The sequence below is a fragment of the Acinetobacter sp. 24-47-62 genome (genome assembly GCF_056779765.1).
In genome coordinates this window covers 115,343-169,387 of sequence record NZ_JBWYIN010000006.1, presented here as the reverse complement: position 1 = coordinate 169,387, position 54,045 = coordinate 115,343, and the positions used below count along the sequence as shown (strand labels likewise).

Genomic DNA, 54,045 nt, shown 5'->3' with positions numbered 1-54,045 from the left:
GATGGTAGCGGATGTTGCGTCGGTTGAGGGCTTGGTATTGGCTGTTGTCGTCAATCAGGCGGAGCTTTTGTGCTTCGATCGGGCTGTTGTTGCTCGGTACAATCGGTTGGGCTTCATCAATGAGCCAGTTAATGCCTTCACTGCGTAGTAAGCGAGTCAGAAAGTCGTAGTCGCTTTCGTTGCTTTGCATGATGAAGGGGCGGATGTCGTATTGTTGTTGCAATCCACTGTGGTCTAGGCTGAGGCTAGAGGCAAAAAGTGGGCTTTTGTTTTGCCATTCTTCAAAGAGGATTTCGACCACTTCGACCACGGATTTGTTCATAAATACGCGGCTGTTGCGGCGTTTGTGCCAAAGTGAAGTTGCATCGTTAAGCGTAAGTTTGTAGAGGGTCAGTGCTCCATCGCTTTGTCCTTGTGAGGCTTCGGTGATGATGCCGGTGGTTCTAAACAGGGTGCCTTGATCAGTGACTTGATCGACGGCGACTTGTGTGCCGATGAATTGTTTGAGTGGAATTAAGGCATTGGTCGAGAGACAGATGAGTTCTGCTTGCACGCCTTCGTTAAGGGCATGGCTGCCATCGATGCGTTGTAGGAAGACTTGGCTATTCAGTTGTGAATGACTGAATTGGATGTGGAGGGCTCTGTTTTGGGCGGTTAGACCGAGCTGTTCAATCGCACGCTGAATATTATTGATGAAATTCTTCATGTCAAAATGAGTTAATCATTATTATTTAGATATTCTTAACCCAAATTGTACACGAAAAAATCAATTTTAAACGATATGAATTGTTTCAATCGTTAATTCACGACGGGCTAACCTTTTTTCACCAAATAATGAAACTCTTTGTTCCCATTTTCATCTAAACGTTCTTCTTGCAACAGCAATTCATGACCAAGATGCATACAGAATTTAGGAATATCCCAAGAAGTTGAATTATCTGTTGCAAATACTTCCACCACATCACCAGACTTAGATTTACGAATGGCTTGATGTAACATCATCACCGGTTCTGGACAACGTAAACCACGAGTATTCAACTGGATTTGAGGTTGAACTTGAGAATCAGACATTCAATATCACCCTAAAAAGATTGGGCGATTATTTTATCATAATTCAATCTTTTCACTCCCAAATTCAGAAAAAGACTCCAAATACAGTGGTCTATGATCAAATAGATCATTAGGAATCAAAATTTTACCAATAGACAAGCGTATTTTCTTCGGTATGATTAAAACTTATTTTTTCAATTGAAGAGTCTTTAGGAAAGATCATGCAAGAGGAATCAGGTACATCGTGGGGTATGCGTGGCTTACGCAAATGGTTAGGCACAGCCCCAGAAACCCGAGATGAACTGTTAAAAATTGTACAAGATTCACGTCGACTACTCGAACCAGATACAGTAGCGATGCTCGAAGGAATCTTTGACCTTCCAGCGACTAAAATTCGTGAAGTCATGACGCCACGAACTTCAATGGTTAGCTTACAAGAAGATGATGAGTTATTGGATATTCTTGATGTTCTCATCGAGTCAGCACACTCACGTTTCCCTGTATTTTCAACAGATCAACCTGATAACGTCATTGGTATCCTTTTGGCAAAGGACCTCTTACCTTTCTTAAAAGATCGTGATTCGAAAGTAAATGTACATTCGCTGATGCGGCAACCGATCTTTGTGCCTGAAAGCGCGCGTTCTGATCAAGTGCTCCGAATGCTAAAAAACACTCAAACACATATTGCGATTGTGATTGATGAGTACGGTTCTACTTCGGGTTTAGTGACACTTGAGGATATTCTTGAAGAAATTGTGGGTGAAATTGAAGATGAACATGACAATGTCGATGAAGAAGCCAATTTCATTGTTCCAGATCAAACCAGCAACAGTAGTAACACGTGGTTAGTTCAAGCACTTACACCAATTGAACATTTTAACAATGTTTTAAATGCTGAATTTTCCGATGATGAAGTGGAAACTGTGGGTGGACTATTACTGCAAGAAATTGGTTTAGTAAGCGATCTTCAAGGCCAAGTGATTGAATTGGGAGATTGGGAATTTACCATTGTGGAAGCAGATGTCCGTACTATTCATCTGATTCGAGCTGTGCGTAAATGAGAGCCTATTTTCAAAAATTATTGAGTCCTTCAGAAAAACAAAAATCATTACCTTTCATTTACCCACTCCTTATCGCTTTGACAGCAGGTGCGACTTTTAGTCTCGCACTTGCACCTTTTTATTGGTGGTGGCTGGCAATATTATCGCCAGCATTGCTATATGCCACACTCAGTAAGCGAAATACTAAACAAGCATTCCTCATCGGTTGGGCTTACGGTTTTGGTTTATGGTTTGTTGGTGCATTCTGGTTATACACCTCTATCCATGTGTATGGTGATACATCTGCGTTTTTAAGTGTCATCATGATTGCGATTATGGCCTTGGTGATGGGGCTATTTACTGCAATACAAACTTGGATATATCGTCGATTCTTTCCAGAAACACCACTTACTTTTGCCCCTTTATGGGTATTCTTTGAATGGGCAAAAACTTGGGTATTTACTGGTTTCCCTTGGTTATTTGCAGGTTATGCTTTTACCGAGCGCTTCTTAGATAGCTATGCACCTTTATTTGGTGTATTTGCCGTTTCTTTCGTGGTCATTCTCATTGCATCTGCACTTGTTGAAATCCTACGAAAACGCTACTTTTGGGCTATTCCAGTTTCAATTGTATTGCTAGGTGCATGGGGTGCATCCCATTTAACTTTTGTTGAAGAAAAAAAATCAGCACCGCTGAGCGTTTCTTTAATCCAAGGTAATATTCCTCAAGATTTAAAGTGGTTAACTGAGTATCAAGTAAAGACACTTGAAATCTATGCACAATTAACACGATCAGAATGGGGACGTGACTTGGTGGTTTGGCCTGAATCATCTATCCCAATGTTTCAATCAGATATTGAACCATTTTTAGATGCAATGGATCAGCAAGCCAAAAGTACCAACACAGCTTGGGTAACAGGCATTCCTTATTGGGATTTAAATGAATCTAAGACATTGGGTTATCCGCGTTATTACAACTCCATGATGGCATCTGGTGATGAAGCTACAGGCTTATATAAAAAACAGCGTCTCGTTCCTTTTGGTGAATATATTCCGCTGTCTGGCCTGTTAAGTTGGGTGTTACCTGCGCTTCAAAATGATCCTTCAATGAGCGGTTTTTCACGTGGTCCGCAGGATCAAGCTCCATTTTCAATTCACAACCACAAATTAGCTGCTGCGATTTGTTATGAGGTTGCCTATCCGAACCTAACCCGACGCAATGCTCTAAATAGTGATTTCCTCGTCACCGTTTCAAATGATGCGTGGTTTACGGGTACGGCTGGTCCTTGGCAGCATTTACAAATGGTACAAATGCGAGCAAAAGAAAATGGACGCTGGTTTATTCGTGCAACCAATACAGGTGTGACTGCTTTTATCAACCACAAAGGGGAAATCGTCAGCCAAGCCCCAATTGATCAAAAAGCGGTTCTTCGTGGTGATCTACCTGCAATGGAAGGGCAAACTTGGTATACGAGATTCAGTGATTGGCCAATATTGGGATTGTCATTGATTTTATTGGTGATGGGTTGGTTCTTTAGACCACGTGTTGTCGATGTCCGTTTTAAATCTCGTCGATAACACTTGGTTCAAATCAAATATACGTTCTATATCAAAAAAACCGAGCAAATATGCTCGGTTTTTTTAAATTTGTGTTGTGAGGTAAGACAGCATTGCCATCAAACTTAACATGGGAATAGATCGATAAATTTTAATGAGCAGCGCTTCAAATGTTGAAGAAACATCAGACAGCATCAAAACAGATGCCTTAAGTGCACTATAAAAACTTAAAATCGTAATCGCACTAAATACACTAATCGCCATAAATCCGATCATGATTTGACTGCTTGCGTCTGCATTTGACCAAAGATTAATAAATAGATGACTGATAGGCAATAAGGTCAAAATAAGCAGTGCAGACTTGAGCACAGTCCAATGAAATAAATTGATTTCATCTGACAATATTAATGCTTTCATCATTCCCCCTTATTATCAAGCTAAGCTGTTAGCTCCATTATGCAGGGAATAATTAAAATAAAAAGCCTAATTTTCTTCATATTTTCTGTTTCTTGTAACCATTAAATATGGGAATAATTCTTATTATAAATCTCAAAAACCCTTTATTTTTAAACATTATAATTATCAATTATTTGGGTTAATATTTCTAAATAATAAAGATTATCACTTCACTCAATATTTATTAATTCGATTAAGTGAAGTGATTAATACCATGAATGGTTTTTAATAATGATTTTCATTTATGGTGTGTAAAAGATATCAGCATCATTTCCTTCACCACCCTGCTTTCCATCTGCGCCGAATGAATAAAGATCATATGCACGACCTTCCGAACCAGGAATCACATATTGTAAATCATTATCCCAACTATCTTTGGGATAACCACCCTTCACATAGCCACCAGGTAACCAATTTTTTGCTGAAGCTGGTTGATTGACCAAAGCATCCAAGCCACCATCTTGCATCGATGGATATTGGTTATTGTCTAATTTATATTGATCTAATGCACCTGCAACACCTTTCAGTGTAATGATTGTGGTATCAACCTTCGCTTTCTCACCACGACCCATGACATTAGGCACAATCAGTGCTGCAAGCACACCTAAAATCACAATCACTACCATCACTTCGATCAGGGTAAAACCAGATTGTTTTCGCATTTTCATCTTGTTTCGCATGTTTTCACTCGCTATTTCATTCATTATTAGAATTTATTGAATCTGTTTAAATCATATTGTTCATGTTGACGATTGGCAACATGACAGCAATCACGATCACCAATACAATCGCAGCCATTAACACCAACATTAGTGGTTCCAACAACGCCAATAATGTTGAGATCAATGTAGTAACCTCTCGATCTTGCATCGTCGAAGCTCTTTCTAACATTCGATCCAACTCACCCGAGGCTTCACCACTTTTGATCATTTGCACCATCATCGGTGGAAAATAACCACAGCGCTCAAGTTGCGTAGCCAGATTTCCACCCTCTGTGACTTTTTCAGCCGCGACATTGACTGCATCTCGAATAACCCAATTGCTACTTACTGCTGCACCAATTTTTAACGCGTCGACCAAAGGAACACCAGATTGCGTTAAGATAGATAAGGTACTTGAAAAGCGGGCGGCATTAATACCTCGTGATAGTTTTCCAAATAATGGCAACTTCAACGTGAGACGATCAAAAGCATAATGCCCTGCGGCAGTCCTTAAAAAACGCACCAATAGAAAGAATCCCAACGCCGATGCAACCAATACAAATGGCCAAGCTTGACGTATAAAATCACTGGCTTTCATTAAAGCAACCGTAATCCAAGGTAGCGCATCTTTACTTTGGTCAAAAGTTTTAACGATATCTGGTACTACATAGGTCATGAGTCCCATCACGATACCGAAAGACATCAACATCAAAATAATAGGATAAATCATTGCACCTTGAATCTTCTTTTGCATCGCAAAGCGATTTTCAGTGTAATCAGCCAATTGATCGAGAATAAGATCTAAGTGTCCTGATCGTTCACCAGCAGCAATCGTTGCAATATAAAGTTCAGGGAATCTGCCGGATTGTTGCATCCCTTGAGCCAAGGAATGACCTTCTAAAACCTTTGATCTTACAGATAACATCAAATTTTGCACGTGAGCTTTTTCGCTTTGTTTGGCAACTGCTCTTAATGCTTCCTCAAGTGGGATCCCCGCTGCAACTAATACGGATAATTGGCGAGTCATCAAAGCTAAGTCATAAGCTGTAAATTTTTTTTGAAAAAAACCACCAGTTCGATGCTTGTCTTTTTGTTCTACAGCATCAACTTGTACTGGAATCCATTGTTTATCCCGAAGCTGTTGTCGAATCTGTCGGGCTGAATCACCTTCTAGCACACCCTTTTGCTGCTTTCCTGAAGCATCGATGGCAGTATATTGATATGCGGGCATGATAATGCTCTAATTTTCCTAATTATGATGTCTTAAGAGTTGCCTTAGACCGTTCTCTTCATTCATATTGATCACTTGCAACAACTTGAACACTCTATCACAAGCATTGGTTATCCACGATAAGTTTTCACCATATTGATTGACGACTATATATGACAAATATTTCAGAATTAAGCCAAATTGTTTATCGAGTGCGCATCGCGGTGCCAGTTTATCTATATGATTGTTTTGATTATGAAGTTTCTGCAGAACAATACCAAACTATACACATAGGTTGCCGTGTTCTTGTTTCGTTTGGTCGTCAAAACTTAGTCGGGATCGTACTTGAAAAGATCGCACCGGAAACGCCATTAGATCCGAAAATCAAACTGAAACCTATCACTGAAATCTTGGATCTGCAACCCATACTCAATCCTACGATCATTCAGCTCGCGCAGTGGTCTGCCCAATATTATCAATTCCCCATCGGAGAAGTCATGCATACCACTTTGCCTACATTTTTAAGGCAAGGTAAACCCTATAATTTATTAGCTCACTCTTGGAAAGTTTTAAATTTAGACGCTGAAAAGAAAGTGGCTCGATCTTTAAAACAACAAGAGGCTTATAAAATATTAAAGCTACACCCTCAAGGGACTGCCGAGACGATACTGAATTTGAGTGGTGTGGAAACAGCAACATTAAAAGCGCTTGAAAAGAAAGAAATCGTCGAGTGTGAATTGATTCAACAGGACTTTAGTCCTGAACCTGTACAGCTGGCTCAAATGCCATTGACTGCAAATGATGATCAAAAAAAAGCAATTCAATCCATTTTAAAAGCACAAAATCGCTATCAAGCATTTTTACTCGATGGTTTAACTGGAAGCGGAAAAACTGAAGTTTATTTGCAAGTTATGCAAGAGGTTTTACAAAAAGGTCAGCAAGTATTGGTACTGGTACCAGAAATTGGCTTAACCCCTCAAACTATCAGTCGGTTTCAATCTCGCTTTCACTGCAATATTGTCTTGTTGCATTCCGGACTGAATGACACAAAGCGCCTCCAAGCTTGGCAATATGCTCAAACAGGGAAGGCCTCCATTATTCTTGGTACACGCTCTGCGATTTACACCCCCATGCCAAATTTAGGGCTCATTATCTTAGATGAGGAGCATGACCTGTCATTCAAACAACAAGAAGGTTTTCGCTACCATGCACGTGATGTTGCTCTCTATCGCGCTTATTTAGAGCAATGCCCCATTGTCCTTGGCTCAGCAACACCAAGTATTGACTCATATCATTTGGTGGAGCAAAAAAAATTAACGATTCTGAAACTCGATGAACGTGCCGCAGGTGCAAGCTTACCTAAAATTCATTTAATTGATCTAAAGATTGCTCAAAAACAGCATGGTATAAGCGAACAACTCATTAAAGAAATTCAAAAAAGACTCAATCAAGAAGAACAGGTACTGATCTTTTTAAACAGACGTGGTTATGCACCTGTCCTGATCTGCGAAAGCTGTGGATGGCAAGCCAATTGTCCCCATTGTGATGCACATTTTACGCTTCATAAAAAACCATATGAGCACCTGCATTGCCATCACTGTGGGACAATTAATCGACTGCCTGATCAATGTCCCTCTTGTCAGCAACACACCTTGAAGCCTATTGGAATGGGCACGGCAAAAGTTGAAGAGAATTTACAACTTTTATTTCCAGACTTTCCTGTGGTCAGAGTAGATCGTGATTCCACGAGCCGTGTCGGGAGTTGGCAAAAAATTTACGAGCAAATTCATCAAAGTAAACCGATGATTTTACTTGGTACGCAAATGTTAGCCAAAGGTCATCACTTTCCGTATGTAACCTTAGTTGCAATCTTAGATATTGATAGTGGTTTACTCAGTGTTGATTTCAGAGCAACGGAACGAACAGCCCAATTGATTGTTCAAGTTGCAGGTCGTGCAGGACGAGGTGAAAAAAAAGGTGAGGTTTATCTACAAACTTTACGACCTGATCACCCTCTACTCAACACGCTCATTAATAAAGACTATCGTGCTTTTGCTCGTGAAACACTTCATGATCGTCAAGCTGCTTTACTCCCTCCAATGCGCTATGCAGCATTAATACGTTGTGAATCGCGTAGTCAGGAAGAAAATCTCAATTTTTTAACCAATATGACACAATCGCTCCAACAACATACTGGTGAGCTGATTGAGATTTGGGGTCCAATTCCTGCGCCAATGGAGCGAAAGGCTGGGCGTTATCAGGCACATGTGGTTTTATTGTCATCAGATCGTGCAAAAATGCATTTCTATATACGAGAATGGTGGCCATTCGTGCTTCAACAAAAACCTTCAACGATGAAGCTCAGTATTGATATAGATCCTCAAGAGCTAAGCTAATCATGAGAGTTAAATTATCAAAGTCGAAGACCTGAATTAAATTTACACAGCTAAAGCAGACACGATTACAATTTCATCAGTCCAACATTCCACTTTAGGGAAGGCCAATGCCATTGTTGTTACAAATCACAATTTTTCTAGCTGCCGCATTAATTTTTGTTCCGCTCGGAAAAAAAATTGGTATTACGACAGTCTTAGGTTATTTGTTTACAGGAATATTACTTGGTCCAAGTGCATTGAATGTGACCAATGATGCCGAAACATTAATGAAATTAGCTGAGTACGGCGTGATTTTTTTGATGTTCTTAATCGGCCTAGAATTACGCCCTCAGCGCTTGTGGAATATGCGTCACTCTATATTTGTGATTGGAAGTGCTCAAGTCTTGATCACAGGTATAATTCTTGTCGCAACCATTTGGCTGTTCTTCCAACAGCATCTTGCCGCTAGTGTCGTAATTGGTCTTGCCCTTGCTTTATCATCTACAGCATTTGTCATGCAATTACTTGCAGAAAAGCAGCAGCTGAATACCGCGCATGGTCAGCAATCTTTCTCTATTTTACTGTTTCAAGATATTGCCGCTATTCCTTTACTCGCCCTGATTCCCCTACTCGCGGGAAATCAGTCTACACATCATGGTATTGCTTATTTTGCCGCTGTTGTTGCAACGTTTACTGGCTTATTTTTATTTAGTCGCTATGTGATGCGACCATTTTTTAGATTCATTGTACAGAGTGGTGCCACTGAACTCATTACGGCTGCTGGACTCTTCATTGTTTTGGCTGTCGTTCTGTTTATGGATATGCTCGGATTAAGCACCACGCTCGGTGCTTTTCTGACAGGTGTATTACTCGCGGATTCTGAGTTTCGCCATGAACTGGAATCGAGCATTCAACCCTTCAAAGGGTTATTACTCGGTTTATTCTTTATGAGCGTAGGCATGATGACACCGATTGATCTCCTCGTAGATCAGCCGCTATTCATTTTTGGTGGGGCATTCGTGCTGATCATCATAAAAATATTAAGCATGGTTGCAATCGCGCGATATTTTAAATTTCAATGCAAAACCAGTGTATTGATTGCCATTTGTCTTGCTCAAGGAGGAGAATTTGCTTATGTGATCTTAGCTGTTGCGAATACCGAAGGTTTAATTACTCAAGCAGTGTTATCCCCTACGATTCTGATCATTGCAATTTCGATGGCACTCACCCCTGTCATTTTCTGGCTTGCACAACGATGGCTCATTCCATATCTTGATCGAAAGACTGATAGCGCTGAAGATGTCCCATTACCAGACACTCATTCAACATTAATCATTGCAGGTTTTGGACGCGTCGGACAAATAGTGGCGCGCGTTGCTTATCTCAATCATGTCAGCTTTACAGCCATTGATAATAATTTAGAAAAAATTGATTTTGTGAGAAAGTACGGTGGTAAAATTTATTATGGAGACGCCTCCTCCCCTGATTTATTGAGATCTGCAGGCATCGAGCATGCTAAGGCATTTGTACTTGCTGTAGACGATGTGGAAATGTCGATGAATATTGCTCGCCATTTACGTTTGAATTATCCAACGCTCAAACTCATCGTCCGTGCCCGTGATCGACATCATATGCATTTACTTAAAGACTTAGGCATTGAGCATATTTGGCGTGAAACTTTTCTATCTTCACTCGGTATGGCATTTCGCACCTTAACCGCGTTAGGTTTAAGTCAAGAACATGCTCAACATAGTATTGAAATATTTAGAGACTATGATGAGCGTCTATTAGCTGAGCAACAACGCATCTATACGGATGATCAAAAAGTCTTTGAAAGCTATCGAAATTTCTTAGCGGAACTCGAACAAATTTTTGAAAATGATGCGCAACAACATCAACCACTTTCAGAAAGTTTAGATGAAACCATTGATTCTGAAGTAAGTTCTATAGAACGACGCGCTAAGCACTCGCAAAACCAAATTAATGTTTGTCGAGATGAAGAATTTTAACTTGTGATTTACAATATCGTCACCATCTAGACAGGGATTTGGAGAATTTTATGTCTGATTTACGTCAACGTTTTTTTATTGATAACAGCCCTGTTCGTGGTGAAGTCGTACATCTTGAAGATGCGCTTAAAACAATTTTAGCGCAACGCGCCTATGCACCTGCGATTCAAATTTTATTGGGCGAAATGCTCAGTGCGACTGCATTGTTGGCCAGCACACTTAAAATTAAGGGACGTATTAGCCTCCAAATTCAAGCTTCTGGCACCTTAAAATGGGCTATGGCTGAATGTAATCACCTCGGTGAAGTACGCGGATTAGCTGAATATGAAGCAGATCCACGTTTTGAAGAAGCATCAGACAGCAGCATCGTTCTGAAAACTTTGGTCAGTCCAGTTTTATTTATTAATATTGAACCTGAATTTGGCGAACGCTATCAGGGTATCGTGCCTTTAGATCAGCCGAATTTAGCTAAATGCCTCATGCAGTATTATGATTTATCTGCCCAAATCCCAACCAAGATCGTTTTAGCTAGTACTGCTCAACGCGCTGGTGGTCTTTTAATTCAATTGTTACCGCGTAACAATGATGAAGAGCAGCAAAAGGTTGATGAAGATATCTGGCCTCGTCTAACCATGCTCACTGAAACTTTAAAAACAGATGAACTTACTGAGCTGGATGCGCAAGAAATTTTGTATCGCTTATATAATGAAGAAGAAGTCAGACTACCTGAAGCTGAACAACTTCAATTTGGCTGTACATGTTCTAAAGAGCGTTGCTCTACAGCATTAATTCAGGTGGGTGCAGAATCTGTGCGTGAAATTTTAGAACAACAGAACCCTATTACCATGGACTGTCAATTCTGTAACACTCAATACAGATTTACTGCTGAAGAAGCACTCGGTCTATTCGGCGAGCACCTCAGTTAATCCTAAACAGTTCTCTTCGAAAATCAGCAAGTTTTACTTGCTGATTTTTTTTGGTTGTAAGAAATTGAAACAATTATTCACCATCTGAACATATTGTAGTCTTCGAAAGTCTGCTCATAATGATTAAAAGTTAATCAACGGTTATTTTTGCTTAATGGCAAATAATTATTATGAGGAACTCGGACTAGATCGCGATGCGAGTCCTGAGGAAATAAAAAAATCATATCGAAAACTGGCTCGGAAATACCATCCCGATATCAGTCAAGCACCTGATGCCGAAAAAAAAATGCAGGCGATTAATACTGCGTATGACACATTAAGTGATCCTTTAAAAAAACAAGAGTACGATCAACAACTCGATCAGTTGAATAGTCAGTCTCCTTTCTCGGATAGTGAAAACCATACAAATCATGAATTTTCTGGCTTTGAAGATTTGTTTGGGCGTTTTGGAACAGGTTTTGGTGGAGGTTATGCACAGCGCTCACACCAATATAAATCCCAGCCAATTCGTGGTGAAGATCAACATGCCAGTATAGAAGTGCCCTTACAAGTCGCTTTTGAAGGTGTCACTCAATCCATCCAATTGCGTATACCCACTTTTAATGCATATGGACAACCTGAAGTTCAGCGAAAAACCCTTGAAATTAGAATCCCGAAAGGGATGAAAAACGGTCAACAAATTCGACTCAAAGGTCAAGGACAAGCTGGTTTATCGGGGGGTGAAAATGGAGATCTTTATATACAGATCCATTATCAAACCACTGACAGCATATATGTCGATCAGGCAGACATTTACTATCACATTAACATTAGTCCTTGGGAAGCTGCTTTAGGCCAAGACATCGAGCTAAAAACCCCCTCTGGAAAGATTAAAGTCAGCATTCCTCAACATACAATTTATGGCAAACAACTCCGTATTAAAGAAAAAGGGATTCCCTCTTCCCCCCCGGGACACCTTTATCTAATCCTGAATATTGTTTATCCAAGAGCAGAATCCCCGCAGCAAAAACAGGCATATGAGCAATTTGCTCAAGCATTTACACATTTCAACCCTCGTGATGAAGGAGGTGAATCATGACAACGATTCAGTACCGAGAAGTGTACAAAAATGGATATTTAGAGGCTGAAATCATTGATGACCAATGTATTTTTGATTTAAAGCATTTTGCCCAAGCATGCGGACAAAGTCCTGAATGGGTTTTGCAATTACTTGAATATGAGATTCTACCTGCTCGTTCTGAGCAAAAAATCCATCAATTTTTTGGTGAAGAACTTACTCGAGCACGGAGAGCTTATCGCTTGCAACGGGATTTTGAAGCAAGTCTCCCTGCCGTCGCCATGATGATGGATCTGATAGATGAAGTACAACAATTGCGCAAGCAAGTGAAATACTTCAAATAAAGCAAGCCCACATAAATGCATGTACTGTTACATGCATTTATTTTTTATTGATTAGAATGAAAGGATTAAACCATCAATGAAAGTTAAAGAATGCAATAAAAAGCTGAAAAACCTTTTCCCTGAGTTCCGTGAACTTATTCAGCCTTTAAGAGAAGAAAACCCTCACTTCGCTAAAATTTTCGAGGAACATGAAACGTTAGATCATGAAATTACGCATTTGGAACTAAATCCAGTTAATGTAATTAATGATGATATTGAGTTTCTAAAGCGAAAAAAACTTAAATTAAAAGATGAAATGTATCGTTTGCTCAAACAAGCGCAGACGAACCTTACCCAGTAATTTCAATTTAATATTATAAAATAACGGTGAATCTGGCACTTATCATTCTGACTTAAAGCATAAGTGCCTTATATGACGTTGACTATTTTAATCGAGTCCAACGTCCCATTTCTCGGAGCGTACCTTTCAATGTTTTTTGAATCGGTTCATACTCCAAAAATGCAAACAAACCGAGTTGTTGCTGCTGGTTTTGTTGAGCCAACAATTCCATCACACTTTTTTCACCGCGCCCGACCATTTGTCTACGATAAAAATACCAAATTAACAAAAGTGTTGTCACACACATGGCTGTGAGCATATACCAAAAGCCATGCGGTGAGTTTAATCCTGGAATAAATTCAAAATTCATTCCGTAAATACCTGTAAGAAGAGTCAGTGGTGCAAATACAGCGGTGATAATTGCTAAAATTCTCATATTTTCATTAGTTTGATTGGCCACTGCTGAAAAGTGCAAATCGATGGCGGCTTGTACTGCATGGTTTAACCGAACACTGTGCTTTTGTATTCTTTCAATATGGCTAATTAAATCATCCATTCGGACGAGCATTAAATTTTGCTTCTCTGCCTTACGTTTAGCTTTAATATGATGATAATTTTCGACAATTTCATCTCTTAATTCTTGTAGGCATTCAACCTGTTCTTCACACAAATTTTCAACTTGTTGAAAAGCGGTGATCTCTTGCAGCAGTTGATTCCATCGATTAAATTTTTGATTTCCTTGTAATAGTTCTTTTTGCCAAAATTCCACACGTTTGGTTAGTGGTACACGTAAACCTAAATAGCCATCCACCATCATATTCAGTAATCTAAGCGCAATATCTACAGGGCTCTGTGCTAATTTTCGTGGAATATTCTGTTGCTCTATAGGTCGTGTTTGAATCGCCTGTACTCTTTCAAGATATGTTTCAAATACACGATTACCTCGTTCATGCACTGTGATTAAAACATTTGATGTCATGACAAAACTTACCGGCGTTGTAACAATGTCCGCAGTTTGTTGCTCAGCTGAATGACCATTCTGAATTTGTATGTGGTCATCTGGGGTGATTAATTTTTTAAAGATCAACAAATCATAATCATCTAATGCATCAAATACGCAAGGATGCTCAAGGTTTTGAATATCTTTAAGATGAAATTCGTTCAACAGAATTCCAGTGTTCTCAAAAATATATCGTTGCCACGTCTCTGTATTTTGAATCAATTCGTGGCGTTCAAAACTCAACCATATAAATTCTGCATCAACATCAGTCGATAATGCTTCACTCAGATAAATATACCCGTCATCTTGATGATAATAATAATTAAACTTTTGCATTTTAGTTTTTTTTAAATGAGAACATTTTGATCATGCCATAAAAAAAGCCTTGTGTAGCACTCGTTTAAACGAAGCACCACACAAGGCTTAGAATTAGCTTAAATGATTAAGCTTGTTCAATGTCTTTCATTGTAAGTTTGATACGACCACGGTTATCAACATCCGCAACTTGTACCTTAACTTCTTGACCTTCAGTAAGAACGTCTGTCACATTCGCAATACGCTCGTTCGAGATTTGTGAAATGTGAAGCAAGCCATCAGTACCAGGAAGGATATTGACGAACGCACCGAATTCAACGATACGAATGACTTTACCTGTGTAAATTGTACCTGGTTCAATTTCTGCTGTAAGCGCTTGGATTTTCGCTACTGCAGCCATTGCCGCTGCTTTAGTTTCACCAAATACACGTACTGTACCGTTATCTTCGATATCGATCGCTGCTTTGGTTTCTTCAGTGATTTGACGAATAGTTGCGCCGCCTTTACCAATCACGTCACGGATCTTATCAGGATTGATGCTGATCACTTGGAATGTTGGTGCGTGCATTGAGATTTCAGGACGAGCACGTGAAATCACTTGATTCATCTCATTCAAGATATGCATACGACCTGCATACGCTTGATTCAATGCAACTTCCATGATCTCTTCAGTAATACCTTCGATCTTGATGTCCATTTGAAGTGCAGTAATACCGTTTGCAGAACCTGCTACTTTAAAGTCCATGTCGCCAAGGTGATCTTCGTCGCCTAGAATGTCTGAAAGAACTGCGAAACGTTCACCTTCTTTCACTAGACCCATTGCAATACCTGCAACTGGCGCTTTAAGTGGAACACCTGCATCCATAAGTGATAAAGAAGCACCACACACAGACGCCATTGAAGACGAACCATTCGATTCAGTGATGTCAGATACGATACGAATCACGTACGGGAAGCGATCAGCTGGTGGAAGAACTGCTTGAACACCACGGCGTGCCAAACGACCATGACCAATTTCACGACGTTTAGGACCAGATTCACGACCAGTTTCACCTACAGAGTATGCAGGGAAGTTGTAGTGAAGCATGAAGTTATCAGTTTTTGTACCCGCTAAGGTATCTACCATCAACGCATCACGTGTATTACCTAAAGTCGTCGTTACTAACGCTTGAGTTTCACCACGTGTGAACAATGCAGAACCGTGCGCACGATCTAACACACCAACTTGTACGTCGATTGCACGAACAGTTTTAGTATCACGACCATCAATACGTGGTTTACCAGACAAGATATTGTCACGAACTGTACGATATTTAAGGTCTTCAAATAATTCGTTAACTTCGTCAGCAATACCTGTTTCATCATTTTCAGGAACGAATTGCGCAATTGCTTCAGCATGAAGTGCATCAAGTGCTGCATAACGGTCTTGCTTAACCGCAATCGTGTATGCTTCAGAGATTTTCGCTTCAAATGCTTCTTTTAATTTTGCTTGAAGTTCTTCATTTTTAGTTGGTGCAGTCCAAGTAGACTCTGTTGCACCCGCTGCTGCTGCGAATTCTTTGATTGCTTGAATTGCAATTTGCATTTCATCGTGACCAAAAAGAACTGCACCCAACATTTGGTCTTCAGAGAGTTCTTTAGCTTCTGATTCAACCATAAGTACAGCAGCTTCAGTACCTGCAACAACAAGATCAAGATCAGATTGAGCAAGTTGTTCATGACTTGGGTTAAGAACGTATTCACCGTTAATTAAACCAACGCGTGCAGCACCAATTGGACCACGGAATGGTGTACCTGCAATTGCGAGTGCAGCAGAGGTACCTAACATTGCAGCAATATCAGCTTCCATAGTTTTGTCAGATGATACAACTGTTGCAGTCACTTGGATTTCGTTGTAATAACCTTCTGGGAACAACGGACGAATTGGGCGGTCGATCAAACGTGAAATTAAAGTTTCAGCTTCAGATGCACGGCCTTCACGCTTACCATAACCACCTGGGATACGACCTGCAGCATATTGTTTTTCTTGGTAGTTAACAGTCAGTGGGAAAAAGTCTTGACCTGCTTTCGCAGTTGGTTGAGCAACAACAGCAACCAATACAGTCACACCACCCATGGTAATCACAACAGTATTTGCTTGACGCGCCACACGGCCTGTTTCAAGCACAACTTGGTGCTGACCGAATTGGAATTCTTTACGAATAATATTAAACATCGACATGTTCTATTTTTTCCTGATTTTATTCTAGTGGAGACCCCTAAGGTTTGGCATTCACAACACAGGTTTTAAATGACAAAGCTTAGAAGCCGACCTCACTAGAAACACTATTTTTAAACACAAAGAAGGAGCGAAACTATTCGCCCCTTCCCCATGATCTAGTCGAAACTAGATCGCCTTTAGTTTTCAGCAATACAGCATTCAACATGCAATAATCCGAAAATAAAGTTTAAATCGAATTAACGACGTAAACCTAAAGCAGCAATCAAATCGCTGTAACGAGTAGCATCTTTACCTTTAAGGTAGTCAAGAAGCTTACGACGTTGGTTAACCATACGGATAAGACCGCGACGGCTATGGTGGTCGTGTTTGTGCTCTTTGAAGTGACCTTGTAAGTCATTGATTTGAGCAGATAAAAGAGCTACTTGAACTTCTGGTGAACCAGTGTCGTTTTCAGCGCGAGCAAATTTAGCAATGATCTCTGCGCGATCTGCGTTTGTTAAAGCCATTCGATTTCTCCGAGATGCTTATTTAAAAGTATTTGATACAAATCAACGACGCTCTTCAAAGCGGAATTGACTGCCGTGCATCACTACAGCAGCGTGCTATTTTAAAGGAACCCCCCTCAAAAAGCAAAATTATCCGCTCAATAACTTCTGGCAGAAACAATCATCAATTCATGTCGTTAAAGATACTGACTTTTGTTTTTGGGCAGGGCAAACTTGCCTGTTATAAAAACAATGAAACATGGAATGAACGTGAAATTACTCTCTACAAATACGTGCATAGCACCAAAAGACTTAACTACGATCACTCGTCATAAAGACGAAGTTGCGCCAGAACTTGGGGGAATGACGCAACAGCAAATTGATAAAATTTGGCACAGTGTTGAAGCACTTTATCGTACTGGCAATCATCCAATGATCAGTATGTGTTTACGTCGCAAGGGTCAGATATTAATTAATCGCAGTATTGGTTACACAGAACTTGGTCCAAACTATCAAACAGACCCTTCTAAAGTTGCGACACCAGAAACACCGGTCTGTATGTTTTCTGCCTCTAAAATCGTTAATGCAATGTTAGTGCATTTGTTAGATCAACAAGGGAAAATTAACTTACTTGATCCAGTGAGTCGCTATATTCCAGAGTTTGGCGTTAACGGTAAACGACGCGCCACCATATTTCATTTGTTATCACACCGTGGCGGTATTCCTAAAATTGAAACTGAGGTCACTCCAGAGCTTTTATTTGATCGTCAAGGGATCCTAGAGCATCTTTATGCAGCAAAACCGATTGCACCCGTAGGCTCGCAACTCTCTTATCATGCTGTAACTGCTGGATATATTTTAGGAGAATTGGTTGAACGTGTAACAGGACAAGATATTCGTGATTACTTGCACGAACATATTGAAAAACCAATGAATTTACCTTTCTTCAACTATGGTTTAAAACCAGAACTACGTCATTTAGTTGCAAAAAATTATCCAACTGGGATTCACCCTGTTTTGGGGACTGACCTATATCTCAATCGTGTATTAGGCGGAGGACTGCAACTGGCAGTGGATGTCACCAATGATCCCCGTTTTATGGATACCGTCTGTCCTGCAGGAAATATTTATACCAGTGCTGAACAAGCCAATCGTTTTTTTGAAATGTTACTTAATGGTGGTCGTTATCAAGATCAGCAAATTATCAATTCAGAAACGGTCTTCAGAGCAACACTCCCTACATCCAATACAACAATAGACCGTAACCTTTTAGCACCTATGCGTTATGCACTTGGTCCGATGTTAGGCAGTAATCCAATCGGTGTATTTGGCCCAAATACTGGACAAGCTTTTGGTCATCTAGGTTTCTCGAATATTTTATGTTGGGCAGACCCTCAACGGGATATCAGTGTATCGTTCTTAAATACAGGGAAATCTGTATTAGGCACACATTTAGCCGCTTTAGCAAAAGTGCTATATCAAATATCCAACCAATGCCCAAGTATTCCTAAGGAAAAAAGACGCGCTTTATTTGGAACTGATCAATCTGAAACTGAACGTGTTTAATATCAATGTAAAAAAGGCATCATTTAGATGCCTTTTTTTAAAGTTTTCATCTATTAGCTATTAATTAACCACTGCAGATTGTCACAAATAAGAAAGTACGACAGTTACGTTGTGGTGCTGGAGTTGGTGTTGGCGTAGGAGTTGGCGTCACTACAGGTGGCTCAACAACAGGGGGTTGTGGTGCTGGAGTAGATGGAGCACCATTTAACGCAGCAATTAAATTCAAACGAGGTGTTCGAATTGAGTTACGGTGATCCGTAACCAAAGTTCCCGTAGACGTCATACGTGCAACAATTTGATCCAGCGATTCATTCGGGAAAGCATTATTCGCACGTAACACAGCAACAGCACCTGCAATGTGAGGTGCAGCCATTGAAGTACCATCCATTGTATATCCGCCAGCGGTAATACGTGAACCAGGCGCCAATAAAGTTAAATTACGACTAGAGTTACTGAAACACGTTACTTTGTCGCTATAAGTTGCAATGTCAGAGCAATTGCTAAATGCAATCGAACCTACGTTAGCATCATAAACCGCCCCTACACTGACTGCACCCGCAGTACATGCTGGATAGGATATACCACTCAGATGTCTATCATTGCCAGATGCAACGACTGGTAACACACCCAAGCGTCTTAAGTTTTCAAAAGATTGTGTAAGTGCAGACGACGTACAAGTAGATGAGTTACTTCTGCCATTACCAATACTCAAGTTCACTGATTTAATATTTTTGCTTTGAGCACGATTCGCTACCCAGTTCAGGGCACCAATCATGTCATAATCGGATGCACCACCACCATTTTTAGTAGTACTGCCAGTGAATACATCGAGCATCACAATTTTTGCACCTGGTGCAACTTTAGAAGCAATTGCAGCAACGTTAGTTCCATGCCCATTAACATCTAACTGATAGTCTTCTCGAGCAATTTCAATAGTATCCGAAACTTTACAAGTAGATGATGGTACACCTGGTGCTGTACAATTACCAAAGTCTGAATGGCGGTAATTAATACCTGTATCTAAGATAGCAATTGTTGTCCCTGCACCAGTATAACCTTGCGCAGCCGCAGGTACTTGCCCAATTAAGGGTAGACTTTCAGATGCTGTCGTATAAGAAATATTATTTGGATAAACAGCTTTTACATTCGGGTCATTCAATAAGCTTACAAGCGTGTCACGCTTTTGAACGCGATGAAAACTGAATGGTAAAGCATTATAATCACGTAGTAATTGAATACCACCTAAACGCTTAAAGTTCGATTGAATCGATTGCTTCTTTTGAGCAAGATGTTCACGAAGTTGAGCGCGATTATTTTCTAAATGATTAGTGTCAATATGATATTCAACGATTAGATCATTTGAACTGTTGTTCAATAATGCCGACAGATTAATACCACCTTTCGACACTTTTTGTTTTGCCTGATTGTTCAATTTAGCGTTAGCTGCTACAGGGCTCATTTGAGCCATTGCAGTACCGACCATCAAAACACTCAAACATGCGCTTAATGATAAAGTTTTAAACATAATTGTTCTCCGTTGTTATGTTTTTAGTGCGCAGGGTAAAAAATTACACTTGATTGGCTGGATCAGTTTCTGGATCAATAGGCTTAATCGAAAAATCGCTCTTCGGATCCACTAAATCTGGAGAATCAGTAACAGGCATCTTCTCAGACTCGTTTAAATCTTCGACTTGATCTTCATTAAGGGCTATTGGCGTTTGCTGTCCACTCTCAGAAGCAGATAGAGAATCAATCTGAGTGCCTGAGGAAGTATTTTGATCTGCAGGCTTAAAACATTTATACAACCCAAACAAAACAACACTCACCAAAATGATTAAAATTATGAATTTTTTCATGGTTTTTTTGTAAAGTGATAATTTTTACGCACTTTAATAGAATCGTTAAGTCAAAACAAGTATAAAGATGCCTAAAAATTAAGATTGAGATAAACGGTTAAAAAAGGCCCTATGACAAGTCATAGGGCCTTTTTTGCGCTGTAGATTCTTATATTTTAATTATGATTCTGTTATTTATATTTTTATTGTAAGTGCTGCACACACATTTATTATTAATACGGTCCTTGTTCTTAAGGTTTTCATTTCCTTATACGACTATTTTGCCAGATTCATTATGCAACACAAGTCGCAGTTTTCTGATCTTTATGTAAGAAATTGCGTACATTATGTAATCAATTTAATCTTATATGTATATAAAAAAGCCCTGTAGTCTCTCCCAAAACTACAAGGCTTAGCGGCTGTAAGTTTCCTCTTTTATCACTTACATCATTGTAAGTTCGCAGTCTCTCGACTATAAATTATTGTAATTATGCGATATTGCTCAACTTTCCGTGTTGAACCTTTTATGCAAGCAATCATCGCAAAAAATTGTACGAAGCTCTATGCGCCAATTTCTCGAATCCTTGTAAGATATTTCCTACAAAGGTTTTCTATTTTCAACCAATCGTTAAATATTAGATATAAATAAAGTGTTTAATTTATTCAACAAACCTGTTTTTCTTATTGTTTTAACATTTATTGCCTCAAATAAAGCATCAGTATCCACCAATAAACTGACTGCTTTTTTTGCCCTCGTAATCGCGGTATACAATAATTCTTGGCTCAATAGACGTGACGCAAACTCATCTAATACAACTGCAGTGTGTTTAAATTCAGAACCTTGCGACTTATGAATGCTCAGCGCATAACAGGTTTGCATTGACTTTGGTAAACGTGATGCTGGAAACCATTGGTCAAGACTTGGAAAATATACTTCAAATTGATCAGCAAACTGGCGATGTCTGAGACATATCCCAATATCACCATTAGAAAGCCCGAGTTGATAATCGTTATATGTCATCATGACAGGGCGACCAATATACCAAAGGTCGTGTCGTGATATCCTCATATACTGAAATAGCTCCCTCTCAATTTCATCATTCAAACGATTCAATCCCAAATGTCCATGTCTCACTGCAGCTAAGATCCTATAATCATCAAATTTTTGGATAATTTCAGTCACATCCTGCTGCTGATATCCATTTCTGACATAAAGGTTGAGTGCTTTAAAGTAATCCGTAAACCCCGAACTTAATTTAAGGTAATAGGCTTTTAAATCTTGATCTGAATATGCTTTATTCAAATATTCTAGTTGAACAAGATCCTCTTGAAGCTCAGCTAAATTAATCTGTTGGATTTCAGACGCTCTACAAATCTCCTTCTCAAATTTAGCCAATACATCAACTTTCGAGCTTTGTGGTGAGCATTCATGTGATTGGATGAACCTTGCCAAATCACCGATTTTTGCACCTGCTTTGAATCTTCTACTGGTCACTAAATTGACGTGATGGTCTTTAAGCGCTTTTACTTGTTGTAAATCTGCCAATACCATCCCCACATCAACCGAGGCCAACTGCTGTGCATCCCCTAACAAGATCAAACGACATTGGTCTGGAATCGCTTCAAAAAGCATCGTCGCGAGATTGAGATCAAGCATTGAGGCTTCATCAATCACCACCACATCATAGGGTAATGGCTTTTTCAGACTGTATTTAGGTTGAGCGCTATGCCCTAAACCTAGAAGACGGTGAATCGTTAACGTATTTTGCTGCTTTAAGTGGGCAATATCCAAACCCATATTGAGCATTGCATCGTCATTTAATGAGTTTTGCAATGCTTCTTTCATTCGCTGTGCAGCTTTCCCTGTCGGTGCAGCCATTGCGATTCTTAACTGATGATTCGACTCATTTAATACAGCAATAATACGCGCTAGAGTATACGTTTTCCCTGTACCTGGACCACCCGTAATCATACTCAGCGCTTGCCTTGATACCATTTCCAGAGCTTGCTTTTGAAATGGATCGGTTAATAATTTTTCATATTTTGTGCAATCTGCAGGCACTATCGTTTGCTGCTTTAAACGATAAACTTGTTGAGCTAAACGCTGCTCTAATTGCCAATAGCGATATAAATACAAATAGTTCTGATCATAAACAAAAGGCGCGACCTGTTGCTCTGCAAGCTCTGCGCTCACGAGTAGCTTACTCAGATCTTGGATAACATTCCCTTTCAAATCAATACAACTATCGCCGATAGTAGATGCCATCAGAACTTGTTCAATGGTGTTAATGGATTGTTCATTTAAATCATCTGATGAAAGATACTGATTTAGGATATATTCAGCCCAAGTTGTTACCCATTGAGGAACATCAACTTTTTCATTCTGATTAATTTCCACACAGTTATCCTCATAGTTATCTACACATTTATCATCAATATTATCCACAAGATAAATTAATGATTAATAATAAATTCATTTAAATATTCATGCTATTTTGCTGTTTTTATCCTCAGCAAAATAGCCCAATATTGCATCTAATCTTAGAATAAATTCTGAACTAGGACGCCAATAATTAAATCCATATTGGTCAGTGCCATTCATCCCACGTAAATATAAATAACTGGCACCACCAAGATCTCGATCGATGTTGTAGTCATCAATATGAATACTTAAATAGCGATGTAATGCCACCAAATATAGGGCTGCTTGTAGCCAATAACTTGCATGCGTCATGCTCAGCTGAATAGCTTGAGCTGAATAGTCTTCCACATGATTTCCGAGATAATTACTCTTATAGTCGGCAATGTGATAGCGCATCCCATCATAATAAACCAAGTCAATTGAACCATTGAGGTAACGTGCTGAATTTGCAGCATTGAATTCGGGCATATTAAACCCAAACTCTAAAAATAATTGCTGAATACGCTGAATACCAAATATTCGGTCTGCTAAAGCCAAATAGAATGGAAGTTCAGCCAAATGTGCTTCAGGTACTAATTGTTTGAGTCGAAATTCAGGTTGAATAGGTGTCTCTAAAACCTCTGCTAACCATTCAGCCATCATTTCTAAAAGATGTTGCTCGGCATCATGATGTTGAGGAAAATCTGATTGAAATTTAGCGAATAATAGCTCCCATAAACCTGAATAGGCATTTTTAAAACGGCGGCGAATTTCTAATGTCCAATCTCGGCGATCTTGAAAATCGATATGTTCAAAAATTTCATGTAGGAAATTTCCAGCTATTGTTCCCATCGGAAAATGAGCACGAATCCAACTCAAAGGTTGTTGATGATCCAAATCCTCAAATTGATATGGAGTCACGAGCGTCACAGTATTGACCTCATCACTCGCATGATGTTCGATCATATCTTGAGCCGCCATACGATCTTTAATTTGTTGATGACTCAAATGTTGTGCGAGATAACTAAAACTGGTTTTGGCTCTAGGATAAAAATGGACTTGAGGATATTTCTGCGCAATCATTTGAACAGTATGATGTTCTTTTTTTGCGATTATTTTCTCAGGGCATTTCTCTAAACATGGCTCATCTAAACTGAAAGCATGCTGAAATTGGTTCGCACCATGACCACGCCAATACGCCAAACCATAAATAGATTGCCCTTTTTGATCACTCATCATTGCATAAACGCGGTGTTGTGCTCGAGTTAAGGCCACATACCATAATCGTCGATGCTCTGCCAAAGCACGTTGGTCATGTTGCTCAACCTCTAATGGTTCCAATAATTCTTCACGCTTTAACGCCACGACACGTTGTGCGACGGACTTTCCAGTTACATGATCCTGCACTTCACGAATTGAAAAGTTAAGTTCGCTTCGATCTGACAGTTTACGATCTGCGCCAAGCAAGAATACAATCTTAAACTCCAATCCTTTAGATTGGTGAATAGTTAAAAGTTGAACGCCTGCTTGATTACTCAATTGTCTTTCAATTTCCCACTCTCTTTCCATCGGATTTGAAAGCTGTCGCATATACCAATGATAAAGGGTATGCATACCTCTTAACTCATCACTGTTTTGGCTCAACAACTCTGAAATGTGTCGCAGATTGACCACTTCGCGTTCATTGTCATAGCTGAATTGCTCAACCAAGTTTGTCCAAACTTTGAATTCTGTGAGGAAACTTTGCCATGCTGTTAAAAAGCCTTGGCCCATCCACATTTCACGAATTTCTTCAAATTTCGTGATAAATAAACTTAAGCCATCTGCTTGAATTTGAAGTTGCAAAAAGCGATGTAAATTAAAACCCATCAATCGTGTAAGTAAAGCTCTCTTTAATTTAGCTTCATCAAATGGATTCATGATCGCTGCCAAAATTGCACCAACATCTCGAGCAATTCCACTTTTGAAGACACTTTTTCGTGAAGGTCGATTCACAGGAATGCCTAACATCAATAAGTGATGATGAACTTTTTCTAAATCAGGATTGTTACGAGACAAAACCGCAATATCATCTGCCTGAAGTTCAATACGTTGCCCCTGCTTTTTGAAATATAGCTGACTTTGGGCAGCCTGATTGAGCAAATCCCGTATCTTCCAAGCAACCTGCTCTAACTCGTGTTCCTTATCATTTACTTGAACCCAACGAAGCGGAGCATAATTTTCTAAACCGGATTGGATCAATAATGGATGCGATCGAGTACCTGCTGTAACAGGCGTATATTCAACTTGTTCACCAAAATCCATTTGTTGTTGAAACAAAGCATCGACGACTTCGACCAATGGTTTCACTGAGCGATGATTATGCACAAGTTGGTAAAAACGCCCTGCTTTAGTTTCAACATCTTGATATGCTTTTAGGAACGTGAGCATGTCTCCACCGCGGAAACCGTAGATCGCTTGCTTACGGTCTCCCACCATAATCATACAACCCTGCTTCACACGACTTGGATGTCTCCAAATCTGCGCCAACATATCATCTTGATCTTGGTTGGTATCCTGAAACTCATCCACTAAAATAAGTGGGTAACGCGCGTGAACGTACTTTGCAAACTCCTGACCTTGCGCTCCCTGCAGTGCTTCGGCCAAAGTTCGAATTTGCTGTGAAAATGTGGTTTCTGATTTTTGCTGTAACAACTCTGGCAAACGTTGTTTTACTTGTTGTGCTAAATAATATTGTAAATAACTCTCCAAATGCTCGAGTTGTTGATTGAGCTTGTCAAACTGTTTAAAAAACTCAGCAAGTTCAACAATAATAGGATGTTGCTCAAATGCCGCCAAAACATCGACGGGACATTTATTGAGAACTTTTTTTCTTAATTCATTCAACTGAGTAAGATGAGTGCTGAGATGCGACGCAAAAATGACTTCAATGCCTTGGGATTTAACTTGATCAAGGAATTCAGGCAACAACTGCGTGAGTGTAATTTTTAATTTATCTTGATCGCGCCACTTCTTTGCGACTACAGCATAATACTGCCCTTCAGTATCATAAAAGTCTGTTAATGAATCTAGCGTTTCAAGCTCGATCTGTATGAAGCGCTCTGCATGAGTTCTGAAAGCGTCTACATCTATGGTCGGCGCTGGCACTGCTTTGAAATAAGCAGAGGAAAAATTCAAACTCGTTTCAATTAAATCGATATAAGCATCTTGTGACTTAATTTTTTTCTTAAGCAGCAAATAATCTACAGTTGATTGAGGCTGCTGTTGAATCCATGCCCGTAATTCATCATGAATTAACTGAACCGTATATTGTTTTGCATCATTGGTGATTTGCATTCGTTCAATTTTACCGCTCTCAAATGCAAATTCACGAAGAAGCTTTTGGCTAAAGCTATCCAAGGTCCCAACAAAGAGCTCTTCAAGCTGATCTATTACCAGTTTTAAACGTGCACACGCATATGCAATCAAGCCAGAAAATTGATTTAAAATCACTTGATATAAAATATCTGATTCTAATTTTGCACGCGCTTGAACTTGATCTTGAGTTAACTCACGACATGACTCTAAAAGTCCGAGTACCTCGATTAAACGTGCACGAATTCGACTTTTCAATTCAGCCGCTGCTTTGCGTGTAAATGTCGTCGCAATAATCTGCTTTGGTAAATATTCTTCTAATAGAATTCTGACCATGAGGCTGGAGAGCGTATACGTTTTTCCAGTCCCCGCAGAAGCCTCAATCCAATGCAATCCAGTGAAATGCATATCCACAATTGGCTGATACGAGACTGTAGGCTTTTGACTCATATTTCAGCCTCCGATTGATACATATATATCGGCTGATATAAGACATAAGCAAACTGACCACACGCTTGTTTTAATAGGTACTCAGCATCTAAATCCTGTAAAATATACTGCCAATCTCGGTGCAAATGACTTTCTTCACTGTCATTTAAACTATAACTCAGAAAGGCATCGCTTTTATTCCATTCATTTAATAGCTTATCGAAGTTATTTAACTGCTGATGACCCTCTTCATCAGTGACCCATTCTAATGCTTTTCCATCTACTGCAAGTTTCATCAGCAATGCTGCAGGTAAAACGAGAGGCTCTATCTGAGCTTGTTTATATGCCTGAATCCATTGGGAAAGCATATCCTGAGCTTGTTTCGTCGTCAGGCCAGTACACATGATGGTTTTATCGCTAAAGATTTGGATGCGCTGCATTTCAGTTGCAAGGTGATCTGGTAAGTCTCGATAACTTAACCAAAGTAAGTATTCTAACCATACATGTGCTCGTCGTTGTGCGCGTGCACTGGATGTTGAAACACTCACCCAGCTCATCTCATTCCCTTGAGGAACGGTCACTTGAAGCTGTATATCATCTATTGCTATGACGCGCTGAGTGATTTTGGTCGGCTCATCAATATAGTACATTTGCCTTTTTAATAACTGTTGATGTTCTAACAGACTCATTTTCAAACTGACTTCTTGTAATTTGCCGACAGGAAGCTGGTCACTGAGTAATTCAGTCTGAAGCTTCGAAACATTTGGCTGCTGTTGTAAAAAGTCACGAATAGAGTATCGCGCCAATCCATCTAATAACAACGGCTCATTCACCTCAGGTAAATCCTGATCCTTTAAATTAGATACGCCTAAGGTTTTTAAATAAAGACGCGCAGGAAAACAAATATCTTTGATCCATTGTTCAGCATCCAAGACCATGATGTCCTGATTCAATTCAAGCGTGGTATTAATCCAAGCCTCTCTATGACCACGTTGATCCTGATGATTGAGGTTAGAAGCCACGGCATACCATTCATCTTCATAGCGCTGATGCTGTTGCTGAAAACCATCAGGATCAAAGGGTTGCAAAGGATGTACCGTGTAGAGTGTGCTCAAATTCTGATGAACTTGAATGCCATCAATATCAATGAGAGGATTCGAGGAAGATTGATCTGATGTTTTTATGATCCACGCGAGATGTTGGAGTAATTCCTGAACACTACTCGATGGATCTCGTACTTCACCATCGGCTACATCAAAACCATTATAGAATAGCCAGAGATTATCTTTGGCCAATAACAAAGCGTCTAAAAAAGCACCTTGATCATCGTCTAAACGTGATCGATCACCGATCATGGGCTTGAGTAAATCCATTAAATCAAAAGGTAAATGACTCTCACGATTTGGGAACTTCCCCCCATCTAAATTCATCATGACGATTAACTTATACGGTATTGGCCGAATCAAACCAATTTGACTAAATGTAATTTGTCCAGTTGGCAATGCATAATCAAGTTGCGATTCAAGGGTGCTTTGGATTTCAGTCAGAATATAGCTCAAAGGCAAACGTATGTTTTTAAGAATGGCTTGATCATGTTCTTCATAGAAATTTGCCAGCGTTAGCATTCTTATTTGCTTTTGAATAATCTCTTTAATCATCTCTAACGAGCTTACACCAGCGCTTTCAAACTCATTAACTTCTAAAATTAAACGATTGAGCCAAAATTCAACATGCTCTGACGTCTCTTGTTCACTTTCGATTTCAATCGTCGTGAGCCAATCTCGACGCTCTGTAAAGTGCTTATATATTTCAATGAGCGTGGCGATTAAGTGAAAATCACCCGAGCCCACTAGATGAGAACTTAAGGTCTCCTGAAACATCGCATGAACTGGAACAGCCACACCCAGCGCCAAACGATCTAAGGCATACTTAAAACTAAACCGATAGTCTTGATCATACTCCGCCAATGTTTTTTGCAGATGTTGTTTATCCAAACCTCGTCGAAATCCCGCTTGTCTTAACAAAAATAAGATGCGCTCAGTACCATTAATGTCTAAGCAATATCTCACTTGGGTCGCTGCTAAGTTCAACCAATCAGCAAAATCATCAATGGTAAATCGACTTTGTATCAGTTCAATTCGCCCTAACACTGAACGCCATGCCAATACTGTATCTAACTGCGTGATACCAGCTAGCTTTACTGGCAGATAAACACCTGTTGCAGTATTTTTTTGCGGAAACACACTCCGTATCAAAGGCTCAATTTGTTTCAGATCAGGCGCAAGAACTAAAATATCACTCGGACGGCGTGGTGCTTCTGCTGTTGACTGAGCAAGCCATCGGGTCAATTGATCTTTTAAGACTTCAAGCTGTCGTACAGTGGAATGACAAACATGAATGTGGATTGAATCGTCTGCTGGATCTAATACATAACTTTGAGCTTGAGGTTCAACCAAATGTAAAATATCTGATTGCAATTGGCTCAGTAAATGCTGCGGTGCTTCATCCACAAAAGCATCTATCCATTGCCCCTCATCACCAGAGGAAAGGTTAGACAACAGAGAAAAGTGATCACGTGCCTGCTTGCCCATTCGTGTTAATAAGGGATGTCTGGACTCACGTGCCAGCCCATTAAAGCTCAGACTAAAATTCTCAAAAAACTGCTCAATTTCATTATCAGCTGGTTTTCTTTGATGCTTTTGCTGAAACTTTTCGATATATCGCTCTTTAAGCTTTAAGTCATATTGTTTTTTCCAATTCGGATCGACACTATCCGCCCAATATTCTTGTGAGGGATTGTAATGCAAAATCAACACATCAATGTACTGACCCAAACGGCGCAAAAACTGTAATTGACTTGGTGGTAAATCCAAGAGTGTAAAAACGATCAGTTGCTGTGGTAGTTTTTTGAGGGCTATTTTCTGTTGCTGTTCATCACGAAGTACAGCCCAAAAATCATGATCAATACTTTGCATTTCAACAAAGTCTTCATGAAAAATATTGAGCCATAACCAACGTTGCCAAGCCTCTAATTGTTGTGCCTGCGAAAATTTAAAACTGGAAGCTTGATCGTTTAAATATTGTAATTGTTGTTCAATATTGAGTGCTTCATTACGCCCCCATACCTGAATCCAATTTTCAGGACAACGACAATCATATTCACATGCTCGGCGACAATCTGCTCGATAAATCATGTAATTGCTGAACAATTTTGACACTTGATCAGACACCCAATACAACATGCTCATTTTTTTTCGATATTGTTCATTTGACTGTTCAATACGTGCTGCGCTGTCATAGATACGTGTGATTAATGGGAATAAAGGATGTTCAACCTCAAGCTGATTATGCGCACGCTGTATAAAAGGTTTGAGTGCTTGGAAAATACGCCACTTCATAATCAGACGTGGAATATTCGCTTTACGTACTTTATCTTTGTCACTCAAAATTTGCTGGTAGGCATACCATTGAAAGCCACGAATACGTTGATGGAAAAATGTATTTGCACTGATGCCTTGGTGCTCAGATAACCGTTGGGTTAACCACTCTTGCATTGCCGCAGAAGGCACCACAAAATGTTGTTGCTGTAGGACTGCAAATGGGTTGTTCGTGGGACGCTTTTGAGTCGTGATGATGCCTTGTACCAAAACTTCAATGCGCTGACTTTGAATTACATGAATTCCCATAAGGTCCCTTTCACCATACAACGAACACGTTATGAAGTTGTGTGAACAAAATCATAAACATAAATTACTATACATCTTAATCTGACTATGTCACTTTTACTTTATGACTTTAATAAAACTTTCATCTCGCGCTATGTTCATCATGTGATGGATCGAGAACCATAGACTTTGATTAGGTGATAAATAAATGAAAATTGATAAAATTCCAGAAACAATCGACCCAAATTTAAATTTAGAACAAATTCGAGATGAATGTCTTGATCTCGTCAAAAAACGCTCTTATGTTTCAGCAGGTGTTGCTGTCATTCCTGTGCCCTTTTTAGATGTTGTGATTGACGTAGGTATGTTGTCAATTTTAATTCCAGAAATTAATGCTCGCTTTGGCTTAGCTCCTGAACAAATCAGCGTTTTTGATCCTCAAACCAAAAAAATCCATTGGAACGAACTACGCAAACGCGGTTTCGAGTTTTCTGGTCTAGTCGTGGCTCGTACTGCCGCTAAAGCTTCGCTGAACAATATGGCAGCCAAAGTGTTGACCAAGCAAGTAACTAAGTTTATTCCATTGGGCGGTTCAATTATTGCAGCTAGCTTGGGTTATATTGTCATGAAAAAAGTGGCTGAGGCTCATGTTGAAGAAAGCTATAAACTTGCCAAAAGCATTCAACAAAAACAACAAGCAAATGTTGTGAAATACGCTTAACACATAAAACCTTAGACGTATAAATAAAGCCCTTACAGGGCTTTATTTATACCTCTCACCAGTTCTAGGCGTCTACTTTTAATTGTTTCAAAATTGCCTTCAAAATCTCAAGGCGTGCAGTATATTTATCATTGGTAGCAATGATATACCACGGCGCATCTTCGGTATTTGTTCGGTGGAGCATGTCTGCTGCAGCCAATAAATAATCATCCCAACGTTTGCGATTACGCCAATCTTCAGCCGTAATTTTAAAACGCTTATGCGGTGTTTCCTCTCGTGCTTTGAAACGATTGGCTTGCTCTTCTTGACTGATGGCCAACCAAAACTTAATAACGACTGTTTGCGTATCTACTAGATCTTTTTCAAAGCGATTAATCTCATCATATGCACGTTTCCACGCTACATCCGTTGCAAAACCTTCAACTCTTTCCACCAATACACGACCGTACCAAGAGCGATCGAAAATCGAGATTTTTTCATCTTCAAGCAGTTTATTCCAAAAACGCCAGAGATAAGGCCGGGCCAATTCATACTTTTCGGGCGCAGAAATGTTATAAATCCCATATTCTCTTGGATCGAGCTTTTTCACAATACGCTTGATCGCACCACCTTTACCTGCGGCATCCATCCCCTCAAAAACGATCACCGTTTTTTGTCCTTCTGCGCGTAATGCTTGAGCGACCTTCTTGGTCAGTTTCTTGAGTTCAGCCTTATACTGATCTTTTTCAAGTGCTGCTTCATTGGGGGACGTTAAAATTTCTGGGATATCCGCTTGATGCCATTTTTGGCGCATTTTTTGAGGATGATTTGGCAAATCTTTCAGTCGCGCTAATACAACTTCTGCGAATTGCTGATCACGACATACTTCATCTTCACAATCGATAATGACCCAGTCTTGGGTAAATTTTTGACGCAATCGTTGTACATTTTCATATTGTTTTTTATTGCGCCAATCCAGCCCATGCAATTTATGCCAACGCTGCTCCGAAGGTTCAATTTTATCTAAACGCTTCTGTAATGATTTCCACGATAAATCAAACCAAACTTTCACGACATCAACATGATTATTTTTTAAATCCTGCTCAAAACTTTGCATTTGCTGCAAATAATTTTCGAACATGGTTTCATCAAATGGTTTCGAAACATGTAAGGATGTGGCTAAGAGATCACTATACCAATTCCCAAACATGACGATCATTTGCCCTTCAGCAGGAATATAACGTGCATAAGGTTGCCAATATGGGATATTTGGCTGAATAAGATGAGGAGGGTCAGCTTTGACTTTCAAATATCGTGGATCAACCCATTCTCTTAATTGCTTAACCGATTCTCCTTTACCTGCTAACTCAATGCCACTTACCAGCACCACTAAGCTTTTGGCATTTTTCTTACCGCGTGTATCTTTGAGTGCATATTGTGCTTCAATTAAGTCCAAATTGATCTGATCTGCATCAAACGTTTTGTTCTTATCTTCGGGTTGATCAGTATTTTTATCAGATTGTTGTTTTGGTTCAGACATAGCCCACTCAAAATTATTGTATTTTCGACAGTATACTCAAGGAACAGTATCAACTTAAATCTTCAGGTACAATTTATTGCAATTGTCTTTTCATCCATGACTGACCTGAAAGGTTTTATTTTAGATTTCAACAGTCATAGTCGAGCGCAATCCAACCTATTATGCTTTTTTCAGTCCTTTTAATTGAGCTAGAACATGTCCAAACTTGCTGCATTAGATCAACTTTTAGAACAATACAAACAACTCAATTATCATCAGGATCCGGCACTTAAACAAAGGTTAAATGATGCTCAAAATTGGCTAAAACAGCGCATACTTCACACACATGCTGAGTTATTCGCTGAAGACAAAAATAAGCCGATGGCTCAATATTTTATTAACCGTCTTTATGGTGGCCCAGAATTTGATGACCTAGCATTGCAAATCGAACGTTTACTAAAATACGCACACAAAGCTGAAAAAATCATTCCAGAAAATGCCATTAAAACTGGGTTAAAATCTGTAGGACTAGCAGTCTTGGCGATGCAATTGGATGAACAAGTTGCACAGTATTTACTCCAACATTATCCAAAAGACCAACCAATTACTGATGAAATGATGCGTGAAACTTTAGTGGCTTTAGATCAAGAGCAAGCGCGCCATGAACAACTCAATCTGTTGGATGAGCTCGGTCTGAGTCTGGACAAATACATGCGTTCATTCATCATGCACACAGCGTTTAAAATGTGTAAAGGTGCAGCAAGCAAATATAATTTTGAGCTGATGTATGACTTTATTGGTGAAGGCTTTGTCGCTATGAAACCAATGAAATCGGCTGCGACCTTCATTCGGAATTTTACTGAAAAAGAGCAAATCATTGTAAATAATGTACACTCAGGGAAAGAAAATCCCTTCCAAATCGCTTAATTAAAATTCATCAGCCAAGATTCTGATCAGCCGAAAAAGCGTAAAAGCGTCTGGTCAGAATATCGAAAATAAAAGAACATCTTCTCATTTCATGGATGAAACTTCGCTTTAATTCTGTATATTATTCATATCAATTGCATAATCTAGACTGAAAAAAACTGAAGAATCTGTCATTATGCAGTTTAATTCAGATTTAATATTATTTGTGTTCAGGAGTGACTCGAATGTCTAATGAAAATCAACAGCCTCATGCTCGGGTTGAGCCGGCAAATAATAAAGACAACGTGAGTCCTTTTTTAACAGATCCATTACCAACTGGCGCACCTCAAGGCCAGCAACAATCGCTACAAGAGCAACTGACAGATACGCCAGTACATTCTTCAGTACCGAAATATAATTTGCCACGTGGTGCGAATACTGGAAACGTTGGACCAACGACACACTTCGGTTATAAAACCGTAAATTCTGAAGAGAAAGCGCAAAAAGTCGCTGAAGTTTTCCATTCAGTTGCCGCGAAATACGACATCATGAATGACTTAATGTCATTTGGTATTCATCGTTTGTGGAAACGTTTTGCCATTAATATGTCTGGCGTTCGCCGTGGGCAACGCGTTTTAGATATCGCTGGTGGTACTGGTGATTTAGCGAAAGTATTTAGCCGTGAAGTTGGTCCTACTGGGCATGTTGTATTATCTGATATTAATGAATCCATGCTGAATGTAGGTCGCGACCGTCTGATCGACGCGGGTTGTACCAACGTTGATTTTGTACTGGCGAATGCTGAAACCCTCGAGCCTTTCGAAGATAACAGTTTTGATTTACTCACCATCAGTTTTGGTCTGCGCAATGTAACAGACAAAGATGCAGCGCTTGCAGCAATGTATCGTGTACTTAAACCAGGTGGTCGCTTACTTGTATTAGAGTTTTCAAAACCAGTCTTTGAGCCTTTCTCAAAACTCTATGATTTGTACTCATTCACTGCTTTACCAATCATGGGTAAAATTGTGGCAAATGATGCTGAAAGCTATAAATATCTTGCTGAATCAATTCGTATGCACCCAGACCAACGCACATTGAAAAGCATGATGGAAAATGCGGGCTTCCAAAACTGCGATTATCACAATTTAACAGGTGGTATTGTTGCAGTTCACCGTGGTTTTAAACTCTAACCGCAGGTAGCACTTCGTCATGTGGTCAATCTTAGCACTGGGTGCAGTTGAAAAAACCATACATCATTGGATTAATTTGGATGCGATTACTCGTATCCAATTTAACCAATTACAAGGGAAAATGCTTCGTGTTGTGATTGATACACCACAACTTTCTGTTGATGTGTTTTTTGATGAAAATAAAATTCGTTTAGAACCAACAATAACAGGTCATAGCACTCAACCCTCTATTTTCGAACAGCGGCCTTGGGAGCAAGCTCACACGATTACTGAAGCAGATTCCACATTGCATGTTAATAATGTGGTCGACCTGTGCAAACTATTTCTAGCAGATGACATTGGCAATATTCCCGTTCAAGGTGACTATCGCCTTCTGCAAGACATTCAAAAAATTATACAAAATGCTGAGCCAGATCTCGCTTCACAGTTGAGTGATTGGATCGGACCTAATCTTGCAAGTCAAATCGGCAAGGTTCAATTAGCACCACAACATTTAATTAAGTCACTTCAATCTCATCTTTTTTTTGCGGAAGACTTTTTAAAAGAAGATACCGGACTATTCGCACCACGTTGGCAAATGGACGATCTTCTCCATGGAACTCGCCAGCTTAATCAAGATATTGATCGACTAGAAGCAAAAATTCAGCTTTTAAAATCAAAATTTAACCCTTCGTAGATTTCAGGTAATTGCATATATGATTCCGCACATTAGACGTTTAATCGAACTTTGGCGTATAGCTGCGCACTATAGACTCGACACGTTGGTTCCTGCGGAAGATATTCCTGCAAAGGTTCGCCCCCTGCTGAATCTTATACGTTTGCATCCTGCTGCACTTTCTAGTCGAGAACGTAAAAATCCTTTAAAGCTTAAAGAAGCTTTAGAAGAAATGGGGCCACTCGCAATTAAATTAGGGCAGCTCCTCTCTACGCGTCGCGATCTAATTCCACCAGAAATATTACAACAATTGGTGTTATTACAAGATCGTGTTAAACCTTTCGATTTTGGAGTGGCTAAGCAAAGAATTCAAGATTCGCTTAAAGCAGATGTTTCCACATTATTTACGCGCTTCGATGATAAGCCGCTAGCTGCTGCTTCAATTGCTCAAGTACATACCGCTGCTCTTCACGATGGTCGTGAAGTTGTCGTGAAAGTAACTCGCCCGAATATACGTGCTCAAATTATTCAAGATTTTGAAATTTTAGAATGGCTTGGTCACTATTTAGAAAAAAGGCTAGAAGCTGCCCGTGCTTTACATCTATCAGAAATTATTCAAGATTATCGTCAAATCATTTTAAATGAACTCGACTTGACTCTTGAAGCCGAAAATACACGACGTATGCGCCATTATTTTACTGGCTCAAGTATGATGTATGTGCCTGAAGTGTATATGGATAGTCCGGATGTAATGGTGGCAGAGCGTATCACTGGTGTGCCTATCTCAGATACTGCGACCTTTGATCGTTTAGGAATGAATCGTGCCGACTTAGCAGAAAAAGGCTTAACAATCTTCTTTACTCAAGTGTTTCGCGATAATTTTTTCCATGCAGATATGCATCCGGGTAATGTTTTCGTAGAAACGATTAATCCGCAAAATCCAAGATTTATTGCGCTCGATTGCGCCATCATGGGCGAGCTTTCCAAGCACGATCAAATGACGATAGCACGTATGTTGCTAGCAGTCATGAACAGTGATTTCATGCAATTGATTCAGATTGTGCATCAAGCAGGTTGGATTCCACCAGGCACGGATCAAGATGCTTTAGCACGTGAAATGCGTCGTACAGTAGGACCTATGGTTTCGAAACCGATGCATGAGTTAGATTTCGCAGGCATATTGATCCAAGTGATGGACATCGCTCGACGTTTTCATCTAGAAATTCCACCACAACTGATGTTATTGCTTAAAACCTTAGTACATGTTGAAGGCTTAGGTACAGACCTTTATCCTGAATTAGATATTTGGAAGTTAGCAAAGCCAATTCTAACGGATTGGGTTAAAGCCCAAATGAATCCTCAAAAAAATATTAAAGAATTAGGACAAAAAATTCCCGACTTATTATTAGGTGCTCAGGATTTACCAACTTTACTGATTGACAGTCTTAACGGTTTAAAAAATCAGTCAGCATGGCATGCTAAACAATTGAATGAACTTCAAACGCTGCGCTTGCAAATGGAACATCAGCAAAAGCGTAGTTGGATTTTCGGAAGTGTAATCGCAATTTTGCTCTCAATCGCTGTGATTGCACCATGGTTCATCTCCATGATTTTAATTGTGTTAGCATCCTTCATTGCTATGTGGCGTATGGTGAAATAAGTTCACTATCTCATGTCAAAACTTACTACTTCAATAGGTTTTAGTCGCTGAATTGCTTATGACACATATCCTCAAGACCACTCAACCTTGCTTGAATATTCATGTAGGTTATAAAGCAAAACAGATCATTCAAGAACAAGGTCTACAAGCCAGTGCGGTTGATTTTGTTCCTGGAGCAGCAGGTGGTCCCAAAGGTATTGGAATTCAAGGATTGGACCAAGCTGTTTTTGGTGAGTTCTTTGCTCAAGCACCGAAAAAGCGAACTTTAATAGGCTCATCCATTGGGAGTTGGCGTTTTGCAAGTATTGCAGCGCATGGTGCACAAGCAGGCACATCCAAATTAGCAGACTTATATACCCATCTTGAATTTCGACCTAAGATGAATATTATTGAAGTTGGAGACGTCTGTCGCGGCATGCTTAAAGCCCTCCTTCAAGGTAAAACTAATCCAATTATTGATCATCCCGACTACCATCTGGCTATTTTGGCAGTAAAGTCATCGAAAAAATTTCAAAGCGATCATCCTCTTATGCTTGCCCGCGCAGTCGCTGGCATTATAGGTCTCAATACTTTTTCGAGAGCTAAAATTGGGCACTTCATGCAACGTACAATTGCTCAACCACACAACGCTTCACGACTTTCACTCATCAAAAATGAATTCGAACACCTTGATTATGCGTTGACTGAAAAAAATTTAGAAGATTGGTTAATGGCATCTGCATCCATTCCATTTGTGATGCCGGCGGTCAGAAATATCGAAGGTGCAGATGTCGCTGCTTATCGTGATGGCGGGCTAATCGATTATCATATTGATCTACCTTTACCGAGTAATGGGATTGTCCTCTACCCTCATTTTACAGATCAAATAACACCAGGTTGGTTCGATAAGTTCCTCAAAAAACGTAGATCTAATGCTGAATATCAAGCACGAACCGTATTGATTTCACCCTCTGAGTCTTATTTAAGATCACTTCCTTTAGGACGTCTTCCTGATCGCAAAGATTTCACACTGAAAGGGCTTGATCAAAAAAAACGAATCGAGCTTTGGAAACAGTCTGTAGCTGAAAGTCAACGATTAGGGGATGCATTCCTAGAAATGATCCATAAGCAAAACTTTGAAGAATACATGCAAGATCTTAAATAAATTAATTTCTACTCTCCCCTACAAAGATTTATTCGCTTAAACTAATGACCTACAATTTTGTAGTGTCTCATTTAATTCTGGTGAAATCCTTATGAACAATACGCAATGGCTCGATGAAGTAAAATTTAACGAACAAGGTTTAATCCCTGCCATTGCTCAGCATCATCAAACAGGTCGAGTGTTGATGGTGGCTTGGATGAATCGTGAGTCTTTGGCACTTACAGCAGAAAAAAATCAAGCTGTTTACTACTCTCGTTCACGCAGCAAATTGTGGCATAAAGGCGAAGAATCAGGTCACTTCCAAACTGTCCATGAAATTCGTTTAGATTGTGATGCTGATGTGATCGTTCTTCAAATTGAGCAACATGGTGGCATTGCTTGCCATACAGGACGTGAATCATGTTTTTATCGCCGCTTAACATCAAACGGTTGGGAAATTGTAGACGCTCAATTGAAAGATCCGAACCAAATTTATGGCGAAAAGTCTGAGAATGCACATAGTAAAGTAATGAATGCATCAACAGCTCAAGCTGAGCAAGTCGATGTATTACATTATCTTGGTCAAATGATGGCAGAACGTAAATCTGCAGATCCTGACTCTTCTTATGTGGCAAAGCTTTATCATAAAGGTCTCAATAAAATACTAGAAAAAATTGGTGAAGAAAGTTTTGAAACGGTAATTGCTGCTAAAGATTTCAAACAAGAAGCGACGCTGGATCACCAAAATGATTTAATTTATGAAGTTGCTGATGTTTGGTTCCATACCATAGTGATGCTGGGTTACTTCGATCTTGATATTCAACTCGTTTTAAATGAGCTTGCACGACGTCAGGGTCTGTCAGGACTTGTTGAAAAAGCGAATCGCACGCATTAATTTACTCTTATAAAGCCATGTTCAAACATGGCTTTTTTATTTAATTCGGCTTTTTAAGTCGCCGAAGACTCCCCATCCAAAAAGAAGAAGATTGAACTCTCCCCTTTGTAAATTCTTGCTATACTCACTGATCATTTTTAAAACCATTGAAGATCTATCAACCTGTGTCTGTCATTGTCAAACCTACCTTAGAACAAGAAATTGCGATTCAACAAGCGCAATCTGGTCAATCCTTCAAAGTGATTGCCTATGCAGGTACAGGTAAAACAACAACGCTTAAATTAGTCAGTGATGCGATGCAACAGCGTCGCGGTATGTATCTTGCCTTTAACAAAGCGATTGCCAGCGAGGCTCAACAAAAATTTCATCAGCGCGTGGATTGTCGTACATTCCACTCTTTAGCATTTCGAAGCGTTCCACGTGGAGTGACAGATAAACTTAGACTCCCACGCTTGAGCCCGAGCTTTATTGCCAAAGAATACCGTTTGCAACCCATCACATTACGCCGACTCATGGGGGGGCGTTACGAAAAATATGCGCTTATGCCTAGTCGTTTGGCGGGCTTAGTTGCAAATGCTGTTAGTTATTTCTGTTCAACAAGCTCGCAATATCCTGCACCCCGCCATATTCAAGCACCAAGTTGGCTACATGCTGACGATATTGCGGTATTGCAGCAACACCTTTATCCTGCAGTCGAACGTCGTTGGTTAGAATCAATCGACCCTAATCATCAGGCTGGCATTGGACATGATATCTATCTCAAATTATGGGCTTTATCAGATCCTTTTATACCCGCAGACTATGTATTGTTTGATGAAGCACAGGATGCTGACCCCCTGATGCTGGGGATTTTACTCAAGCAAAAAAGTACGCAAGTCATCTATGTCGGCGATGCACATCAACAAATTTATGCATGGCGTGGGGCAGTCAATGCGATGCAACAAATGCCTTTACCCGAATCGCGCCTAACCACTTCATTCCGTTTTGGTGATGATATCGCTGAAGTTGCTAATCACTTATTAGGCGCACTCAATGAGACTGTTCCATTGATTGGCAACCCCGAACTCCAATCAAAAGTCGTCAACAAGCCTCATACCAAAATGCGAGATGCGATTTTGTGCCGTACTAACGCACGCGCGATGGAACTTTTACTCTCAGGGTTAGTTCAAGGAGACAAAGTGAGCCTACAAGCCGATCATGCGAAATTAAATCGCTTTGTTGATGCTGCAAGCTTACTTAAACAAGGTAAAAGAGTAACGGACGTTCCAGAGTTAGCTTGGTTCAACTCTTGGCATGATGTGCATGAATATTGTGAAACAAATGATGGTAGTGACATCAAGCCTTTGGTTAAATTGGTCGATGAACATGGTACAGACCCACTTAAACGAGCACTTGCCAAAATCACACCCATTGAACAAGCGGACTATGTAATCTCAACCGCTCATAAAGCCAAAGGTTTAGAGTGGAATCGTGTGCATTTAGAAGATGATTACCAATTTAAAATTAATGGACTAGAACATAAAATTAGCGATGAAGAATTACGTTTACTTTATGTTGCATGCACACGAGCAAAAAGCAGCTTAAATATTCATCATATTTATGATTTAATACAACAACTCAAACTTAAATCCACGATTAAAACGAAAGCAACAGCATAATCCCCTACGATAAGTTGCAGGCAAAATATGAAAGTTCAATCTATTCAGTTACGTCACTGTTATCATTTTTCAGATATAAAAATTAAATTTGATCCAACTCAACGACCAATATCTATTATTTTAGGTGATCAGGCCTCTGGTAAAACTGCGATTATTAAAAATATTTATCAAGCTTTAACGTGGTTTGCTGCACGTGCCAAAGATTTAAGAACCGCTGGTGTAGTCATGCTTGATTCTGATATTAAGCACAAACACATTCAAGCCAAAATAGATATTTGTGTTCAATATCCCACTGATATTGGATCTATTGAACAGGCTGCGACTGTGCAACATAATGAAGAGGGTTTGTGCGAATGGCAACTCTATAAAACATTAACCAGTAAAGGTGTAGGTCATAGTAAAGCACTAACGACTCAATTAGAAGCACTCGTTCATCTTTATCAACAAGCGATCAAACAAGATCCTGCTCAAGGCATGCCTATGGTGGCCTACTATCCTTCTGATCGTTTTATCAACGAAGTGAATTTGCTAAGCAAAAATAATCCTGCTGTATTACAAACGCACGCAGCCTATGAACTTGCAGCACTCCCTTATACAACCTTTGCTCGGTTCTTCGAATGGTTTCGTGAAATTAGTGACATTGAAAATGCACGATTAGCACAAGTTTTTCAAAAAATTCAAACCAAACAAAAATTATCTTCTCATCATGACCAAGAGGATTTAGTTGCAAAATTATTAAATCTTGAAGCAGAGATGCAACTACCATCACTCAAAGCACTCAAGAAAGCCATCCATACATTATTCCCATCGATCAGTGACATTTATATTGAATACACGCCCAAGATCCAATTGATGCTGGTGCAAAATGGTCAAGAAATTCCTTTTTCGCAATTATCTAATTCGTATCGTCAATGGTTGTGTTTAGTGGGTGATATTGTCAGACGACTTTGTCTCCTGAATCCTCATAGTATTGACCCATGCCTTGATGGCGAAGGCATTCTATTAATTGACAATATTGATGCTCAAGTGGATGAAGATTTTGTGCAAAACGTACTCAGCCGTTTGCATGAAGCATTCCCGCAAATTCAAATTATCGCATCTGCATGCTCTGAATTGATTTTAAACAATGACGTAGATGTACAACATTTTAAATTAGAAAATCGAAAAATTGTTGAAATAGACCAAAACCAAATCAGGGAACAATACGATGAACTATTTGCTCAACTCATGGCTAATGATTTACAAGATGACCAAATCTCTGAAGTGAATCGACCTACTGATACGCTTGATGGCTTGCGTTTGTTTGAACACTTCAAAAATTTATCAGTGTCAGAAAAACAGCGCTTCATTGAGTATCTCCAAGCTGGTGACTTATCGAGTATTTCATCACCCTAATTGATTGGAAATAGATGAGTTAATCGGGTATGACTCACTCAATTTAAACAGAAATTTAAGCTTTTTTTCGCTATAATTCTGAATTGTGTAGCTAAAAAGTTTGATGTAATTTTATACATGTAATAAAATCTACTCATTCATTTTTTAATCAAAAAATGTCTATTTCTTTGCATTAGCTTTCCAAGTTGCGCAACACAACTTGTTTTTGTTTTTAAAATTCGTTCGGCTTTCAAAGTTTAAGTAGTTGGATGACTCTTTGCCATCCTCAAGCTTTTGAAAGATAAAACTCATCATAGGTTCCGACCTACAACTCTATGGATACGAGTGTGCTACCGATTATTATATTGTTACCATTAATACTTGGCACTTTTCTTGTCCTCTGGCTGCAAAAAATCTCTCGCGGGGCGACAGCATTAGGGGCAATTGGAGTCAGCTTAACAAGTTTTATCTTGTTGCTGACTCAAGCCAAAGACGTCTTTCAAGGTCAAGTCCTCTCTGAACATTGGTCATGGTTACCACAGTTTGGTATCGACTTAAGCTTTAGACTTGATGCATTAGGCTTGATCTTCTCCCTCCTTATTACAGGGATTGGGACGCTCATTTATATTTATGCTTATTATTATTTAAATCATAAAAACTCTCTAAGTAAGCTATATTTCTTACTGATGCTGTTCATGGCCGCCATGCTCGGCATTTCACTTTCTAATAATTTACTTATTCTTCTTGTCTTTTGGGAAATGACCAGTATTTCGTCATTTCTTTTAGTGGGTTATTGGAGTAACTACGAAGCAGCACAGCGTGGCTCAAGAATGGCCTTAACCATCACGGGTATGGGTGGTTTAGCCATGCTCGGTGGTTTTATTCTCTTAGGTCAAATCACTGGCACATATCAAATTGATCAAATCCTCAATATGACGGCGCAGATTCAATCGAGTCATTTATTTGTGCCAGCCTTGCTCCTTATTCTTTTAGGTGCATTCACCAAAAGTGCTCAATTCCCTTTCCATTTTTGGTTGCCAAATGCGATGGCTGCGCCGACACCCGTGTCAGCTTATTTGCATTCAGCGACAATGGTGAAAGCCGGAATTTTCTTACTGGCGCGCTTAATGCCGATCTTTGTTGGTTCTGCTTTGTATCATAACCTCGTCACATTCATTGGTTTATTTACCTTATGTATGGCCGCGTTCTTTGCCATTTTTAAGGAAGATCTGAAAGGTTTGCTTGCCTACTCCACCATTAGTCATTTAGGCTTGATCGTTTGCTTACTGGGGATTGGTTCACCACTCGCTGTGGCTGCAGCTATTTTTCATATCATTAACCATGCGACCTTTAAAGCAGCATTATTCATGATCGCTGGTATTATCGACCATGAAACAGGTACACGTGATTTACGAAAACTCAGTGGGGTATGGCAGTTACTTCCATTTACAGCGACTTTAACCATGATCACAGCAGCCTCAATGGCTGGTGTACCACTGACCAATGGATTCTTATCCAAAGAAATGTTCTTTACTGAACTATTAGCGAATCTCTCGGGTGGTGTAGGTATCTTCGCAGCAATTATTGCAACACTCGCAGGTCTGTTTGCTGTCGCGTATTCTGTTCGTTTAGTTCATGGCGTATTTTTTGATGGTGATTTAGGCAAAGCGATTCCAAATAAAGATGCGCATGAACCACCAATTGGTATGCGTGCACCTGCAATTTTATTAGCTACATTATGTATTGCAGTGGGTCTATTACCAGCGCTCTTAGTAGGCGATATCGTCAATGCTGGTGCACGAGCAAGCACCAACCTTCCAGCTTTTGAAGGCGTACATCTAGCAATCTGGCACGGCTTTAACGTGCCTTTATTGATGAGTGCGATTGCATTGATTGGCGGTATTATTTTTTATTTTAGTCTTGCGAAGAACAGTAGAATTCGTGACATTGACCTTGATCCAATACTTGGCAAACTTCAAGGTAAAGTCCTGTTTGATCTCTTTCTCAAACATTTGCTCTTAAATTCGCGAAAATTAAAAAGAGCAACAGAAACAGGTTCTCTACAAAACTATTTATTGTGGATATTAATTTTTGCTGTTGCTTTAGTCTCCATGCCTCTCATTGGTCAAGGTATTTATGCAGGTACACGCGAACTGACGCATGCACCATTGGTTGCAATCGTGCTTTGGTTATTACTGTTTTCAGCGTGCTGGATGATGCTTTGGTTTCACCATGAACGCATTAAAGCCGTTCTTATCAGTGGAGCAATCGGTCTTGTCGTGACGATGGTCTTTGTTACGATGTCAGCACCAGACCTGGCACTCACACAAATCACAGTCGATGTTGTCACAACTGTTTTACTTCTGATGAGTCTGTCCCTCTTACCACAACTTACGCCTTATGAATCTTCACGCACTCGTCGTTGGAGAGATGCGGTGATTGCAATCATCGGAGGCCTAGGTATCGGTTGGATCACTTGGATGATTCTAACGCGTGATCACAATTCAATCTCATGGTTCTTTGTTCAACAATCTCTACCGCTCGGTGGTGGTTCAAATATTGTGAACGTAATTTTAGTCGATTTCCGTGGATTTGATACCTTTGGTGAAATCACAGTACTGGGTATTGCTGCGATTGGGACACTGTGTTTAATGGATGGAATGCGTGCTCATGGTACGACCATTACACAAGGCTTAACCTATCGCTTTAATCCATCACCGTTGATGTTCCGAATGACCGCATCTTGGGTCCTTCCGATTGCCTTAGTCGTCAGCTTATATATTTTCTTACGCGGACATAATCTTCCAGGGGGTGGCTTTATCGCAGGTCTCATTACATCAATGGCGCTTGTGATTCAGTACATTGCACTAGGTCAAGATCACACTGAACAACTCTTACGAGCAAAGTCTGGGCGTCTTTATGAAATTTGGATTGGTACTGGCTTAACTATTGCTGGTCTGACTGGGGTCGCTGCGTGGTTCTGGGGTCGACCATTCCTGACCAGTGCTCATATTTATGTAGAGCCGATCATTCTCGGAAAAATGCATTTGCCATCTGCTGCAGCATTTGATGTTGGTGTCTATGTCACAGTCGTTGGTGCAACAATGCTCATGATTTCCGTTTTAGGCGACTCACGCAACTCAAGCATCACCGGCCCTGTACCGAAGGAGTAAAGAATGATTAGTTTAGAATTTTTACTCGCCTCCGCTATTGGATTATTGGTTGCCACTGGTATTTATCTGATTTTACGTGCACGCACTTTCCCTGTGGTACTAGGCTTGGCCATGATAGGGTATGCAGTCAATTTATTTCTCTTCGCAATGGGGCGGATTCAATTAAATTCACCTGCGATTTTAACCAATGCCACACAGGTTACAGATCCATTACCTCAAGCATTAGTTTTGACCGCAATTGTAATCGGTTTTGCCACAACTGCTTTTATCGTGCAACTAGCATTGAGAAGTCGTTATGAATCGGGTACTGATCATGTTGACTCTAAAGAAGAAATAATCAATACAGACCCACGCGAGGATGAGCCTTAATGATGAATTTTTATGATTTATGGCTCACTCACTCGCCAATTTTAAGTATTTTAATTCCGACATTTACTGCATTTATTTTAGTGCTATTGGGTAATCCAGGTTCAGGATCTTTAGCGCATGACTGGCGTCAACCTTGGCGTCGTGGAATCAGTTTAACATCGGTTTTTCTTGGTTTAGCGACTGCAATCATTTACTTAATTCAGGCAAACTCTGGTCAGATCTATGTGTATAGTTTAAGCGAGTGGTCAGCTCCTTTTGGCATTGTACTTGTACTAGATCGTTTGGCAGCCTTTATGCTCGTGCTCACCTATGCTCTTGCGACACCCATTATTTGGTTTGCAAGTAAAGAATGGGATGAACGTGGACGCTATTTCCATGCAATGAGCCATTTTTTACTCATGGGATTATGTGGTGCATTTCTAACAGGCGACTTATTTAACTTGTTTGTTTTCTTTGAAGTGCTGTTGATGGCTTCATATGTATTGCTTCTACATGGTCAAGGCAAAGCACGTTTCCAACTTGGTATTCACTATGTAACGATCAACCTATTAGCGTCTGCATTCTTTTTGATTGGCTTAGGGATGATTTATGGTAATACTGGTAGCCTGAATATGGCTGATGTGGGTCGAATTGTACGTACACTTGAAGGTGATCAGTACAATATGGCAGTTGCAGGCGGATTAATGCTGTTTGTAGTCTTTAGTATCAAGGCTGCAATCCTCCCTGTCGGACTATGGCTACCTAAAACTTATGCCGTCGCCACGACCCCTGTAGCCGCATTATTCACCATCATGACCAAAGTGGGTATCTATGCCATTTTACGTGTGAATGGAACCGTATTCACCGATGAGCTTTCGCGAGAAATTCTCAGCACTTGGCTGCTTCCAATTGGTTTAATTACGACTATTTATGGTGTAATTGGTGCGATTGGTGCAGAGCGAATGCGTCGTTTTGTTGGTTTCATGATCCTATCGTCTATAGGAACGATTACAATCGCCCTTTCTCTGATGACTGCAGATGCTTGGGCTGCAGCGCTATATTACCTCGTGCATAGTACGATTATTGCCGCTGCATTCTACTTGCTATGCGGTTGGATTACTTCGCAGCGTGGTGCATTCAAAGATCATCTAAAAATCGCACCAATCATGAAACAGCAGACGCTAGTTTCGATTTGCTTCTTCATTATTGCACTCATGATGGCAGGGCTTCCACCCTTCAGTGGATTCTTTGGAAAAGTATTTATCCTTCAAGCGGCCTCTGTATCTAGCTATCAATTGCTCATTATTATTGTCATTCTGATTGTGAGCTTGCTTAGTATCATAGCTTTCACTCGTTTAGGATTCGTTATTTTATGGCGTTCAACTGTACCAGAAAATGACCCTAATCAAGAGTCTTATCATGAATATCAAAAGTTACCAAGCAAGGCACCTCCACGTAATGACACCACAATTTTTGTCTTTATTATAAGTTTAATCGCTTATGTGATATTTGCTCATCCAGTCACACAGTATATTCAACAAACTGCAAATCAGTTAAATGATTCAGAACAATATATTACTGCTGTTTTAAAAATGGATGAACGTGGTGAAGTAATTAGTGTACAACCATTTGATCCCAATTATCTTCCAGAAACAAAATACGGCGGAGAGTTTGCAGACCCAAATGCACATTATATTCCACATGTTATAAGTGAAAAATCACTTGAGGGCGAACACATCTCAGAGTTCAAGCGCCGTCAAATCAAAGAACAAGAATTGAACCAGCGACAACCTGAAGAAGCCCAATCTAAGCTTCAACCGATGGAGCAGTAAATGATACAAAAGAGCTCTCTATTTGATCGAATCATGCCACATCCTTTTGTTTCAGTTATCGTGGCTATCAGTTGGCTGATGTTGGCTAACAGCGCAGCGTTGTTTGATATATTGGTTGCTATTCTTATTGGTTTAGTCATTCCTAAGCTAGTACAACTTTTTATCGTTCGTACACCCAATATTCATTGGGATTTAGCAGTTAAACTGGTTTTTGTTGTGTTATGGGACATTATCATCAGTAATATTCGTGTTGCTAAACAAGTCCTAGGACCTACTGATCGTCTACACCCTAAGTGGTATCGTGTTCCATTAGATACTGATCATGATCAGGTCAACAGCTTATTGGCAATGATCATTACGACTACACCTGGCACAGTAAGTGCTGGAATCGACCAAGAACGTGGAGATATTCTTGTTCACTCGATTAATACAGACAATCCAGAGGCTGATATTTTAGAAATCAAACAGCGCTACGAAGCGCCTCTCATCGCAATTTTCCATGTAAAACAGCAAGGAGATTCTCAATGATCATTCTTCCTTATGTATTGGGAATTAGCTTAATTGGAATTACGATTTCAATGTTGCTCTGTCTAATCCGTCTTGTAATCGGTCCTTCAATGGTTGATCGACTACTTGCATTAGATACTTTATTTCTGAATGCTACGTGTTTAGTTGTGGTTCTAGGAATTTATTGGGCTAGCACCTCTTTATTTGAAGGCGCACTATTGGTAGCCATGCTCGGTTTCGTATCGACAGCAGCATTAGCTCGCTATTTTACGACAGGCCATGTGGTGGACTAGGAGAAAACTATGAATATTCAGCTGATTATGGAAATCTTAGTTTCCTTCTTCCTGATCAATGGTGCCTTTTTTACACTTGTAGGTGGAATTGGAATGGTGAAATTGCCTGACCTATTCATGCGTCTGCATGCCCCTACAAAGTCGAGCACATTAGGCTTGGGTAGTTTTTTAATAGCAGCTATGATTTATTCAGCCTTTCATAGTCGCTTAGGGTTTGCTGAACTACTGATTACATTACTTGCCTTTATTACGGCGCCTGTATCGGCAAATTTAATTGCACAAGCTGCATTACATTTACGTTTACGCTCTACATCAGGTGATGTTCCTGAAGCACTCGACCGCCCCCTCCCTTGGCAGCGCCAAAGAAGAATGCGTCAGTTTAATCAAGACTCATCTAAGTAATAAAAAAACCTAGCTTTCGCTAGGTTTTTTTTGTTAGCTATATAGTACAGGTTGGGGATGCTCTTGGAAGCCTTCCACTTGATATTCTTCAGCTAATTTTGCCTTCCAATGATTCACGATATCCGTATAGTCAATTTCAGAAGGATGAAAATCTTCTTTGTAATATGATAAATATTCTGGAATTAGCTCGATCATCATTTTAGAAATCAGGTAAATACCATATAAGTTTCCACTGACCTTCGGTAAGCTTTTTCGACGATCTTGCCAAAATAATCGAGTAGCTGAATAAAATGTAAGACTCGCGAAACCTGTGGTTACGCTACGCATAATATTGCGGCGCACTTTGGTATCTTTGTATACCGCTTGATAGACATCAAATGCAACTGCTCGATGTTCAATTTCTTCAATAGCATGCCACACCCAAAGCTTAGTTGCATCTTCATCTAAGGTCGACAGGACTTCAGGATGACGAAGAATATAACCACCCAATAACGCTGTAAAATGCTCAAAAGCACAGGTAATTGCTAACTGCAATTTTGGATGGGTAGTACGAATAAATTCATCGCGTCGCGCTAACCATGCTTGAAAGTTGTCAAGTTGATAATCATCACGGCGCCAAGCGTCATTAAATTCCGCATGTGCTTTTGAATGCATCGCTTCTTGACCAATAAATGCTGCAATCTGCGCTTGTAATTTTTCATCTTTCACTTTATCTCGTACATTACGAACACTATGAACAAAGAATTGTTCACCAATTGGAAAGGTAGAAGAAAGTGCCGTCAACAAGTGTGACATGACAGGAGAATTCGCGAAAAAATGGCGTCGTATGGCTTTAGGATTATAATTTAAACGTCGTACGGTAATCCCAATCGCTTTTGGACGATTTAAATAAGATTTATCTTTGGCGATTTGTGTAGTTGTCATTTTAGAGCCTATATGGATATAGCATTTCTTACTCATACTGTCAGAATAAATCAGATTTAATATTGCAAAAATAACCACAGAGACAAATAAATTATATTTTTTGCCAATAAAGTCGCAAATTCAATTACAACTCCATTCTCTTTTTTAATTTAATTACATGATTCTTAAGATAGTTCTTGAATTGGATACTTTTGAATATTCGACAAGAGATTGTCAAACAAGTCATGCATATAAATGCAAAAATCCTACCGAAGTAGGATTTTTTGTGAGGCATGTTTTCGTTTAAACATCAAGATAATCTAAAATACCTTCAGCAGCTTGACGCCCTTCCCAAATCGCAGTTACGACCAGATCAGAACCACGTACCATATCTCCACCAGCAAAGATTTTCGGATTAGAGGTTTGGAACTTGTATTGTTGCTGCTCAGGAGCAACCACACGACCAGAACCATCTAAATTGATACTTACATCATTAAACCATTCTGCAGGGCTTGTACGGAAACCAAAGGCCAATAGCACTGCATCAGCAGGTAAGATTTCCTCTGAACCAGGGATTGGTTCAGGACTGCGACGACCACGACTATCAGGCTCACTGAGTTGAGTCGTCACAAATTTAACACCTGTGACCTTTCCATTTTCGCCCACAATTTCGATCGGCTGACGATTAAACTGGAATTCAACACCTTCTTCACGCGCATTTTTAACTTCACGGCGTGAACCTGGCATGTTTTCTTCATCGCGGCGGTATGCACAAGTGACAGATGTTGCACCTTGGCGGATTGAAGTACGGTTACAGTCCATAGCAGTATCACCGCCACCGAGTACAATAACTTTCTTACCTTCCACACTGATAAATTCTGAAGGATCTTTCTCCCAACCTTGGCAACGATTCACATTGGCAATTAAGAAATCAAGCGCATCATAAACACCTTCCAAATCTTCACCTGCGAAACCACCTTTCATGTATGTGTACGTTCCCATACCCATGAAGACAGCGTCATAATCAGCAAGCAATTGATCAATAGTGATGTCTGTGCCAATTTCTGTATTTAAACGGAATTCAATCCCCATGCCTGTAAAGATTTCACGACGACGTTTCATCACGTCCTTTTCCATCTTAAATTCAGGAATACCAAAGGTCAGCAAACCACCAATTTCTGGGCGCTTATCAAATACGACGGGTTTAACACCATTGCGCACCAAAATGTCCGCACAACCTAGACCCGCAGGGCCTGCACCAATAATCGCGACTTTTTTATCTGTCCATTTGACATGAGACATGTCAGGACGCCAGCCCAATGCAAATGCCGTATCATTAATATACTTTTCAGCATTACCAATGGTCACAGCACCAAACCCATCATTTAGTGTACATGCACCTTCACACAAACGGTCTTGTGGACATACGCGGCCACAGACTTCAGGCAATGTATTTGTTTGATGGCAAAGCTCTGCTGCTTGAAAAATACGACCTTCAGCAATCAGTTTTAACCAGTTTGGAATATAGTTATGTACTGGACATTTCCATTCACAGTAAGGGTTACCACAACCTAAACAGCGATGTGTTTGGTTTTTCGCAACTTCGGCTGTAAAAGGTTTATAAATTTCCACAAACTCAGCTTTGCGGACGTTGAGATCTTTTTTCTCTGGATCTTGGCGTGCGACATCCAGGAATTGAAAGTCATTATTAAGGCGTTCTGCCATGTCTCTCTCCGTGGGTAGATGCAGTCTGTTGTTAGTTCAGCTGCATCTGCCTATATATCTGCAGTAGTGGAATTATTGAGGATCAGCTTGAGTTGTTTTTAATAAAGTCTGCAAGTTTGCAGCTTTCGGTTTCACCAACCAGAATTTACGGCTGTAGAAATCAAACTCGTTACGGATCTTGTACGCCCAAGCACTACCAGTTTCCTTAATATGCTCATCTAAAATGCGGCTTAAGAACTCTTTATGTTCTTCCATTGATTCGGTCGAAATACGATTAAGTTCGATTAACTCATGGTTATAATGATCAACAAAGTCATTATCTAAATCAAGTACATAAGCAAAACCACCTGTCATACCTGCACCGAAGTTATGACCAACTTTACCCAGTACCGTTACAATACCACCTGTCATGTATTCACAACAGTGATCGCCAGCACCCTCAATCACCGCGAACGCGCCTGAGTTACGAACAGCAAAACGTTCACCAGCTGTACCTGCAGCAAATAATTTACCGCCTGTTGCACCATATAAACATGTGTTACCAATAATCGCTGTTTCTTGTGTTTGGAATGGAGAACCCTTCGGTGGGAAAATTGAGATACGACCACCCGCCATACCTTTACCCACATAGTCATTCGCATCACCTTCAAGCTTGATATGCAGACCACCCGCATTCCATACACCAAGTGATTGTCCAGCAGTACCTGTCAAATTCACTTTAACAGGGTGTGCTTCCATACTTAAGTTACCATAGCGACGAGCGATCTCACCTGAAACACGTGCACCAATAGAACGGTCACAGTTACCAATGGTAAAACTGTATTCACCACCTGTACCAGCTTCAATCGCAGGCAATATTTCTGCAATCATAGACTCAGCCAAAACACCTTTATCAAATGGTGCATTTCCTTCGACTTCGCAATATTGAGCTTTGCCTTCAGCAGCTGGATGTGATTCAAGTAAAGCACTTAAATCTAGGTGAGCATGCTTATCTGTTTCACCAGGTAGCATTTCTAGTAAATCGGTACGACCAATCAAGTCTTTCAAACTTGATACACCTAATGCAGCCAACCACTCACGTGTTTCTTCAGCAATAAAGGTGAAGAAGTTAATGAGCATTTGTGGTTCGCCGATATAGTGCTCTTGACGCAAATGATCTTGCTGAGTCGCTACACCAGTCGCACAGTTATTTAAGTGGCAGATACGGAGGTATTTACAACCCAATGCAATCATTGGTGTAGAACCAAAACCGAAGCTTTCCGCACCTAAAATAGCTGCTTTCACGACATCTAGACCCGTTTTTAAACCACCATCCGTTTGAACGCGAACTTTACCACGCAAATCATTTACACGAAGGGCTTGATGCGCTTCAGAAAGACCAAGCTCCCATGGCGAACCCGCATGATGAATCGAAGACAATGGCGATGCTGCTGTACCACCGTCATAACCAGAGATGGTGATAAAGTCCGCATAGGCTTTTGCAACACCCGCAGCAATCGTACCCACACCTGGCTCAGATACCAGTTTTACAGAGACCATCGCTTGAGGGTTAACTTGTTTTAAATCAAAAATTAACTGCGATAAATCTTCGATTGAATAAATATCGTGGTGCGGTGGTGGAGAAATTAATGTCACACCCGGTACAGAGTAGCGTAAACGTGCAATTAAGCCATTCACTTTACCACCTGGCAACTGACCACCTTCACCCGGTTTTGCACCTTGTGCCACTTTAATTTGCAGTACTTCAGCAGACGTTAAGTAAGCAGGGGTTACACCAAAACGACCTGATGCGATTTGTTTGATTTTTGAGTTCCGGATTGTGCCGTAACGCGCTGGATCTTCACCACCCTCACCTGAGTTCGAACGACCACCAATTGTATTCATTGCAATGGCAATCGCTTCATGTGCTTCTGGTGATAATGCCCCTAAAGACATCCCTGCAGAGTCAAAACGTGGAAGAATCGCTTCTACAGATTCAACTTGATCCAGTGGAATTGAATTTTCTGTTTTGAGTTTAAATAAATCACGAATGGTTGCCACTGGACGATTATTTACAAGCTCAGCATATTCTTTGAAATCTTCATATTTCCCAGAACGTACAGATTTATGTAGAGCATTAATTACATCAGGATTAAAAGCGTGATATTCCTTATCAAATACAAATTTCAGTAAACCACCTTGCTCAATTGGCTTACGTGATTTCCAAGCGGTTTCTGCTAATTTTTTCAAATCATTTTCAAGATCAACAAAAGTCGCACCTTTAATACGGCTTGGAACACCTGTGAAGCATTTATTAACAACTTCTTCAGATAAACCAACAGCCTCAAATAACTGCCCACCGCGATATGAAGCAACGGTCGAAATACCCATTTTTGAAAGGACTTTCAACAATCCTTTTTCAATCCCTTTACGGAAATTCGCTTGTGCATGAATCGGATCACCTAACAACTCACCTTTCGCAATTAAATCATTAATGACGTCATATGCAAGATATGGGTAAATTGCTGTTGCGCCAAAGCCAAGCATTACGGCAAACTGGTGTGGATCACGCGCTAAAGCTGTTTCAACAATAATGTTTGCATCTGTACGTAAACCTGCATGGATGAGGTAATGATGGATAGCACCCGTTACCATCGCTGCATTCGCTGGTAAGAACCCTTCACGGATTTTCTTATCAGAAATCACCAATAGGGTTTTGCCATCACGAATTGCTTGCGCTGCTTCTTCACAAATACGTGTAATCGCGGCTTCTAGACCTTCAGTCTCTGCATAGTTTAGATCAATATCTGCAATCTCGTAGCCCTTACGACCTAAAGTGCGAATTTGATGCATTTTAGAGTTTGACAGTACAGGACTTGAAATAATTAA

Annotated in this window: 41 protein-coding genes (1 of these 41 running past the window's edge); 24 read left to right on the top strand and 17 right to left on the bottom strand. The window is 40.0% G+C overall.

Annotated elements, in window-relative coordinates; genetic code table 11:
- Both AC1M87_RS06570 and tusA read right to left on the bottom strand, forming a co-directional pair.
- The coding region (locus tag AC1M87_RS06570; RefSeq protein ID WP_481593270.1) for a phage late control D family protein at positions 1 to 706 on the bottom strand (706 nt) is incomplete at its 3' end.
- A gap of 107 nt (positions 707 to 813) precedes the next feature.
- Positions 814 to 1,071 carry a sulfurtransferase TusA gene (gene tusA / locus AC1M87_RS06565; protein WP_179998829.1) on the bottom strand — a complete coding sequence of 86 codons (258 nt, stop codon included), beginning with the start codon at positions 1,069 to 1,071 and terminating at the stop codon, positions 814 to 816.
- Between the two features lie 200 nt (positions 1,072 to 1,271).
- Between tusA and AC1M87_RS06560 the strand changes: the two genes are divergently transcribed.
- Together AC1M87_RS06560 and lnt are read left to right on the top strand one after the other, a co-directional pair.
- Complete coding sequence (locus AC1M87_RS06560) at positions 1,272 to 2,111, top strand: HlyC/CorC family transporter (RefSeq protein WP_092767211.1); 840 nt, start codon at positions 1,272 to 1,274, stop codon at positions 2,109 to 2,111.
- The gene (gene lnt, locus AC1M87_RS06555; RefSeq protein ID WP_481593269.1) at positions 2,108 to 3,667 is read left to right on the top strand and encodes an apolipoprotein N-acyltransferase; all 1,560 of its coding nucleotides are present in this window, start codon (positions 2,108 to 2,110) and stop codon (positions 3,665 to 3,667) included. Before AC1M87_RS06560 ends, lnt begins: the two co-directional genes overlap by 4 nt.
- 63 nt (positions 3,668 to 3,730) lie before the next feature.
- Here the strand turns inward: lnt and AC1M87_RS06550 are convergent, their stop codons facing one another.
- The 3 genes from AC1M87_RS06550 to gspF form a co-directional block, all read right to left on the bottom strand.
- Complete coding sequence (locus tag AC1M87_RS06550) at positions 3,731 to 4,063, bottom strand: hypothetical protein (RefSeq protein WP_481586758.1); 333 nt, start codon at positions 4,061 to 4,063, stop codon at positions 3,731 to 3,733.
- 281 nt (positions 4,064 to 4,344) lie between these two features.
- The gene (gspG, locus tag AC1M87_RS06545) at positions 4,345 to 4,782 is read right to left on the bottom strand and encodes a type II secretion system major pseudopilin GspG (protein ID WP_092767409.1); all 438 of its coding nucleotides are present in this window, start codon (positions 4,780 to 4,782) and stop codon (positions 4,345 to 4,347) included.
- A 46-nt stretch (positions 4,783 to 4,828) separates the two neighbouring features.
- Entirely contained in the window at positions 4,829 to 6,034 is a 1,206-nt protein-coding gene (gene gspF, locus AC1M87_RS06540) for a type II secretion system inner membrane protein GspF (RefSeq protein WP_035264068.1), read from the bottom strand.
- Between the two features lie 152 nt (positions 6,035 to 6,186).
- Between gspF and AC1M87_RS06535 the strand changes: the two genes are divergently transcribed.
- From AC1M87_RS06535 to AC1M87_RS06510, 6 genes are all read left to right on the top strand, one after another.
- Complete coding sequence (locus tag AC1M87_RS06535; protein WP_481593268.1) at positions 6,187 to 8,409, top strand: primosomal protein N'; 2,223 nt, start codon at positions 6,187 to 6,189, stop codon at positions 8,407 to 8,409.
- 107 nt (positions 8,410 to 8,516) lie between these two features.
- The gene (locus tag AC1M87_RS06530) at positions 8,517 to 10,397 is read left to right on the top strand and encodes a monovalent cation:proton antiporter-2 (CPA2) family protein (protein ID WP_481593267.1); all 1,881 of its coding nucleotides are present in this window, start codon (positions 8,517 to 8,519) and stop codon (positions 10,395 to 10,397) included.
- A gap of 50 nt (positions 10,398 to 10,447) precedes the next feature.
- Positions 10,448 to 11,323 carry an Hsp33 family molecular chaperone HslO gene (gene hslO, locus AC1M87_RS06525; RefSeq protein WP_092767221.1) on the top strand — a complete coding sequence of 292 codons (876 nt, stop codon included), beginning with the start codon at positions 10,448 to 10,450 and terminating at the stop codon, positions 11,321 to 11,323.
- A gap of 154 nt (positions 11,324 to 11,477) precedes the next feature.
- Complete coding sequence (locus AC1M87_RS06520) at positions 11,478 to 12,401, top strand: DnaJ C-terminal domain-containing protein (RefSeq protein WP_481593266.1); 924 nt, start codon at positions 11,478 to 11,480, stop codon at positions 12,399 to 12,401.
- Entirely contained in the window at positions 12,398 to 12,724 is a 327-nt protein-coding gene (locus AC1M87_RS06515; RefSeq protein ID WP_035264056.1) for a chaperone modulator CbpM, read from the top strand. Before AC1M87_RS06520 ends, AC1M87_RS06515 begins: the two co-directional genes overlap by 4 nt.
- 76 nt (positions 12,725 to 12,800) lie before the next feature.
- Positions 12,801 to 13,064 carry an HP1242/YdcH family protein gene (locus tag AC1M87_RS06510; RefSeq protein ID WP_035264053.1) on the top strand — a complete coding sequence of 88 codons (264 nt, stop codon included), beginning with the start codon at positions 12,801 to 12,803 and terminating at the stop codon, positions 13,062 to 13,064.
- An 82-nt stretch (positions 13,065 to 13,146) separates the two neighbouring features.
- Here AC1M87_RS06510 and AC1M87_RS06505 read toward each other — a convergent pair whose 3' ends face one another.
- The 3 genes from AC1M87_RS06505 to rpsO all read right to left on the bottom strand — a co-directional run bounded on the left by AC1M87_RS06505 (position 13,147) and on the right by rpsO (position 17,085).
- Positions 13,147 to 14,379 (bottom strand): magnesium transporter CorA family protein, encoded by a 1,233-nt coding sequence (locus tag AC1M87_RS06505; protein ID WP_481593265.1) that lies wholly within the window; start codon positions 14,377 to 14,379, stop codon positions 13,147 to 13,149.
- Between the two features lie 106 nt (positions 14,380 to 14,485).
- Positions 14,486 to 16,573, bottom strand: a complete 2,088-nt coding sequence (gene pnp / locus AC1M87_RS06500) for a polyribonucleotide nucleotidyltransferase (protein WP_180028184.1) — start codon at positions 16,571 to 16,573, stop codon at positions 14,486 to 14,488.
- Positions 16,574 to 16,815: 242 nt separating this feature from the next.
- Positions 16,816 to 17,085: a 30S ribosomal protein S15 gene (rpsO, locus tag AC1M87_RS06495; protein WP_035264047.1), complete on the bottom strand. Its 270-nt coding sequence runs from the start codon at positions 17,083 to 17,085 to the stop codon at positions 16,816 to 16,818.
- Positions 17,086 to 17,334: 249 nt separating this feature from the next.
- Here rpsO and AC1M87_RS06490 point away from each other — a divergent pair, with 249 nt between their 5' ends.
- Positions 17,335 to 18,630, top strand: coding sequence for a serine hydrolase domain-containing protein (locus AC1M87_RS06490; protein WP_092767411.1), 1,296 nt, complete (start codon positions 17,335 to 17,337; stop codon positions 18,628 to 18,630).
- Positions 18,631 to 18,694: 64 nt separating this feature from the next.
- Here AC1M87_RS06490 and AC1M87_RS06485 read toward each other — a convergent pair whose 3' ends face one another.
- From AC1M87_RS06485 to AC1M87_RS06465, 5 genes are all read right to left on the bottom strand, one after another.
- On the bottom strand, positions 18,695 to 20,155 hold the full coding sequence (locus AC1M87_RS06485) for a S8 family peptidase (RefSeq protein WP_481593264.1): 1,461 nt from the start codon (positions 20,153 to 20,155) through the stop codon (positions 18,695 to 18,697).
- A gap of 43 nt (positions 20,156 to 20,198) precedes the next feature.
- Positions 20,199 to 20,486 (bottom strand): hypothetical protein, encoded by a 288-nt coding sequence (locus AC1M87_RS06480; RefSeq protein ID WP_481593263.1) that lies wholly within the window; start codon positions 20,484 to 20,486, stop codon positions 20,199 to 20,201.
- 607 nt (positions 20,487 to 21,093) lie between these two features.
- Entirely contained in the window at positions 21,094 to 22,863 is a 1,770-nt protein-coding gene (gene recD / locus AC1M87_RS06475) for an exodeoxyribonuclease V subunit alpha (protein ID WP_481593262.1), read from the bottom strand.
- Positions 22,864 to 22,950: 87 nt separating this feature from the next.
- Positions 22,951 to 26,670 carry a UvrD-helicase domain-containing protein gene (locus tag AC1M87_RS06470; protein ID WP_481593261.1) on the bottom strand — a complete coding sequence of 1,240 codons (3,720 nt, stop codon included), beginning with the start codon at positions 26,668 to 26,670 and terminating at the stop codon, positions 22,951 to 22,953.
- Positions 26,667 to 30,335 (bottom strand): exodeoxyribonuclease V subunit gamma, encoded by a 3,669-nt coding sequence (locus tag AC1M87_RS06465; protein ID WP_481593260.1) that lies wholly within the window; start codon positions 30,333 to 30,335, stop codon positions 26,667 to 26,669. Before AC1M87_RS06465 ends, AC1M87_RS06470 begins: the two co-directional genes overlap by 4 nt.
- A 187-nt stretch (positions 30,336 to 30,522) precedes the next feature.
- Here AC1M87_RS06465 and AC1M87_RS06460 point away from each other — a divergent pair, with 187 nt between their 5' ends.
- Positions 30,523 to 31,035, top strand: a complete 513-nt coding sequence (locus AC1M87_RS06460) for a hypothetical protein (RefSeq protein WP_092767239.1) — start codon at positions 30,523 to 30,525, stop codon at positions 31,033 to 31,035.
- 64 nt (positions 31,036 to 31,099) lie between these two features.
- Here AC1M87_RS06460 and pap read toward each other — a convergent pair whose 3' ends face one another.
- Positions 31,100 to 32,554, bottom strand: coding sequence for a polyphosphate:AMP phosphotransferase (pap, locus tag AC1M87_RS06455; protein ID WP_481593259.1), 1,455 nt, complete (start codon positions 32,552 to 32,554; stop codon positions 31,100 to 31,102).
- Positions 32,555 to 32,749: 195 nt separating this feature from the next.
- On the opposite strand from pap, the gene AC1M87_RS06450 reads away from it, so the two are divergent.
- From AC1M87_RS06450 to AC1M87_RS06385, 14 genes are all read left to right on the top strand, one after another.
- Complete coding sequence (locus tag AC1M87_RS06450) at positions 32,750 to 33,460, top strand: DUF8198 family protein (protein ID WP_481593258.1); 711 nt, start codon at positions 32,750 to 32,752, stop codon at positions 33,458 to 33,460.
- Positions 33,461 to 33,684: 224 nt separating this feature from the next.
- The gene (ubiE, locus tag AC1M87_RS06445) at positions 33,685 to 34,629 is read left to right on the top strand and encodes a bifunctional demethylmenaquinone methyltransferase/2-methoxy-6-polyprenyl-1,4-benzoquinol methylase UbiE (protein WP_481593257.1); all 945 of its coding nucleotides are present in this window, start codon (positions 33,685 to 33,687) and stop codon (positions 34,627 to 34,629) included.
- A gap of 19 nt (positions 34,630 to 34,648) precedes the next feature.
- Positions 34,649 to 35,305, top strand: a complete 657-nt coding sequence (locus AC1M87_RS06440; protein WP_092767245.1) for a ubiquinone biosynthesis accessory factor UbiJ — start codon at positions 34,649 to 34,651, stop codon at positions 35,303 to 35,305.
- A gap of 19 nt (positions 35,306 to 35,324) precedes the next feature.
- Positions 35,325 to 36,944 carry an ABC1 kinase family protein gene (locus tag AC1M87_RS06435; protein ID WP_481593256.1) on the top strand — a complete coding sequence of 540 codons (1,620 nt, stop codon included), beginning with the start codon at positions 35,325 to 35,327 and terminating at the stop codon, positions 36,942 to 36,944.
- 58 nt (positions 36,945 to 37,002) lie between these two features.
- Positions 37,003 to 38,088, top strand: a complete 1,086-nt coding sequence (locus AC1M87_RS06430) for a patatin-like phospholipase domain-containing protein (RefSeq protein WP_481593255.1) — start codon at positions 37,003 to 37,005, stop codon at positions 38,086 to 38,088.
- A gap of 91 nt (positions 38,089 to 38,179) precedes the next feature.
- Positions 38,180 to 38,962 carry a bifunctional phosphoribosyl-AMP cyclohydrolase/phosphoribosyl-ATP diphosphatase HisIE gene (hisIE, locus tag AC1M87_RS06425; RefSeq protein ID WP_092767251.1) on the top strand — a complete coding sequence of 261 codons (783 nt, stop codon included), beginning with the start codon at positions 38,180 to 38,182 and terminating at the stop codon, positions 38,960 to 38,962.
- A 164-nt stretch (positions 38,963 to 39,126) separates the two neighbouring features.
- Positions 39,127 to 40,620, top strand: coding sequence for a UvrD-helicase domain-containing protein (locus AC1M87_RS06420; protein ID WP_481586744.1), 1,494 nt, complete (start codon positions 39,127 to 39,129; stop codon positions 40,618 to 40,620).
- A gap of 27 nt (positions 40,621 to 40,647) precedes the next feature.
- Positions 40,648 to 42,015: an ATP-binding protein gene (locus AC1M87_RS06415; RefSeq protein WP_481593254.1), complete on the top strand. Its 1,368-nt coding sequence runs from the start codon at positions 40,648 to 40,650 to the stop codon at positions 42,013 to 42,015.
- A 314-nt stretch (positions 42,016 to 42,329) separates the two neighbouring features.
- Positions 42,330 to 45,167, top strand: a complete 2,838-nt coding sequence (locus tag AC1M87_RS06410; RefSeq protein ID WP_481593253.1) for a monovalent cation/H+ antiporter subunit A — start codon at positions 42,330 to 42,332, stop codon at positions 45,165 to 45,167.
- A gap of 3 nt (positions 45,168 to 45,170) precedes the next feature.
- A complete protein-coding gene (locus tag AC1M87_RS06405; RefSeq protein ID WP_092767259.1) occupies positions 45,171 to 45,536 on the top strand; it encodes a Na+/H+ antiporter subunit C in 366 nt (121 codons plus the stop codon).
- Complete coding sequence (locus AC1M87_RS06400) at positions 45,536 to 47,347, top strand: monovalent cation/H+ antiporter subunit D (protein ID WP_481593252.1); 1,812 nt, start codon at positions 45,536 to 45,538, stop codon at positions 47,345 to 47,347. The genes AC1M87_RS06405 and AC1M87_RS06400 overlap by 1 nt, the downstream gene beginning before the upstream one ends.
- A gap of 3 nt (positions 47,348 to 47,350) precedes the next feature.
- Entirely contained in the window at positions 47,351 to 47,875 is a 525-nt protein-coding gene (locus AC1M87_RS06395) for a Na+/H+ antiporter subunit E (protein ID WP_481593271.1), read from the top strand.
- Positions 47,872 to 48,147 (top strand): monovalent cation/H+ antiporter subunit F, encoded by a 276-nt coding sequence (locus tag AC1M87_RS06390; protein ID WP_092767266.1) that lies wholly within the window; start codon positions 47,872 to 47,874, stop codon positions 48,145 to 48,147. The genes AC1M87_RS06395 and AC1M87_RS06390 overlap by 4 nt, the downstream gene beginning before the upstream one ends.
- A gap of 15 nt (positions 48,148 to 48,162) precedes the next feature.
- Positions 48,163 to 48,549 (top strand): Na+/H+ antiporter subunit G, encoded by a 387-nt coding sequence (locus tag AC1M87_RS06385; RefSeq protein ID WP_092767413.1) that lies wholly within the window; start codon positions 48,163 to 48,165, stop codon positions 48,547 to 48,549.
- A gap of 33 nt (positions 48,550 to 48,582) precedes the next feature.
- Here AC1M87_RS06385 and AC1M87_RS06380 read toward each other — a convergent pair whose 3' ends face one another.
- The 3 genes from AC1M87_RS06380 to gltB form a co-directional block, all read right to left on the bottom strand.
- Positions 48,583 to 49,473 carry a metal-dependent hydrolase gene (locus AC1M87_RS06380; RefSeq protein WP_481589148.1) on the bottom strand — a complete coding sequence of 297 codons (891 nt, stop codon included), beginning with the start codon at positions 49,471 to 49,473 and terminating at the stop codon, positions 48,583 to 48,585.
- Between the two features lie 282 nt (positions 49,474 to 49,755).
- Complete coding sequence (locus tag AC1M87_RS06375; protein ID WP_481586737.1) at positions 49,756 to 51,177, bottom strand: FAD-dependent oxidoreductase; 1,422 nt, start codon at positions 51,175 to 51,177, stop codon at positions 49,756 to 49,758.
- Positions 51,178 to 51,249: 72 nt separating this feature from the next.
- Positions 51,250 to 54,045, bottom strand: partial view of a glutamate synthase large subunit gene (gltB, locus tag AC1M87_RS06370; RefSeq protein ID WP_481593251.1) — the 3' portion only. It continues 1,680 nt past the right edge of the window; the window shows 2,796 of its 4,476 coding nt (coding positions 1,681-4,476); its start codon lies beyond the right edge, outside the window; the stop codon is at positions 51,250 to 51,252.

What these genes read in the sequence shown, in the direction of transcription:
- AC1M87_RS06430 (WP_481593255.1), top strand. Translation starts at nt 37,003, where the DNA reads ATGACACATATCCTCAAGACCACTCAACCTTGCTTGAATATTCATGTA.
- AC1M87_RS06450 (WP_481593258.1), top strand. Translation starts at nt 32,750, where the DNA reads ATGTCCAAACTTGCTGCATTAGATCAACTTTTAGAACAATACAAACAA.
- AC1M87_RS06380 (WP_481589148.1), bottom strand. Translation starts at nt 49,473, where the DNA reads ATGACAACTACACAAATCGCCAAAGATAAATCTTATTTAAATCGTCCA.
- AC1M87_RS06505 (WP_481593265.1), bottom strand. Translation starts at nt 14,379, where the DNA reads ATGCAAAAGTTTAATTATTATTATCATCAAGATGACGGGTATATTTAT.
- pnp (WP_180028184.1), bottom strand. Translation starts at nt 16,573, where the DNA reads ATGTTTAATATTATTCGTAAAGAATTCCAATTCGGTCAGCACCAAGTT.
- gspF (WP_035264068.1), bottom strand. Translation starts at nt 6,034, where the DNA reads ATGCCCGCATATCAATATACTGCCATCGATGCTTCAGGAAAGCAGCAA.
- AC1M87_RS06435 (WP_481593256.1), top strand. Translation starts at nt 35,325, where the DNA reads ATGATTCCGCACATTAGACGTTTAATCGAACTTTGGCGTATAGCTGCG.
- AC1M87_RS06530 (WP_481593267.1), top strand. Translation starts at nt 8,517, where the DNA reads ATGCCATTGTTGTTACAAATCACAATTTTTCTAGCTGCCGCATTAATT.
- AC1M87_RS06410 (WP_481593253.1), top strand. Translation starts at nt 42,330, where the DNA reads ATGGATACGAGTGTGCTACCGATTATTATATTGTTACCATTAATACTT.
- AC1M87_RS06560 (WP_092767211.1), top strand. Translation starts at nt 1,272, where the DNA reads ATGCAAGAGGAATCAGGTACATCGTGGGGTATGCGTGGCTTACGCAAA.
- hisIE (WP_092767251.1), top strand. Translation starts at nt 38,180, where the DNA reads ATGAACAATACGCAATGGCTCGATGAAGTAAAATTTAACGAACAAGGT.
- AC1M87_RS06440 (WP_092767245.1), top strand. Translation starts at nt 34,649, where the DNA reads ATGTGGTCAATCTTAGCACTGGGTGCAGTTGAAAAAACCATACATCAT.
- gspG (WP_092767409.1), bottom strand. Translation starts at nt 4,782, where the DNA reads ATGCGAAACAAGATGAAAATGCGAAAACAATCTGGTTTTACCCTGATC.
- rpsO (WP_035264047.1), bottom strand. Translation starts at nt 17,085, where the DNA reads ATGGCTTTAACAAACGCAGATCGCGCAGAGATCATTGCTAAATTTGCT.
- AC1M87_RS06485 (WP_481593264.1), bottom strand. Translation starts at nt 20,155, where the DNA reads ATGTTTAAAACTTTATCATTAAGCGCATGTTTGAGTGTTTTGATGGTC.
- pap (WP_481593259.1), bottom strand. Translation starts at nt 32,554, where the DNA reads ATGTCTGAACCAAAACAACAATCTGATAAAAATACTGATCAACCCGAA.
- AC1M87_RS06465 (WP_481593260.1), bottom strand. Translation starts at nt 30,335, where the DNA reads ATGGGAATTCATGTAATTCAAAGTCAGCGCATTGAAGTTTTGGTACAA.
- AC1M87_RS06470 (WP_481593261.1), bottom strand. Translation starts at nt 26,670, where the DNA reads ATGAGTCAAAAGCCTACAGTCTCGTATCAGCCAATTGTGGATATGCAT.
- ubiE (WP_481593257.1), top strand. Translation starts at nt 33,685, where the DNA reads ATGTCTAATGAAAATCAACAGCCTCATGCTCGGGTTGAGCCGGCAAAT.
- tusA (WP_179998829.1), bottom strand. Translation starts at nt 1,071, where the DNA reads ATGTCTGATTCTCAAGTTCAACCTCAAATCCAGTTGAATACTCGTGGT.
- AC1M87_RS06480 (WP_481593263.1), bottom strand. Translation starts at nt 20,486, where the DNA reads ATGAAAAAATTCATAATTTTAATCATTTTGGTGAGTGTTGTTTTGTTT.
- AC1M87_RS06510 (WP_035264053.1), top strand. Translation starts at nt 12,801, where the DNA reads ATGAAAGTTAAAGAATGCAATAAAAAGCTGAAAAACCTTTTCCCTGAG.
- AC1M87_RS06550 (WP_481586758.1), bottom strand. Translation starts at nt 4,063, where the DNA reads ATGAAAGCATTAATATTGTCAGATGAAATCAATTTATTTCATTGGACT.
- AC1M87_RS06375 (WP_481586737.1), bottom strand. Translation starts at nt 51,177, where the DNA reads ATGGCAGAACGCCTTAATAATGACTTTCAATTCCTGGATGTCGCACGC.
- AC1M87_RS06415 (WP_481593254.1), top strand. Translation starts at nt 40,648, where the DNA reads ATGAAAGTTCAATCTATTCAGTTACGTCACTGTTATCATTTTTCAGAT.
- AC1M87_RS06400 (WP_481593252.1), top strand. Translation starts at nt 45,536, where the DNA reads ATGATGAATTTTTATGATTTATGGCTCACTCACTCGCCAATTTTAAGT.
- hslO (WP_092767221.1), top strand. Translation starts at nt 10,448, where the DNA reads ATGTCTGATTTACGTCAACGTTTTTTTATTGATAACAGCCCTGTTCGT.
- AC1M87_RS06460 (WP_092767239.1), top strand. Translation starts at nt 30,523, where the DNA reads ATGAAAATTGATAAAATTCCAGAAACAATCGACCCAAATTTAAATTTA.
- AC1M87_RS06405 (WP_092767259.1), top strand. Translation starts at nt 45,171, where the DNA reads ATGATTAGTTTAGAATTTTTACTCGCCTCCGCTATTGGATTATTGGTT.
- lnt (WP_481593269.1), top strand. Translation starts at nt 2,108, where the DNA reads ATGAGAGCCTATTTTCAAAAATTATTGAGTCCTTCAGAAAAACAAAAA.
- AC1M87_RS06535 (WP_481593268.1), top strand. Translation starts at nt 6,187, where the DNA reads ATGACAAATATTTCAGAATTAAGCCAAATTGTTTATCGAGTGCGCATC.
- AC1M87_RS06515 (WP_035264056.1), top strand. Translation starts at nt 12,398, where the DNA reads ATGACAACGATTCAGTACCGAGAAGTGTACAAAAATGGATATTTAGAG.
- AC1M87_RS06390 (WP_092767266.1), top strand. Translation starts at nt 47,872, where the DNA reads ATGATCATTCTTCCTTATGTATTGGGAATTAGCTTAATTGGAATTACG.
- AC1M87_RS06520 (WP_481593266.1), top strand. Translation starts at nt 11,478, where the DNA reads ATGGCAAATAATTATTATGAGGAACTCGGACTAGATCGCGATGCGAGT.